General features: G+C 71.5%; 45 protein-coding genes and 1 riboswitch (1 of these 46 cut by a window edge). Of the genes, 30 read left to right on the forward strand and 15 right to left on the reverse strand.

Annotation, left to right across the window (positions count from 1 at the left end):
- Positions 1-288 carry the 5' portion of a hypothetical protein gene (locus tag CC117_RS20080; RefSeq protein WP_131803099.1) on the reverse strand. It extends 51 nt beyond the left edge of the window, so 288 of the gene's 339 nt are visible here — the first part of the coding sequence; the start codon lies at positions 286-288; its stop codon lies off the left edge, out of view.
- A 918-nt stretch (positions 289-1206) separates the two neighbouring features.
- Here CC117_RS20080 and CC117_RS20085 point away from each other — a divergent pair.
- From CC117_RS20085 to CC117_RS20105, 5 genes are all read left to right on the forward strand, one after another.
- Positions 1207-1911, forward strand: coding sequence for a sigma-70 family RNA polymerase sigma factor (locus CC117_RS20085; RefSeq protein WP_241830266.1), 705 nt, complete (start codon positions 1207-1209; stop codon positions 1909-1911).
- Positions 1895-3010, forward strand: a complete 1116-nt coding sequence (locus CC117_RS20090) for a hypothetical protein (RefSeq protein ID WP_071086431.1) — start codon at positions 1895-1897, stop codon at positions 3008-3010. The genes CC117_RS20085 and CC117_RS20090 overlap by 17 nt, the downstream gene beginning before the upstream one ends.
- A 20-nt stretch (positions 3011-3030) precedes the next feature.
- Positions 3031-4092 carry an ABC transporter ATP-binding protein gene (locus CC117_RS20095; RefSeq protein ID WP_071086433.1) on the forward strand — a complete coding sequence of 354 codons (1062 nt, stop codon included), beginning with the start codon at positions 3031-3033 and terminating at the stop codon, positions 4090-4092.
- A 122-nt stretch (positions 4093-4214) separates the two neighbouring features.
- Complete coding sequence (locus CC117_RS20100) at positions 4215-5057, forward strand: ABC transporter permease subunit (RefSeq protein ID WP_071086435.1); 843 nt, start codon at positions 4215-4217, stop codon at positions 5055-5057.
- Between the two features lie 246 nt (positions 5058-5303).
- On the forward strand, positions 5304-5678 hold the full coding sequence (locus CC117_RS20105; protein ID WP_071086437.1) for a hypothetical protein: 375 nt from the start codon (positions 5304-5306) through the stop codon (positions 5676-5678).
- Positions 5679-5685: 7 nt separating this feature from the next.
- On the opposite strand, the gene CC117_RS20110 is transcribed toward CC117_RS20105, so the two are convergent.
- Both CC117_RS20110 and CC117_RS20115 read right to left on the reverse strand, forming a co-directional pair.
- Entirely contained in the window at positions 5686-6516 is an 831-nt protein-coding gene (locus tag CC117_RS20110) for a serine hydrolase (protein ID WP_071086439.1), read from the reverse strand.
- 270 nt (positions 6517-6786) lie between these two features.
- A complete protein-coding gene (locus CC117_RS20115) occupies positions 6787-10182 on the reverse strand; it encodes a DEAD/DEAH box helicase (protein ID WP_071086441.1) in 3396 nt (1131 codons plus the stop codon).
- A gap of 131 nt (positions 10183-10313) precedes the next feature.
- Between CC117_RS20115 and CC117_RS39825 the strand changes: the two genes are divergently transcribed.
- Together CC117_RS39825 and CC117_RS20120 are read left to right on the forward strand one after the other, a co-directional pair.
- Positions 10314-10442 carry a hypothetical protein gene (locus tag CC117_RS39825; protein ID WP_256385399.1) on the forward strand — a complete coding sequence of 43 codons (129 nt, stop codon included), beginning with the start codon at positions 10314-10316 and terminating at the stop codon, positions 10440-10442.
- A 34-nt stretch (positions 10443-10476) separates the two neighbouring features.
- Positions 10477-10839, forward strand: a complete 363-nt coding sequence (locus CC117_RS20120) for a hypothetical protein (protein WP_071086443.1) — start codon at positions 10477-10479, stop codon at positions 10837-10839.
- On the opposite strand, the gene CC117_RS20125 is transcribed toward CC117_RS20120, so the two are convergent.
- A complete protein-coding gene (locus CC117_RS20125) occupies positions 10836-11438 on the reverse strand; it encodes a TetR/AcrR family transcriptional regulator (RefSeq protein ID WP_071086445.1) in 603 nt (200 codons plus the stop codon). The genes CC117_RS20120 and CC117_RS20125 overlap by 4 nt on opposite strands.
- 213 nt (positions 11439-11651) lie before the next feature.
- Here CC117_RS20125 and CC117_RS20130 point away from each other — a divergent pair, with 213 nt between their 5' ends.
- Together CC117_RS20130 and CC117_RS20135 are read left to right on the forward strand one after the other, a co-directional pair.
- A complete protein-coding gene (locus CC117_RS20130; protein WP_071086447.1) occupies positions 11652-13151 on the forward strand; it encodes an NAD(P)/FAD-dependent oxidoreductase in 1500 nt (499 codons plus the stop codon).
- A gap of 45 nt (positions 13152-13196) precedes the next feature.
- Entirely contained in the window at positions 13197-13820 is a 624-nt protein-coding gene (locus CC117_RS20135; RefSeq protein ID WP_241830269.1) for a GNAT family N-acetyltransferase, read from the forward strand.
- A gap of 27 nt (positions 13821-13847) precedes the next feature.
- Here CC117_RS20135 and CC117_RS20140 read toward each other — a convergent pair whose 3' ends face one another.
- Both CC117_RS20140 and CC117_RS20145 read right to left on the reverse strand, forming a co-directional pair.
- Positions 13848-15116, reverse strand: coding sequence for a cytochrome P450 (locus CC117_RS20140; RefSeq protein ID WP_071086449.1), 1269 nt, complete (start codon positions 15114-15116; stop codon positions 13848-13850).
- 34 nt (positions 15117-15150) lie between these two features.
- Positions 15151-16419: a cytochrome P450 gene (locus tag CC117_RS20145; RefSeq protein WP_071086455.1), complete on the reverse strand. Its 1269-nt coding sequence runs from the start codon at positions 16417-16419 to the stop codon at positions 15151-15153.
- Between the two features lie 504 nt (positions 16420-16923).
- Here CC117_RS20145 and CC117_RS20150 point away from each other — a divergent pair.
- From CC117_RS20150 to CC117_RS20180, 7 genes are all read left to right on the forward strand, one after another.
- Entirely contained in the window at positions 16924-18309 is a 1386-nt protein-coding gene (locus CC117_RS20150) for an FAD-dependent oxidoreductase (protein WP_071086524.1), read from the forward strand.
- A gap of 384 nt (positions 18310-18693) precedes the next feature.
- Positions 18694-20055, forward strand: a complete 1362-nt coding sequence (locus CC117_RS20155; RefSeq protein WP_241830271.1) for an ABC transporter substrate-binding protein — start codon at positions 18694-18696, stop codon at positions 20053-20055.
- Between the two features lie 2 nt (positions 20056-20057).
- A complete protein-coding gene (locus tag CC117_RS20160; RefSeq protein ID WP_071086457.1) occupies positions 20058-21005 on the forward strand; it encodes a carbohydrate ABC transporter permease in 948 nt (315 codons plus the stop codon).
- Positions 20992-21885 carry a carbohydrate ABC transporter permease gene (locus CC117_RS20165; protein WP_071086459.1) on the forward strand — a complete coding sequence of 298 codons (894 nt, stop codon included), beginning with the start codon at positions 20992-20994 and terminating at the stop codon, positions 21883-21885. The genes CC117_RS20160 and CC117_RS20165 overlap by 14 nt, the downstream gene beginning before the upstream one ends.
- Positions 21886-21901: 16 nt before the next feature.
- Positions 21902-23200 carry an ABC transporter ATP-binding protein gene (locus CC117_RS20170; protein WP_241830272.1) on the forward strand — a complete coding sequence of 433 codons (1299 nt, stop codon included), beginning with the start codon at positions 21902-21904 and terminating at the stop codon, positions 23198-23200.
- A 300-nt stretch (positions 23201-23500) separates the two neighbouring features.
- The gene (locus tag CC117_RS20175; protein WP_071086463.1) at positions 23501-24136 is read left to right on the forward strand and encodes an HNH endonuclease family protein; all 636 of its coding nucleotides are present in this window, start codon (positions 23501-23503) and stop codon (positions 24134-24136) included.
- A 304-nt stretch (positions 24137-24440) separates the two neighbouring features.
- Positions 24441-25475 (forward strand): NAD(P)H-dependent amine dehydrogenase family protein, encoded by a 1035-nt coding sequence (locus tag CC117_RS20180; RefSeq protein ID WP_071086466.1) that lies wholly within the window; start codon positions 24441-24443, stop codon positions 25473-25475.
- A 65-nt stretch (positions 25476-25540) separates the two neighbouring features.
- Here CC117_RS20180 and CC117_RS20185 read toward each other — a convergent pair whose 3' ends face one another.
- From CC117_RS20185 to CC117_RS20200, 4 genes are all read right to left on the reverse strand, one after another.
- On the reverse strand, positions 25541-25936 hold the full coding sequence (locus CC117_RS20185) for an NUDIX domain-containing protein (RefSeq protein WP_071086528.1): 396 nt from the start codon (positions 25934-25936) through the stop codon (positions 25541-25543).
- A 35-nt stretch (positions 25937-25971) separates the two neighbouring features.
- On the reverse strand, positions 25972-26610 hold the full coding sequence (locus CC117_RS20190; RefSeq protein WP_198541917.1) for a pyridoxamine 5'-phosphate oxidase family protein: 639 nt from the start codon (positions 26608-26610) through the stop codon (positions 25972-25974).
- Between the two features lie 5 nt (positions 26611-26615).
- Complete coding sequence (gene ddaH, locus CC117_RS20195) at positions 26616-27440, reverse strand: dimethylargininase (protein WP_071086470.1); 825 nt, start codon at positions 27438-27440, stop codon at positions 26616-26618.
- A 97-nt stretch (positions 27441-27537) separates the two neighbouring features.
- Positions 27538-28596 (reverse strand): M29 family metallopeptidase, encoded by a 1059-nt coding sequence (locus CC117_RS20200; RefSeq protein WP_071086472.1) that lies wholly within the window; start codon positions 28594-28596, stop codon positions 27538-27540.
- Between the two features lie 428 nt (positions 28597-29024).
- Here CC117_RS20200 and CC117_RS37490 point away from each other — a divergent pair, with 428 nt between their 5' ends.
- From CC117_RS37490 to CC117_RS20210, 3 genes are all read left to right on the forward strand, one after another.
- Complete coding sequence (locus tag CC117_RS37490; protein WP_157905426.1) at positions 29025-29165, forward strand: hypothetical protein; 141 nt, start codon at positions 29025-29027, stop codon at positions 29163-29165.
- Positions 29166-29765: 600 nt separating this feature from the next.
- On the forward strand, positions 29766-30413 hold the full coding sequence (locus tag CC117_RS20205; RefSeq protein ID WP_071086474.1) for a molybdopterin-dependent oxidoreductase: 648 nt from the start codon (positions 29766-29768) through the stop codon (positions 30411-30413).
- Between the two features lie 159 nt (positions 30414-30572).
- The gene (locus CC117_RS20210; protein WP_071086476.1) at positions 30573-30995 is read left to right on the forward strand and encodes a TOBE domain-containing protein; all 423 of its coding nucleotides are present in this window, start codon (positions 30573-30575) and stop codon (positions 30993-30995) included.
- Positions 30996-31114: 119 nt separating this feature from the next.
- On the opposite strand, the gene CC117_RS20215 is transcribed toward CC117_RS20210, so the two are convergent.
- Entirely contained in the window at positions 31115-31567 is a 453-nt protein-coding gene (locus CC117_RS20215; RefSeq protein WP_071086478.1) for a pyridoxamine 5'-phosphate oxidase family protein, read from the reverse strand.
- 279 nt (positions 31568-31846) lie between these two features.
- Positions 31847-32048: riboswitch (cobalamin riboswitch) on the forward strand.
- Positions 32049-32081: 33 nt separating this feature from the next.
- Here CC117_RS20215 and CC117_RS20220 point away from each other — a divergent pair.
- The 5 genes from CC117_RS20220 to CC117_RS20240 all read left to right on the forward strand — a co-directional run bounded on the left by CC117_RS20220 (position 32082) and on the right by CC117_RS20240 (position 36816).
- Positions 32082-33305 carry an ABC transporter substrate-binding protein gene (locus tag CC117_RS20220; RefSeq protein ID WP_071086481.1) on the forward strand — a complete coding sequence of 408 codons (1224 nt, stop codon included), beginning with the start codon at positions 32082-32084 and terminating at the stop codon, positions 33303-33305.
- Positions 33306-33427: 122 nt separating this feature from the next.
- Entirely contained in the window at positions 33428-34450 is a 1023-nt protein-coding gene (locus tag CC117_RS20225) for an iron chelate uptake ABC transporter family permease subunit (RefSeq protein ID WP_084132461.1), read from the forward strand.
- Entirely contained in the window at positions 34450-35313 is an 864-nt protein-coding gene (locus CC117_RS20230) for an ABC transporter ATP-binding protein (protein WP_071086485.1), read from the forward strand. Before CC117_RS20225 ends, CC117_RS20230 begins: the two co-directional genes overlap by 1 nt.
- A 64-nt stretch (positions 35314-35377) precedes the next feature.
- On the forward strand, positions 35378-36259 hold the full coding sequence (locus CC117_RS20235) for a (2Fe-2S)-binding protein (RefSeq protein ID WP_071086487.1): 882 nt from the start codon (positions 35378-35380) through the stop codon (positions 36257-36259).
- Positions 36256-36816 carry a DUF7676 family protein gene (locus CC117_RS20240; protein WP_071086489.1) on the forward strand — a complete coding sequence of 187 codons (561 nt, stop codon included), beginning with the start codon at positions 36256-36258 and terminating at the stop codon, positions 36814-36816. Before CC117_RS20235 ends, CC117_RS20240 begins: the two co-directional genes overlap by 4 nt.
- 52 nt (positions 36817-36868) lie before the next feature.
- Here the strand turns inward: CC117_RS20240 and CC117_RS20245 are convergent, their stop codons facing one another.
- Both CC117_RS20245 and CC117_RS20250 read right to left on the reverse strand, forming a co-directional pair.
- On the reverse strand, positions 36869-38095 hold the full coding sequence (locus CC117_RS20245; protein WP_071086491.1) for a sensor histidine kinase: 1227 nt from the start codon (positions 38093-38095) through the stop codon (positions 36869-36871).
- Complete coding sequence (locus tag CC117_RS20250) at positions 38092-38739, reverse strand: response regulator transcription factor (protein WP_116287845.1); 648 nt, start codon at positions 38737-38739, stop codon at positions 38092-38094. Before CC117_RS20250 ends, CC117_RS20245 begins: the two co-directional genes overlap by 4 nt.
- Before the next feature lie 281 nt (positions 38740-39020).
- Between CC117_RS20250 and CC117_RS20260 the strand changes: the two genes are divergently transcribed.
- From CC117_RS20260 to CC117_RS20275, 4 genes are read left to right on the forward strand one after another with little or no spacing between them, the layout of a single operon-like run.
- Entirely contained in the window at positions 39021-39515 is a 495-nt protein-coding gene (locus tag CC117_RS20260; RefSeq protein WP_071086496.1) for a hypothetical protein, read from the forward strand.
- A complete protein-coding gene (locus CC117_RS20265; protein ID WP_241830274.1) occupies positions 39512-40651 on the forward strand; it encodes a peptidoglycan-binding protein in 1140 nt (379 codons plus the stop codon). Before CC117_RS20260 ends, CC117_RS20265 begins: the two co-directional genes overlap by 4 nt.
- Complete coding sequence (locus tag CC117_RS20270) at positions 40648-41421, forward strand: ABC transporter ATP-binding protein (protein ID WP_084132454.1); 774 nt, start codon at positions 40648-40650, stop codon at positions 41419-41421. The genes CC117_RS20265 and CC117_RS20270 overlap by 4 nt, the downstream gene beginning before the upstream one ends.
- Entirely contained in the window at positions 41418-42644 is a 1227-nt protein-coding gene (locus CC117_RS20275; RefSeq protein ID WP_071086498.1) for an ABC transporter permease, read from the forward strand. The genes CC117_RS20270 and CC117_RS20275 overlap by 4 nt, the downstream gene beginning before the upstream one ends.
- 94 nt (positions 42645-42738) lie before the next feature.
- Here the strand turns inward: CC117_RS20275 and CC117_RS20280 are convergent, their stop codons facing one another.
- Positions 42739-43887, reverse strand: a complete 1149-nt coding sequence (locus tag CC117_RS20280; protein ID WP_071086500.1) for an RNA polymerase sigma factor — start codon at positions 43885-43887, stop codon at positions 42739-42741.
- A 21-nt stretch (positions 43888-43908) separates the two neighbouring features.
- Positions 43909-44322 carry a YciI family protein gene (locus tag CC117_RS20285; RefSeq protein ID WP_071086502.1) on the reverse strand — a complete coding sequence of 138 codons (414 nt, stop codon included), beginning with the start codon at positions 44320-44322 and terminating at the stop codon, positions 43909-43911.
- Between the two features lie 450 nt (positions 44323-44772).
- On the opposite strand from CC117_RS20285, the gene CC117_RS20290 reads away from it, so the two are divergent.
- Positions 44773-45315, forward strand: coding sequence for a hypothetical protein (locus CC117_RS20290; protein ID WP_071086505.1), 543 nt, complete (start codon positions 44773-44775; stop codon positions 45313-45315).
- 290 nt (positions 45316-45605) lie between these two features.
- Positions 45606-47231, forward strand: coding sequence for an AAA family ATPase (locus CC117_RS20295; protein ID WP_131803100.1), 1626 nt, complete (start codon positions 45606-45608; stop codon positions 47229-47231).
- Positions 47232-47280: the final 49 nt, after the last annotated feature.

Genomic DNA, 47280 nt, shown 5'->3' on the forward strand with positions numbered 1-47280 from the left:
CAGCCAGGTGAAGGAGTCGCGGATCGTCCCGTCCGGGTCAGGATCATCGAGCGTCTTCCCGAGCGGCCAGTCGTCGGACCGGTAGACGAGGATCTCGCCGGCTCTGGTGTCCCGCACCCGGACGACGACCTCGCACATCGGGCCCGGCGGCCCCGGCGGGTCGGGCGCCATGGCSCCGGTCAGAGCGATCTCCACAGCGACCGGCTCGTAGGAAAGTTGGAATCCCGGCCGTACGTCCGCGAGGGACGCCTGCAGTCGGGCAAGAATGTCGGGTCCTTCCGGCAGCACCAGCATCATCCCCGATCTCGGTCCGACTTCGGCATGTGTGAGCGACTGGGCAGGGCGACGACAGGACGGACACGGTTGTCACCTTGACCGGGAAACGGCGCGACCGGTCGGCCTCGCAGCGCGGACCGYGGGCTGCCCGCCGGCACCCGCCTGGAGAGGACCACCACCACCTTCTCTCAGCGAGAGYGGCCGAGCGGCCGATTCCCTCTGGCGGGATCGGGCGACCCCTGCTCTATGGGGCGACCTGACCCGGCGGCGGGCAGCCCGCGGTCGGCGCCTGTCCGGTCGCCGTTTCCGGCTGCCGTTCCCGGGTRCTGCTTCCGGTTGAGGTGACGCTGCTGTCTGAACGGTCCTGTCACTGGTCGGACGGGCGGGTGGGGGTCGGGACGGCCGGTCCGGGGCGGCGTCCGGGGTCAGTGGCCGGGCGGGTGGACGTCGGGGGTGTGGGTGGGATGCCGATCGTCGACCAGGGCAGTCTTCGGGCACCGCCGTCGGTGGAGGCTGCGGGTTCGTCAGGCCGTTGACCAGGGCTTCTCGCGCCCCTGCCGGGCGTGGGAAGTAGCCACCCGAGACCTGGGGGGCGGGTGGTGTCTCTTCGGGGCCACTGCCCGCGAAGGCTTGCGGAACGGTCGTCGCCTTGATCCGTCAAGGGCCCGGCGGAGACGGACACAGGTGGCCCTATAGGAGCGGAAACGCAACACACGACCTCACGGCGAGAAACCAGCCACCGTGTCAGATCCACCGGATGCGACCCTCGGGAACCAGACCGCGACCAGCGCTGCCTCCGCTGCCCGGCGAGGTCGCCCAGTCGCTGATCTCGCTGAGGAGGATTGACCACCCCGCTCCCGTCGGCCGCGGCGGCAGGAGACGATCGACAGCCCGATGTCACAAGCGGGCTTGCGGCGGTGCTGTATGGCTATGGACCTGATACGGCACGGGCAGGCGGCGGGCGTCCCCGCTCTGGCGGGCCCCGGGGCGGCTGCCGCCGTGGCCGCCGGCAGTCGGGACGGGACGGAGGGGAGAACCGGGCGGATGGCGCTTCCCCGCCCTGCGCGCGGCACGGCGGTGCGCGGCACGGCGACCCACGGCGTCGAGGTGCGCAGCGCGGCGGGCGGTGTGGCGCACGTACGGCCCGACCTGGACGAGGTGTTCCGCCGTGACTACCGGGTGGTGGTCGGGGTGGCCGCGGGCGTGCTCGGCGACCGGCACCAGGCGGAGGACGTCGCCCAGGAGGTCTTCCTCTCCTTCAACCGGTCGTCGGTGCCGGCCGCGCAGACCCGCGGCTGGCTCTGCGTCGCCGCCGCCCACACCGCGCTGAACCACATCCGTTCGCACCGGCGCCGCGCCGGGCGGGAGGAGACGGCGGCCACGGTCGCGCATGCCGTCGGCGTGCCCGACGTCGCCGAGGCCGTGGTCCTGCGGGACGAACATCGCCAGGTGCGCGCCGCCCTCGCCCGGCTCCCGCGCACCCAGGCCGTGGCGCTCGTCCTGCGACACAGCGGCCTGAGCTACGCCGACGTCGCCACCGCTCTCGACATGTCCCCGACCAGCATCGGTACCACCGTCCGCCGTGCCGAATCCGCCCTACGAAAGGAGCTGCACCGTCATGGGTCACACATCTGACGGCGTGCTGCGTCGGCTGCTCGACGAGCCGGCCGGGGTGGCCGACGCCGACCGCGAGCACACCGCGAGCTGCCCACGCTGCCTGGCCGCACTCGCCACCATGCGCGAGGACGCCGCCGTCGTCCACGCGGCACTGGCCGCCGCCGGCAGCATCGCCGGCACCATCGCCGCCCCCGTCGACGAGGACGCCGCCTGGCACCGCCTGGTGGCCGCGGCACCCGCGGCATCCGCGGCGGCAACCGGCCGCCCGGCCGCCCGCTCCCCGCGCCGCCGGCGGGTGGGGCAGTTCGCGCGCCGCCCGATCGTCGCCGCCCTGGCCGCCTCCGTCGTCATCGCCGGGGCCGGAACCGCCGCGGCCAACGGCTGGCTGCAGATCTTCCAGACCGAGCGGGTCGCGGTGATCGGCCTGCGCGCCTCCGACCTGGTCGCGCTGCCCGACCTGAGCGCGTACGGCGAGCTCGAATGGAGCCAGCAGCCCGCCCTGCGGGAGGTCGACGACGCGGCGGCCGCAGCCGAGCAGACCGGTCTCGACGTCCCCGACGTCGAACATCTTCCCCGTGGCGTCGACGGTCAGTCGCTGATCCAGGTGAGCGACGAGGCCGAGGCCGTGTTCACCTTCTCGACGCAGCGCGCCGCGCAGGCGGCCGCCGCCGAGGGCCGCCCACTGCCGCCCGTCCCGCCCGGCCTGGACGGATCGCGGGTGCGGTTGACCGCCGGCCCGGGCGTGGCGCAGATGTGGCCCTCCACGAGTGGCGCCCCCGCGCTGATCGTGGGCCACGCCGTCGCACCCAGGGCGTTCTCCTCCGGTGTCCCGTTCGGGACGGTCCGCGACTACGTCCTGTCCCTGCCCGGCCTGCCCGACGAGGTCGCGGCGCAGCTGCGCACCTACGCCGCGGACGGCACCACCCTGCCGCTGCCGGTGCCCAGCGACGAATTCACCACGAAGCCGGTGGACGTCGACGGCACTCCCGCGACCGCGCTGGCCAGCCGGGACGGCACCTTCGCCGCGGTCGTCTGGGTGAACGGCGGCGAGCTGTTCGCCGTGGCCGGCTCGCTGTCCACCGACGAGGTCCTCACGACGGCCCGGGAGCTGCGGTGACCTCCCCGACCCCTGCGGCCATGGCCGCCACCGCCACCGCCACCGACGTCGACGAGGCGACGCTGCGTACGACGGCACGCCTGGTCGAAGGCCTGCAGCCGTCGCCCGCCGTCTGGAGCTCCGGACTGCGCAAGCGGTACGGCCGGCGCACCGCCGTCGAGGACGTCTCCCTGGAGGTCGGCCGCGGGCAGGTCGTCGGCCTGCTCGGTCCCAACGGGGCCGGCAAGACCTCGGTGATCAAGATGCTGCTGGGCCTGGTCCGGCCCGACGCGGGGGAGGTGCTCCTGCTCGGGCGGCCAGCCAGCGACCCGGCTGCCCGCGCCCGCGTCGGCTACCTGCCGGAACTCTTCCGCTACCAGCCCTGGCTGAGCGCCACGGAGGTGCTGACCCTGCACATCCGGCTCTCGGGTGCCGACGTGACCGCGCGGGAGCGGCAGGCCTGCCTGGCCCTGGTCGGCCTCGCCGAGCGCGCCGGCGACCGGGTCGGCGGCTTCTCCAAGGGGATGCAGCAGCGGCTCGGGCTCGCCGTCGCCCTGATCGCCCGGCCCGAGCTCGTGATCCTCGACGAGCCGACGAGCGCGCTGGACCCGCTGGGCCGTGCCGACGTCCGCGACATCGTCCTGGACCTGCGCTCCCGCGGCGTCGCGGTGCTCCTCAACTCGCACCTCATCGGCGAGGTCGAACGGGTCTGCGACCGGGTCGTGATCCTCGACCGCGGCCGGGTGGCGGCGGCGGGCACGCTGCGTGAGCTCCTCGGCCAACGCGAGCTCCGGCTGCGGCTGACGGACGTCTCCCCGGCCGCGCACCGCTGCCTGACCGCGGTCGGCAGCGTCGAGCGATCGGGCGACTGGTTCACGCTGGTGCTGCCGCCGGACCCCGCAGACCCGGACCCGGACCTGGGTACGGGCACAGGCAACGGATCGGGTGGCGCGGCAGCGGACGTCGTCCCGGGGCTGGTGGCCGAGCTCGTCGGCCTGGGAACACGGGTGCACGCCGTCGAGCCGGCGCGCATCAGCCTGGAAGAACGGTTGCTCGGCATCCTGCGCGCCGGCTCCGCCGACCGACCGGAGGACACACGATGACAACCCGACTGTCCCCGCCCGGAGCGGGCGCCCCGCCATCCGCGGCAACGCCATCCGCGGCAACGCCACCCGCGACCGCGTCGGGACGGCTGCCGCGGGCCCGGCTGGGAACGGTCCGGACGGTGCTCACCATCGCGGCGCTCACCCTGCGGGAGGCCTCGCGGCGCCGGGTGATGCTGGCGCTGGCGGTACTCACCGTGCTGCTGCTGACGCTGAGCGGCTGGGGCTTCTCCCGGTTGGCCGCCGAGTCCGACTCCGGCGGGCTGACCACCGGTGAGCGGTTGCTGGCGTCCTCCGAGATCCTGAATCTCGTCATGTTCGGGCTCAGCCTGATCGCCGCGCTGGGCACGGCCTTCCTCGCGGGCCCGACGCTCGCCGGCGAGACCGAGTCGGGTATCGCGCTGGCCGTGCTCGCCCGGCCGATCCGGCGGTCGGCGTTCCTGCTGGGCAAATGGCTCGGCCTGGTGGCGTTCGGCAGCATCTACACCGTCCTCGCCGGGCTCGCGCAGTGCGTCGTGGTCAAGGTGACGGCCGACTACTGGCCTCCGCAGCCGGCGTCGGCCCTCGCCCTGCTCGCCGCGCAGGTCGTGGTGCTGCTGACCCTCGCGCTGCTGCTGTCGACGGTCGTCTCCCCGATGGCCTCGGGTGTGGTCTCGGTCGGTCTCTTCGGCGCCACCTGGGTGGCCGGTGTCGTCGGCGGCATGGGTGTGGCGCTCCACAACGAGAGCATGGAACAGGTCGGTGCCGTCTCGCGGATCGTGCTGCCCACCGACGGCCTGTGGCGCGGGGCGATGCACGGATTCCAGGACCCGTCGGTGCTCCTCCAGCTCAGCGGGGGAGATCTGGCGGCGTTCCCGTTCCTGAGCGTGTCGTCTCTGACCGGTGTCTATCTCGCATGGTCGGTCGTGTGGGTGGCCATCATCTGGGCACTGGCGGCGACATCCTTCCAGCGCCGAAACCTGTGAACCCGAGCGCCATCGGTGTTGCGCTGGAACCTACGGTCATACCCGGTTCGTAGGGAAGGCAAGGGCCACTCCCTGATGATCGGAAAATGCCCCGATGTGATTTCTGGTCACATTCTCTCTCGATTCCTGGCGGGAGTTCTGTTTGTTTCTTTCCTCTCCTCCTGTCGCCCAGGTGAGTACGCGACGGGGGAGGATGTCTGTAAGGAGACGAACAGGCGTCTCGCTGAAAGCCTGAATGATCTTCCCGTGCTCGATCTGCATCCCACCGGTACGGTGCTACGCGAGCAGAGTGCCGGGTGTGGGTACGAGACCGCGCAGGCGGCGCGGGCCTACGGGCCCGTGGCCTCGATTGATGAAGTAATGCAGTTCTATCGCGAGGTCCTTCCCCCGGAGGGCTGGCACCTCGAATTTGACGGCGGGGCTCCCGCCCCCCATGGCTCGCCTGCTACTGGACGAGTCCTTTGCTTCTCCCAAGCCAGGTCCGTCGAAGGAGTCCCCGCGATTTTGTCAGTATGGTCCGACGTCGACGTCGACGCGTCCGGCAGCGACCGGCTGCCTTCCAGTGACTTCGGTCTCATCGTGACCGCGACGCGCGAAGATGAAAATTCGACGTTCTGCTAGTGCCGTGTCAGCCTCGCACGGGTCCGGCGGCCCAGGCGATCCGGGACAGGCCCGCGACGGTGGTGATCCCGGTGTTCATGGTGACGCTGTTCCGGGTGTAGACGGCCATCACGTAGTCGCGCCCGCCGCCGTGCACGTGGGCCAGGCTGTCGATCACCCAGCCGCCGTCGTACGGCAGCCAGCCGTTCTTGATCTCCACCGCGACACCGGACGGCACGCCTGCCGTCAGACCCCACCGCTGGGAGGAGACAACGCTGCGAAGCAGCTCTCTGGCGGTGGTCCGGGCGGCGGCTGACAGCGTCCGGTTGGGGTAGGCCACCGCGCGCAGGACGGCGAGCTGGTCGCGTGCCGTGGTCTTCGTCAGGCCCCACTTGCCGCCGGCGCCGGCGGTGGTCGAGGTCATTCCGAGGCGGCGGAAGAAGGCGTTCATGCCCGCTGTACCCCCGGCCTGCCGCCAGAGCGTGCTGGCCGCCGCGTTGTCACTGACCGAGATCATCTTCCTGGCGAGCGTCGTCTGGGCGGCGGTGAGCCGGCCGCTCGTCCCGGTCTTCGACAACAGTGCCGCCAGGATGTCCAGCTTGACGGTGCTGGCGGTCTCCCAGCCCGTCCGGGACGAGTTGCCGCTGACGACGGTCGCCCCGGAGCTGGCGTCGTACAGGGCGACACTGACCGCGCCGGGCCTCCCGGTCAGGTAGGTGCGGAACCGCGCCGCGAGCGCGCTCGCGGTCGTGCCGTTCGCCGCGAGCGACGTGCGTGCGGACGCGGCGCTCGCCGGGCCCGTGGCGGCTGTGGCGGCTGTGGCGGCTGTGGCGCCGGACGTCAGCAACAGGGCGACCACGCTGCCGAGAACGGCGAGYCGCCGGCGAGTGCCTGAAGTAACTGGTCGGTGACTGAAATGCCCGTCTGGGCACCTTCTGTTGGCCATGTCCGATGTCTACGGACACAAAATCAGTCCAGACATGTACCTCACGTTAATCAGTGTAAATTGCTTTACACGGAAAGTGTTGATGGTGATGCCAAGGGTGTCCAGGTCCTCGGGCGGCCTCGGGTTCGCCGCACGGCACCCCGGCACGCCGGCGCCTGACGGAGCTCGGGAGAGAAGGGCTGTTCAGGACAGCAGTTCGCGGATGTCGTCGGCGTCCAGTGCGGTGCCGGTGAAGTCGCCGCTGTCCATGACTCCGGAGAACAGGCCGGCCTTGCGGGCTTTCAGAGCCATGACCTTCTCCTCGATGGTGTCCCTGGCCACGAGCCGGTACACCATGACGTTGCGGGTCTGGCCGATGYGGTGCGTGCGGTCGACCGCCTGGGCCTCGGTGGYCGGGTTCCACCAGGGGTCGAGCAGGAAGCAGTAGTCCGCCTCGGTCAGGTTCAGCCCGGATCCGCCGGCCTTGAGGCTGATGAGGAAGACCGGGGCCTGTCCCTCCTTGAACCGGCGGAGGACCGCGGCCCGGTCGCGGGTCGCGCCGTCCAGATAGCAGTGTTCGATGCCGTCCGCGTCGAGCGCCTCCTGGACCCGGCCGAGGAAGCGGGTGAACTGGCTGAAGACGAGCGCGCGGTGCCCGCCGTCGGCGACGTCCCGCAGCTGTTCGAGCAGCACGTCGATCTTGGCGCTGGGCAGCTCGTCGTGGGCGTCGTCGACGAGTCCGGCGTGCAGACTGAGCTGCCGCAGCGCGGTGAGCGAACGCAGGATGGTGAACCGGTTGCGGTTCATGTCGCCGATCAGGCCCAGCACCTTCTGCCGTTCGCGCTGCAGGTGGGTCTGGTAGATCCGGCGGTGGCGGGGGTGCAGGTCGACGTCGAGGATCTRCTCCTGCTTCTCGGGAAGCTCCGGGGCGACCTGCTCCTTGGTCCGCCGGATCATCAGCGGCCGGATCCGGCGCCGCAGCTGCCCCAGGCGTTCTGCATCGCCCTGTTTCTCGATCGGGCGGGCGAAGTAGTCGTGGAACCGGGTCCGGTTCGGGAACAGGCCCGGCGCGGTGATCGACAGCAGCGACCACAGCTCCATGACGTTGTTCTCCATCGGCGTCCCGGTGACCGCCAGCTTGAACGGCGCCGGCAACAGACGCGCGCACTGGTAGGCCTTCGCCTGATGGTTCTTGACGGTCTGCGCCTCGTCGAGCATCAGGCCGGCCCAGGAGGCGGCGGCATAGGCCTCGATGTCGAGCCGGAAAAGCGTGTAGGACGTCACGACCACATCGGCGGCGCCCACGAGATCGGCGAGGGTCCCACCGCGGCGGCGCAGAGTGTCGGTGACGACGGCGACCCGCAGCGTGGGCGCGAAGCGGGCAGCTTCGGAGGCCCAGTTCGTCACCACGCTCGTCGGCGCGACGATGAGGAAGGGCGGGAGCGCCGGATCGGTCTCGCGGGCGTGGCAGATCAGGGCGAGTGACTGCACCGTCTTGCCCAGGCCCATGTCGTCGGCGAGGATGCCGCCGAGCTGGCACTCCCACAGGAAGCTCAGCCAGCGGAAGCCGTCAGCCTGGTAGGGCCGCAGGTCGGCTCGCAGCGTCTCCGGCGGATCCTGCGCGCCGGCTGTGGGGAGCTCCAGCAGGCCGGTCACCTGGCGGCGCCACTGCTCCGCCTGGCGGACGACGACGCCGACGCTGACGAGCTCCTCCCACAGCCCGGCCTGGAAGCGACTGATGCGCAACGGCCCGCCGGGGGCGTCCTGCAGGGCCTTCGCCTCCTCGACCAGACGGCGCAGGCTCGACAGCTCCGGCCGATCCAGACCGAAGTAACTGCCGTCCTCGAGGAGCAGGTGCGACTCCCGCCGGCTCAGTCCCGCCAGGATCGCCGTGAACGGCAGCTCGCGTCCGTCGAGGGTGACGGCGACACCGAGATCGAACCAGTCCGGGTCGCCCGGCACGGCATCGGTGGAGACCTCGATCCGCAGCTCGTCGCCGACCTCGCGGTAGTCGACGGGACGCCCCCCGATCTCGACGGTGATCCCGTCATGGGCCGACAGCACCGGCAGCAGTTCGGTGGCGAACCGCATCGTCTCGACCCCGCTGAGCCGGACGGACGAAGCCGGAACGACTTCCGCACCCGGCGGCAGCAGCCGCCCGGCGGCGGGCGGCAGGTTCAGACCGGCGAGGATCTCCGTCTCAGCGGCCCTGTCGCGATACTGGTCGACACGTCCGCCGCCACCGACGTCGCCGCGGCCATCATGAGCGTTGCCGTTGCCGTTGCCGTCGTGGTCGCTGTCGTCGCGGTGCAGCGGTGCGCGCAACCGCACGTCCCCGACCGCGTAGTCCCACTCCCAGCCGATGTCGACGGTGTGCCCGGGGCCGAAATCCACCCGGGCGACCAGGGCCGGCGGCGTGATCACCGGCGGCTCGAAGGAGCCGTCGCTGGAGACGACCCGAGCCAGCCGGCGCAGACCGGGGTAGAACTCGGCCACGAACCGCGCCCGCCCGCTCGCCGGGACGCGCAGGCTCCTGTTCTCCACGGCCATCCGCGCCAGTGCCGCCGGCACGGGCGCGGTCAACCGGGCCAGCCGGATACGCCAGTCCTCCGGGCGGTCCGACGCCGCGACCGCCGCCCGGTCGACACCGACGACGCCATGATCGCCGATGAACGCGAACGGTGCGACGGCCACACCCGACTCGGCCATCGTCAGCAGCGGACCGACCGTGAGCGCCGCCGCCGGCGAGGAGCCGGTGATATCCAGGCAGAGCTCGGCGGAGCCGTACGGCTCGATATCACCGAGCCGTTTGCGCCCGTGCACCAGTCGCACCCCGGCCGCCGCGGCATCGTCGAGCAGCGGCCATATCCGGGGGCTCGTGAACGCACTGAAGTCGAGATACTTCTCGTCGCCGTAGGAATAGGCGCCGTAGCCGGTATCGTCCTGACCGGCCAGGTAGACGGCGTAGATCTCCCGCAGGATACGTACGTGCTCCTCGACATAGCTGTCCCGTTGGTAGTGCCTGTCGGGCGCGTGCAGCTTCGACCAGGAAAGCGCGTTGACCCAGGTGGTCTTACCGGGCTTCACCACCCGTGCGAGCACGCTCAGCAAGGGCCAGCCCTGCCCCGACCGGGCCGCCGGCGTCTCGGCGGAAAGCGTCAGCTCGACGGCGAGCGGCGTCGCTTCGTCTGCCCCAACCCCGGCCGAGTGATCGCGCAGCAGGTCTGCGAGCGACGAGGCCCAGCCCTGCGACGCCCCGGCGCCGGGCCGGCGGGGCGGGTTGTGCCTCGCGGCCTGCTCGGCCGCCGTCAGCACGAGCGCGACCGCATGCTTGCAGTCGACGCCCACCGGGCAGCTGCACTGGGAATCGTCAAAGCACCACGGCCCTCGAGACCGCAGGACGGTGAAATACACGGTGGTCACATAGCGCTGCCCGTGGCTCCCCGCCACCAGGCCGTGGAGCGCGTTTCCGGTCGATCGCCAGGAAAGCTCGACCACGGCGCCCTGCTGCGCGTACTGGGTACCCCGCCGGTAGGTGGCATCGCCGACAGTGGCACGCAGGTCACTCCGGTCGACGCTCTGCAGCTCCGCGGGCAACATGCCCTCGACGCTAACAGCGTCCCGGCCGGCCCTTTCCTTGCACTTCGTGAAGACCACGCAGGTGGACACAGTGCTCTCCGTCGGCGTCGCCCAGCGTCCGGTCGGTCCGCGGCCAGGGAAGCCCGCCAGCCATGCTGCCGAGTCAGTCGGCGTGGGGGAGGAGGTTCGACAAGCTCGCCGTCCGCTACGAGGCCACGATCCACCTTGCCGCGATCAACGAAGGGCTCCGGCCGCTGACCGGGATCCGGCTGTCATGCTGAACCCGGAACCGTCAGTGGGACAGGAGGCAGGGTGATGGACGCCGAGCGCTACCGCGCCGACAGCGAGAACGGCGACCACGCGCACGACCCGTCAGCACGTGTGCTGACGAGGCTGATCGCGACCCTCGACCAGACCGGCAACACCTTCGTCGTGATCCAGCCCGACACCGCCGACCCGGCCTGGTTCACCTCCGCCGTCCTGCTTGACTCCCTCACCTACGAAGTCGAACGCTGCGACCACCGCACCGGCGAACACACCACAACCACCATGACGAACCCCGCCACCATCGCCCACGACCTCACCGCCTGGATGACCAGCCGCCAGCCAGACGCCCAGCCATCCAGGTCAAAGCACGTCCAGAACCGGGCCCGCGGCGGCGCAAGGCCCGAAGCCTAGGGTGCTCGGCGAGCGTAGCCGCGGACGAACAGGCCGACAGCGGAGCGCAGAGCCGTGTCGAGAGCTGGGTCGTCGATCGTGGGCGGAGTGTGGACGGCGAAGGTGCCGAGCTCCGTCATCTCCCAGACGGTTCCGTTCACGAGGGCTATGAAGTGGCCTGCGGCGCGGGCGGGATCATCGATGCTCAGCACGCCGCCGTGAGCGAGGCGAGCGAGCTGGCCGATCAGCTCGGACCACACCGGTGTCGCGACGCGCTGCCGCCAGAGCTGCATCAGCTGGGGATGACGGGGGCCCTCGGTCTGGAGTAGCAGGCGCAGGGCCGCCGTGCGTGGGTGCAGAAAGGTTGCCATGATCCGGCGCGCAAGCTCGTTCAGGTAGACCTCGGGGTCCGGCAGGTCGCTGGGAAAGTGTGCCGTCGCCTCGCGCAGGGTGCCCAGTGTCGCGGTGAGGTGCTCGTCGATGGCGCTGAGGAACAGCGTCTCCTTGTCGCCGAAGTGGTTGTAGACGGTCTGGCGGGAGACCGGTGTGGCCGCGGCGACGTCCTCGAGTGTCGTGGCCGCGTAGCCCTGGCGGACGAAGAGGTCGAGCGCCGCCGACATGATCGCCTCCCGCTTGGCGGGCCGGCCGCGTGCAGGTGCCCTCGACGTCCGCCGAGTCCCCGGCGCCCCCGGCGGCTCTGGAACTCCCGTGGACACCCGTCCACCCTAGACTTGGACAGTCGTGTCTAAAATTTGAGGCATGCCCGTCCAGCTATCTGTGCGGAGAGCTGCGCTGAGCGCGTGGTCCGCGTGCCACCTGGCGAAGGAGACGATGTGTCCGAGTCCGAACGTCCCCACACGGTTGTCATCGGTGCCGGCCCAGCCGGGCTGACGGCCGCCTACCAGCTCGCGGCCCGCGGCGCCCCTGTGACGGTCTTCGAGGCCGACGACGTCGTCGGCGGGATAAGTCGAACCGTCGTGCGGGACGGGTGGCGGTTCGACATCGGCGGTCACCGTTTCTTCACCAAGGTGTCGGCGGTCGAGGCGCTCTGGAACGAGATTCTGCCCGAAGAGGATTTCCTGCTCCGTCCCCGCATGAGCCGGATCTACTACCAGGGCAGGCTGTACGACTATCCGCTGCGAGCGTTGAATGCTCTGCGAAACCTGGGACCGTGTGAGGCGGCTCTCGCGATCGGCTCTTATCTGTACGCCCGCGCGCGCCCACCGAAGGACCCGGACGCAAACTACGAGTCGTGGCTGGTCGCCCGGTTCGGATGGCGCCTGTACCGGACGTTCTTCAAGACCTACACGGAGAAGCTGTGGGGGATTCCGGTGAGTGAGATGCCCGCCGACTGGGCCGCTCAGCGGGTCAAGAACCTCTCCCTCTCCTCGGCGATCGTCAACGCGGTCCTCCCGAAGCGGAACCAGAAGGAGATCACCAGTCTTATCGAGGAGTTCCGCTATCCGAAGTACGGGCCCGGCATGATGTGGGAGGAGGCTGCCCGCAAGGCTGAGAAGATGGGCGCGGGCGTCGTCCTGAACTCGGCCGTGACGGCGATCCATCGGGCGGACGGGCGGGCCGTCGCCGTCTCCGTCACCTCCGCGGCCGGGGGGCCGGATCGGGTGCCAGCAGACCAGGTGATCTCCTCCATGCCGATGTCCGCGTTGCTCACCTGCATGGATCCGCCCCCGCCGGTCGAGGTGCTGGAGGCCGCGAACGACCTGCGTTACCGCGACTACCTGACGGTCGCCCTGGTCGTGCCGCAGGAGTTCGGTTTCCCGGACAACTGGATCTACATCCACGACCCCGGTGTGCGCGTCGGCCGTATCCAGAACTACGGATCATGGTCGCCGTACCTGGTGAAACAGGGGCGCACCTGCCTCGGTCTGGAGTTCTTCGTCTTCGAGGGCGACGAGATGTGGACGATGCCGGACCAGGACCTGATCGCCCTGGGCGCCGCGGAACTGGAGACCCTCGGCCTGGTCCGTCCGGGTGCGGTGGAGGCCGGCTATGTGGTGCGGGTACCCAAGGCATATCCGACGTACGACCAGTTCTACCGCCGTAACGTCGACCTGATGCGAAGCTGGCTGGAGGAGAACACGCCCAATGTCCACCCGGTGGGGCGCAACGGCATGCACCGCTACAACAACGCCGACCACTCGATGCTGACCGCGATGCTCACCGTGGAGAACATTCTGGACGGCTCGGGGCACGACGTGTGGACCGTCAATGTGGAACAGGAGTATCACGAGGAGAAGGGTGCGGCCGAAGTAACGGGAGAGTCCCGGGGCGCCACGGGAACCGGCCGCGGCGCGCCTGTCATCCCGCGGTGAGACGGGTAGGGGCTGGTTCGTCGGGTTCTCCGCCGAAGGTCCGGGATGGCAGACTCGGTGGCGATGACTCGTTCGGGGGCCCAGGYCGGGGGCGTGCGGGTGCGGCGGATCCGGGCGGATGACGCCGGGGTGCTGCGGGAGGTCCGGCTCGCGGCGCTGGCCGACGCACCGGAGGCGTTCTGGCGCACCTACGACGACGAGGTTGCCCGGCCGGTGGCCGACTGGGAGGCCCGGGCACGGCTCGGCGCGTCCGGGGAGGCCGATGCGACGTTCCTGGCCGAGCGGGACGGCCTGGTGATCGGTTCGGTGTCGGCACACACCCCCTCCGCGGCGCGGGACCTGCGCGAACTGGCGGCGATGTGGGTGGCGCCCGCGGCCCGTGGCTCGGGCGTTTCGGACGCACTGGTGACTGCGGCGCTGGGCTGGGCCCGCGTTGTCGGCGCAGCCGGTGTCCGGTTGTGGGTCGTGCCGACGAACACCCCGGCCCGCCGGATGTACGGCCGGCACGGGTTCGCGGTGGTCGGCGGTCCGGAGCCGGTGACGGACGATCCGGCGGTGAAGGTCTACGTGCCGATGCTGCTGACCCTGGACGGCACCGCCACCGCGGACGCGGACTACCGGGAACGCTCCTGCTCCCCGTGGTCACCACCGACCTCCGGCGAGGACTGAGCGCCAGTACCCCGGCCGCCTCGCCGGTCAGCTGGCGGTTGACCGGGTGCGTGCGTCCCGTGGGGCCTGCTGCCGCACCGAGACGGGGAGGCGTTCGGGGCCGCGCAGGATGACGTTCGGCTTGTAGTCGGGCTCGTCGGTGTGCGGGTCGAGGGTGATGCCGCGCTCGATCAGCCGCCGGAGCAGGATCTCCATCTCCAGCAGGGCGAGCCCGGCACCGAGGCAGAAGTGGACGCCCAGGCTGAACGCGAGGTGCCGCGGCGCGGGGGCCTGCCGCCGGTGGAAGCGGGTGATGTCGAGGCGGTCCGGGTCGGGGTAGGCGGCCGGGTCGCGGTTCGCCGCGGCGAGCAGGACCGCCACCCCGGTGTCGGCCGGCAGGGCCCGGTCGGCGAGCTCGAGGTCGGTGAGGGCATCGCGGGGGATCAGCTGGATCGGTGCGTCGAAGCGGAGGAGCTCCTGGACGGCGCTGGGGATGAGTTCCGGATCGGCGTGCAGCGCGGCGAGCTGGTCGGGGCGGCGCAGCAGGGCGAGCAGGCCGTTGCCGATCAGGTTCACGCTGGTTTCGTGACCGGCGTTCAGCAGCAGGTTCCCGGTGCCGTGGAGCTCGGTGTCGCTGAGGCCGTCGCCGTTCTCGTCGACCGCGGCCAGCGCGCTGATCAGGTCTGCCGCCGGGTGCTCGCGCCGGGCGCGGGCAAGGTCCCGGAAATACTCGTAGAACGCGGCGGTGGACTCGTCCCGGCCGGTCTTCTCCTCTGGGCTGAGCAGGAACTCCGGGTCCAGCCCGCGGGCGATGGCGATGGACCACGTGTGGAAGACGGGATAGTCGGCGGCGGGAACGCCGAGCAGCTCGCACACGATGGTCATGGGCAGCGGATAGGCGAGCGCCGCGATCAGGTCGGTGTCACCTGCGTCGACCATGGCGTCCAGCAGCTCGTCGACGAGCTGTTCGATGCGCGGGGCCAGCCCGGTGATCATCCGGGGTGTGAACGTCCGGCTGACCAGTGACCGTAGCCGCGTGTGCTGCGGCGGGTTCATGAACAGGAAGGAGTCGCCGCCGCGGAAGGCGCCGTCCGGAGTCTGGTTGTGTCCCCAGGAAGGGTTCTGCAGCACGGCGGTGCATTCGGCGTGCCGGGTCACGACCCACACCCCCAGTGGGGTTTCGTGCAGCGGGCCGGCTTCGCGTAGCTGCGCGAACAGGGGATAGGGATCGGCGCGGTGCTGGGGGCTGAACAGATCCAGCAGAATCCGGGTCACCGCATCGGCGTCCAGTTCGGGGCTGTGCTGAGAGAGGGTCAACTGCGCCTCCTGGGAGATCCGATCGGGTCTGCGATCAGCCGCGGACGGAGATGGGAAGAGCGGCCAGCCCGCGGACGACGATGTTCGGCTTGTACGGAGGGTCGTCCGTGCGGAGTTCGAGCGTCCGCACCCGCTGCAGCAGCCGCTCGAGCAGAAGCTCCATCTCCAGCAGCGCGAGGGGGGCGCCGAGGCAGTAGTGGATGCCGAGGCTGAAGGCGAGCTGGTGCGGCGGGGTCGGCGTGCGCTGGTGGAACCGCGTGACGTCGAGCCGGTCGGGGTCGGGGAACGCCGCCGGGTCGCGGTTCGCCGCGTTGATGAGGACGACGACCCCCTCGCCGTCGGCGAAGGTGTGATCGCCGACCGTGAGCGGCCCCTTCGCCGACCGGGTCGTGAGCTGGACGGGCGGGTCGTAGCGCAGGAGCTCCTCGACGGCGGCCGGGATGAGCTCGGGCCGGTCGCGCAGCACCTGGATCTGGTCGGGGCTGCGCAGCAGGGCGAGGATTCCGCTGCCGACCAGGTTCACGGTGGTCTCGTGGCCCGCCACCAGAGTGGTCACGCAGGACGTCAGCAGTTCCACCTCGGTCAGCACGTCGCCCTGGTCCTCGACCGCGGCGAGTGCGCTGAGCAGGTCGTCCTGCGGTCGGCGCCGACGCTCGTCGATCAGGGCGCGGAAGTACGCCTGGAAGTCCCGGGACGCCGTGCTGCGCTCGGCGCGGGCCTGCTCGGGCAGCAGGACCTCCGGGTCGAAGCCGCGGGCCAGCCACTGCGACCACTGCTGCACCATGGCGTGGTCGCTGGCCGGGACCCCGACGAGCTCGCAGACGATGGTGAGTGGCAGAGGGTATGCGATCGTCTCGATCAGGTCGAACTCGCCGGCGTCCAGTGCGTTGTCGATCAGCTGGTCGACCAGCTGCCCGATGCGGGGGCGCAGGCCGGCGACCAGCCGCGGTGTGAAGGCCTTCGCGACGAGTCGGCGCAGCCGGGTGTGATCGGGCGGGTCCATCCACAGGAACGAGGTGGGCAGCTCCTCGGCCGCCTCGTCGGCCGCGATCTCGCCGTGCAGTTGGGCGGCCTCGTCCGCATGACTCCAGGACGAGTTCTGCAGGACGGTGACGCAGTCGCTGTGCCGGGTGAGCAGATAAAGGCCCAGCGGGGTGCGGTGAAGGGGTCCGGCCTCGCGTAGACGCCGACAGAGGGAATAGGGATCGGGCCGGCTCTCCTGGCCGAAGAGCGCAAGCACGCTCTCCGTCACGTCGATTGTTTCCGGTGCGCCGGGCGACGGTACTGACGTCGTCACTGGCAACCTCCTGCGCTCGGTGTCGCTGATGCGTCGACGGATTTCGTCGCGGAAAAATGCGTCCCGGATATGAAATCGGTCCGGCYGCGGATCGAACTTCTGTCATTGATGTGCATGTCATTAACGGGAGGGTGAACGGCCGGGAAATCTGGTGAGAACCTTTGGTTTCGGGCGTTCCGATGTGTAGCGATAGGCGATACCCATAAACTGATTGGCGTTCGTCAATGCTTCTTGACGCTTTTATTTCGCCGCGGGCAGCATTCCCTCCGGAATACTCGCGGAGCCGCGCCCGGATGGCCGGCGCCGGCCATCCGGCCTCGGGGCCAGGGGCCCGGGTCCATCGGGACCGCAGGGCGAGAGCCGCGTGGTCACGGCGGCCGGGCCCGGCCGCGACAGCTGTGGGAGGACGATGTGGCAGACATCAGCAGCCCGGCCGAGCAGGCTGTTCCACCGCCGAGAGACRCATCGGCGGACGGTGGGCCGAAGAACGAACAGCGGCCGGGACCGGCCGTGGCCCCGGGCCGCAGCGGGCACGCGGTGGTGATCGGCGCCAGCCTCGCCGGCATTCTCGCCGCCCGCGTCCTCGCCGACAGCTACGAGCGGGTGACGGTCCTGGACCGTGACGACCTGCCCGGCGTCGAACAGCGGCGGGGCGCTCCGCAGGGCCGCCACCTGCACGGGCTCATGGAACGCGGGCGCCGCATCATCGAGGATCTCTTCCCCGGGCTGACCGCGGAACTCGCCGACCTCGGCGCCCCGACCACCGAGGTCCTGATCAGATCGCGGTGGTATCTCAGCGGCCTGCGGGTGCATCCGACCCCCACCGGCCTGACCACGGTCCTGGCCAGCCGGCCGCTGCTGGAGAGCACGCTGCGGGCCCGCACGGCGGCCCTGCCCGGCGTCGCGTTCCGCTCCCGCGTCGCCGCGCTGGGGCTGGTGGCGGCGCCGGGCGACCCGCGGCGAGTGGTCGGCGTGCGGGTCCAGAGCGCGGGTGCCGGCGTCGAGGTGATCGAGGCCGACCTGGTCGTGGACGCGACCGGGCGGGGGTCCCGGGCGCCCGACTGGCTCGCGGACCTCGGCTGCCCGCGGCCGGCCGAGGAGCGCATCGACATCGACCTCGGCTACGCGTCGCGCACCTACCGGCGGCGCCCGGAGCACCTGGACGGCGACCTGGGCGTGGTCGTCTCCACGATGCCCGGCTGGCGGGGCGGTGGGGCCATCGTGCTGGAGGGGAACCGCTGGCACGTCACCCTCGGCGGGATGCTCGGCGACCACCCGCCGCTCGACGATGCCGGCTTCCGGATGTTCGCCTCGACACTGCCCGTCCCGGACGTCCACCAGATCGTCTCCGCGGCGGAGCCGCTCGACGACCCCGTTCCGCACCGCTTCCGGGGCTCGCTGCGCCGGCACTACGAGGCGCTGGTCGGCGCCCCGGGGAACTTCCTCGTCGTCGGCGACGCGGCCTGCAGCCTCAACCCGGTCTATGCCCAGGGAATGACCGTGGCGGCCCAGCAGAGCGAAGTACTCGGCCGCTGTCTGCGCGCGGGCCGCGACGACCTGGCGCGGCGTTTCCACCAGGAGGCCGCGCCCCTGATCGACCTCGCCTGGCGGATGTCGACCAACGCGGACCTGAACTATCCGGGTGTGGAGGGCCCCCGCACCGCGCGGGTCAGGCTGACGAACGCCTACCTGCGGCGCGCCCACATCGCCGCGCATGTCGATCCGGTGGTGGCCCGGGCATTCATGCGGCTCGCGAACCTGGTCGAACCGCCGGCCAGCATTCTCCGCCCGGCGATGATGGCGCGCGTCCTGCGCCACGGCTTCGCGACCAGCGCACCGGTACCGCGCCCCCGCCCGGCCGGTGAGACTGCCCGGGTGCCGGTCACCGGCGTGTGAGCGCGGGCGGAAGGCTGGCGACAGCACGACAGCACGACAGCACGACAGCACGACAGGCATGACGGCACGTCTGCACGGCACGACAGCACGACGGCACGTCGGTCCGACGCCGATTCGAATTACCAATGGGCGGATCGAAAACTACRTTTGCGTCCGTGAATCTCTGACGGCACCATTGCTCCCGGCGGCCCGACCGGCCTGGCCGGCGGCCTGAACAGCACGTTCTGGTGCTGCACCCCCTGCGTTTCCCTGGCATTCTCCGCCGCGGTCACGTGGGGTACGAAAATTCGTCCGGTGAGATACCGGACGGATGTGGGGGGTCGGTGGGCAGTGTCCGGCCGGCTTGAAGACGTCAAAGTGCTCGAACGTGGGAGAGGTCACAGAATGACAGGCCGGACAGGACGCGTACGCGGGCGGCGGCTGTTGCTGCCCGCCCTGGTCGCCGCCCTTTCTATGTTCGCCGCCGCGGCCTGCGGCGACGACACCACCAGCTCCGCAGGCGCAGGTTCGGGCGGCGAGGCCACCACGGCCGGACTGGCGCCCCTGGGTCCCGATGCCAAGGTCACCATCAAGTTCCTCTCCTACAACTACGGGACGCCCGGCCTGGGCGGCACCGGTACCCAGGCCCTCATCGATGCCTTCGAGAAGGCGCACCCGAACATCACCGTCGAACCGCAGGGCGTGGCGACGAAGGACGTGCTCACCCGCCTGCGCACGGACACCGCGGCCGGCAGCCCGCCGGACGTCGCGCAGATCGGCTGGAGCAAGATGGCCGAGGYGGTGGACGTGCTGCCGATCGTTCCGGTCGAGCAGATCCCGCCGAAGGCCGAGTGGGACGAGCACGTCGCCGGTATCTCGAGCCAGATCCTCACAGCGACCGAGTTCGACGGCACGGTGACGGCGATGCCGTACACCATGTCGATCCCGATCATGTACTACAATGCGGACCTGTTCCGCGCCGCCGGCCTGGATCCGAAGAACCCCCCGTCCACCATCGAGGACGTCAAGGCGGCCGCGCTCAAGATCAAGGCCACCGGGTCCGAGGGTGTGTACTACGGCGTTGTCGACTCCGGCAAGTCCGACTTCATGACCCAGTCGGTGGTGAACAGCAACGGCGGGAGCCTCGTCGACGCGGGCGGTGAGATCACCCTCGACGACAAGCCGGCCGTCGACGCCCTCGCGGCGCTGCGGGACCTCACGAAGTCCGGTGCGATGCCGGCCGTGAACGCGGAGGTCGCGCGGACGGCGTTCACGAGCGGCAAGCTCGGCATGCTCGTCACCAGCAGCGCCGTGCTGGCGACCGCGATGGGGGCGGCCCAGGGCAAGTTCGAGCTGGGGACGTCCAGCTTCCCGACCTTCGGGTCGAAGCCGGCCAAGCCCACCTACTCGGGTGCGGGTCTCGCGGTGCTGGCCAAGAACGACGAGCACAAGCGCGCCGCCTGGGAGTTCGTCAAGTTCGCCACCAGCGAGGCCGGCTTCGAGATCATCACGAAGGGGATCGGCTACCTGCCGCTGCGGGAGAGCGTCGCCACCAGCCTGGCGGACGAGCCCATCGTCAAGCTCCTCCAGCCGTCGCTCGAGCAGCTCGACACGGTGACGCCCTACACCTCGTTCCCCGGCTCGAAGGCGAACCAGGCCGTCGTGACCCTGCAGGACGAGGCGGTGGAGCCGATCGTGCTGCGCGACGCGGACCCGGCGTCCACCCTCTCCTCGGTCGCAGACAAGATCAGGAAGCTCGGCGCCTGAGCATGACCACCCTCGAGGCCGGCGCCTCGACGCTCGAAGCGCGGGGGCACGCGACGAAGCGTGCCCCCGCCGCCGTCGTCGTCCGCGCCCGACTGACGCCCTGGGCCTACCAGGCCCCGCTCCTGATCGCGCTGGTCGTCTGGGTGTACGGGCCGCTGGTGTTCACCGCCGTCCTCAGCGTCCTGGACTGGGACCTGACGTCCCCGGACAAGACGTTCGTCGGTGTGGACAACTACCGCCAGCTGGTCGAGGAACCCGAGTTCCCGCGCGCTCTGGCCAGGACGGGCCTGTACGTGCTCGCCCTGCTGCCCTTCGCCACGGTCCTCCCGATGGCCCTGGCGATCATGCTGTGGAAACGCCCGGGGAAGGCCAGTGACCGGTACCGCTCGCTGCTGTTCATGCCCGTCGTCCTCGCGCCGGTGGCGACGGCGGTCACCTGGCGGTTCATCCTCGATCCCCTCGGCGGGGTCGTGAACAGCACCTTCGGCGCCGTCGGCCTGCCCGAGCAGGACTGGCTCGGCGACCCCGACACCGCGATCTGGGCGATCTCGCTGATCACCGCGAGCCGGTTCGTCGCGCTGAACATCCTGCTGTACGGGGCGGCGCTCGTGGCGCTGGACCGCCGTGCGTTCGACGCCGCCCGCGTCGACGGCGCCACCGAATGGGAGATCACCCGCCACCTGGTGGTCCCGCAGCTCGTCGGCACCACCGCCCTGCTCGCGTTCCTCTGCGCCGTCTTCGCCGGGCAGTGGACCTTCACGAACATCGCGGTGCTCACCCAGGGCGGCCCGGTGAACAGCACCGACAACGTCTACTACCGCCTCTACACCTACGCCTTCACCTTCTTCGAGGCCGGGACGGGCGCGGCGGCCGCGGTGCTGATCGTGGTGGTCCTCACCGCACTGTTCGGACTGTCGACTCTGGTGAGGAGACGCCGTGTCACGTCGTGACGGCAGCAGTGTCCCGGGTGGCCGTGGCCCCGGCGGCAGTGGTCCAGGTGGCAGTGGTCCAGGTGGCAGTGGCGGCGCCGCGGCGGTGACCCGGCACACCGTACTGGCCCTGGCCGCGTTCGCCATGCTGTTCCCGCTGCTGTGGGCGCTGTCCGGCTCGTTCAAGCCCGGCACCGACGTCTACAGCTCCAGCCCCTTCCCGGTTCCCGGGACACTGGAGAACTACCGGTACGCCCTGCACGAGTTYCCCATCGGACGTCTGCTGCTCAACACCTTCATCACCGCGATCGGGGTGACGGCGCTCCACCTCGCGGCCGGTGTGCTCGCGGCCTGGTCGTTCGTACGCTTCGCGCACCGCGGCCAGGGGGTGCTGCTCGCCGCGGTCACGGTCGCCCTCGTCGTCCCGCCGCAGACACTGATCATCCCGCACTTCCTGATGATCACCGAGGTCGGGCTGCGGGACACCTTCGTCGGCCTCGTCGTCCCACAGCTCTCCCACTGCGCGCTGGCGGTCCTGCTGCTGCGCGAACACACCCGCTCGATCCCGCCGACGCTGATCGCGGCCGCGTCGCTCGACGGCGCCAGCCCGTTCGAGACGCTCCGCCACATCGTCCTGCCGCTGCTGCGCCCGGCCCTCGGAGCAGTCGGGATCGTCGTGTTCATCACGACCTGGAACGAGTACCTGTGGCCGTCGCTGGCCGCGCCGAGCCCGGAGCACACCACCATCCAGATGGGACTTCAGTTGTTCGAGACCTCGGAGGGCCCTGAGCACGGCCCCATGCTCGCCGCGGCGATGCTGGCCACGGTGCCCGTCATCGTGGCGTACCTGCTGGCGTCCCGGCGCATCGCCGACGCCTTCCTCCAGGCCGGGCTGCGGTGACATGGTGACCTCCCCCGTGGCTACTGCCGTTCCCGTCGACGCTTCCGCCGTCGGTTCCGCCGACGGACCAGAGGCACGGGGTGGCACCGTGCCCGGCGTCCTGCTGGAAGGAGTCACCAAGAAGTACGGCAGGCAGACCGTGCTGGACGTCCCGCGGCTGGAGGTGCCGCGCGGATCCTTCACCGTCCTCGTCGGCCCGTCGGGCTGCGGCAAGTCGACCGGCCTGCGGGTGATCGCCGGCCTGGAGACGCCGGACACCGGCCGGGTGATCATCGGCGCTGACGACGCCACCAACACCCCGCCCGGACAGCGTGGCGTCTCGATGGTCTTCCAGGACTTCGCGCTCTACCCGCATCTCACCGTCGAGCAGAACATCTCGTTCAGCCTGCGGCTCGAGGCCAGGCACAACCGGCGCACGGGGCCGAGCCAGGCGGAGATCGGCCGCCGGGTCACCGAGGCGTGCGCCATGCTCGGCCTGGAGAAGCTGCGTGGCCGGCGCCCCGGGCAGCTCTCGGGCGGTGAGCGCCAGCGGGTCGGGCTGGCCCGCGCGATCGTCCGCCGGCCGCAGGTGCTGCTGCTGGACGAGCCGCTCTCCGCCCTGGACGCCCAGCTGCGCCAGCATGCCCGCGCGGAACTGATCCGGCTGCACCGGGAGCTGGGCAACACCGTCGTGCTGGTGACGCACGACCAGCTCGAGGCGCTGTCGATGGGGACGAACCTCGTGGTGATGAACGGCGGGAAGGTCGTCCAGTCCGGCACTCCCGGCGAGGTCTACCGCCGCCCGGCGGACGTCTTCGTCGCCGGTTTCGTCGGCAGCCCGGCGATGAACCTGCACGAGGTGGCGGTGGCGTCCCACCCGGCCGGCATCGAACTGACAGCCGGGACGTCGCCTGACGGTCGCCTCCGCGGGTTGCTTCCCGGCGGTGGCGCGCTCGCCGGCGGCGGCGCGCTGGCCGGCGGCGGCGCGCCGGACCGCGTCCGCCTGGGCTGGCGGCCGGGCGACGCCGTCCTCGAGATGCCCGCGCCCGGCGAGCCGTCGTCCTCCGGCGAGCTGGCGTCCACGGGAGCGCCGGTGCCTGGGGGAGCGGCAGGCGGCCCGGGGCTGGTCGTGACGGGGGTGGTGGACGTCGTGGAGTTCACCGGTGACTCCGCCGTCGTGCACTGCACCGGAGATTTCGGCCGGTGGGCGGTGACCGTGCGCGCGGGGGACCAGCAGCCAGCCATCGGCGACCGGGCACGGGTCCGTGTCCCACTCGCCGACCTGCACCTGTTCGACGTCGACACCGGCCGGCGCCTCCCCACCCCCGCCGCATGACGGCACCCGTCCCCGACCGCCGCTGACCCCGGCCCCCGATCCCGGCCGGGATCTCCGCCCGGCCGGGGTCGGCACCGGCTCGGCGCGGCTTGTTGTCCGGCGTTATGTCGAGGGTTCACCAGGGTTTTGCGTTCCAGCGGAACGCGTTCTCCGAGAATTGTTCTCCGGCATCGATGATTTCCTGTTCATTAGCTTTCAGTATGCCTACTGAAAGCTTTGCTCTGGGATTCTCCTGAAGGTTTCTCCGGACCTTGTGCCGAAACTCCGTCCGGCCACGGTGGAACCGGTCAGGAGCGTGTCGTGACCCCTCGCACCGTCAGGGCGGCCGCGGTCGCCGTGGTTGCCGCACTCGTCGGTGTCCTGTTCGCCGTGGTCCCGGCGAGCGCGACGCCCCCGAACATCCCGTCGGCGAGCACCGCGCTCAGCCGGCTCAACTCGCTGACCGTCGCGGCCGAGTCGCACGCGTCCACCTACGACCGGGACCTGTTCCCGCACTGGATCACGGTCTCCGGGGCGTGCAACACCCGGGAGCAGGTGCTCAAGCGCGACGGCTCCGGCGTCGTCGTGAACAGCAGCTGCGCGGCGACGTCCGGCTCCTGGTACAGCCCGTACGACGGCGCCACCTGGACGGCGGCGTCGGACGTCGACATCGACCACATGGTGCCGCTCGCGGAGGCATGGGCCTCCGGTGCYTGGGCGTGGACCACCTCGACGCGCCAGACCTACGCCAACGACCTCGGCGGTCCCGAGCTGTGGGCGGTCACCGACAACGTCAACCAGTCCAAGGGCGACAAGGACCCGGCCGAGTGGCAGCCGTCGCTCTCCTCGTTCCGGTGCACCTACGCCCGCGCCTGGGTCCAGGTGAAGTACTACTACGCCCTGACCGTGGACAGCGCCGAGAAGTCCGCCCTCACGAGCATGCTCGGAACCTGCTGACCGGCTCCACGCTGACCGGCTCTGCCGCGGTGGGTCCCGCCGTTGCGGGCTCCGCCGTGGCGGCCTCCGGCTGAGGCGGCTCGGTTCTGAGATGCCCGGAACCCCGCGGTTCGTTGTCACGCGGGGCTCCGGGCATTTTGCCGGCCATGTCCGGAACGTGAATGGATCGTGCCGGCGGACTCGTATCCGTTCGCCCGGTGGCCGGTAGCGGGTGCGGCGTCACCTCGGTAAGTTCGCGGGGGTATGGCCGTGTTCGCGGGGCCCCGCGTTCCGGATCCAGCCTTTCGAGAAGGAGGCGATCCCAATGATCACCTCGTCGCGTCCCGTGCGTGTCGTTCAGTGGTGCACCGGCCATATCGGCCAGATCTCCATCCGTCATTTCGCGGCCAATCCCACCTTCGATCTGGCCGGCGTCTACACGACCTCCGCGGCCAAGGACGGTGTGGACGCCGGCCTGCTCGCCGGAATCGACCCGCTCGGTGTCACGGCCACGACGGACAAGGACAAGCTTCTCGCCCTCGACGCCGACTGCGTGCACTACGCGCCGTTACAGCCGGATATCGACGACCTCGAGGCGCTCCTGCGTTCCGGGAAGAACGTCGTGACGCCCCTCGGCTTCACGTTCCCGCGGCCGGACGACGAGCAGACGGTCCGCCTCCAGGCGGCCTGCCAGGCAGGCGGGACCAGTTTTCACTCGGGTGGCATCCACCCGGGATTCGCCGGCGACATCCTCGCTCTCGTCGGCTCCCGGCTGCAGAGCCGCCTCGACCAGGTGGTCGTGACCGAGGTGGTCGACTTCAGCGATGCGCCGTCGAGCGACATGCTCACCGCCTTCGGGTTCGGCCGCGACCCGGAGGAGGCCCACCGGACGCACCGGCTCGCCCTCGACGTCTACAGCCAGTCGATCGGCCTGCTGGCAACGGGTCTCGGGCTCACGGTCGACCGGTACGAGTGCGGCCTCACGGTTGCCGTCAGCGACAGCGATCTCACCGTCGCCTCGGGCGTGATCCCGGCCGGCAAGGTGGCGGGCATGTGCCGCCGCTGGGAGGCGATCGTCGACGGGCGCCCCGCCATCGTCTTCCAGTCGAAGTGGAAGATGGCGGACGACCTCACGCCGGAGATCATCGGCGGTGCGAGTCGGTACATCGTCGAGTTCCTCGGCGAGCCGGCCACCACGCTCACCGTCGAGGCGAAGCCGTCCGGCGGCTCGGTCGATGCAGGCCGGACCTGGACGGCCATGTCGGTCGTCAACATGATCCATGACGTCGTCGCCGCCCCACCAGGTATCCAGACGCACCTCGATCTCCCCCCGGGAAAGCCGCGCGGCCTCTTCCACTGAGGTCGGCGTCTGAGATCGGCCTCCTTTTCCGCTTCCGCCGCGACATCCTCCGGGGTGCGGGGACGTCAAAGCAGGGTCGGGAGAACCTTTTCGAAGAAGGGGATGTCGCCGTCGAAGGTGGGGGTCAGCGTGCGGAACTCCGTGGCCGTCACCCAGCGGGCGGCGCTGGCCTCGCCGGGATCGAGGCGGAGGTCACCGGTCTCGGCCGGGGCCGTCCACCAGTGCAGGCGGAAGCTGCCGTCGTCGGTGTCGCACTCCCAGACCTTGGCACCGGCGACGACGGTCAGCCCGACCTCCTCCCACACCTCGCGGACGAGTGCCTCGGCCTGCGTCTCGCCGGGCTCGATCCGCCCGCTGGGCGGTGCCCAGAACCCGGACCGGGCGGCCAGCGGGCCGCGTTCGATGACGAGCACCCGTCCGGCGCGGAGCAGCACCGCGACGACCGCCTGCCGCTGCGACACGGGCGGATCTTCCGTGTCGCCGGCCGACCGCGGCGTCACCGGCGGGCTTCCAGCGACGGTGCGAGACCGGTGGGGACGGGCAGGTCGCAGTCCGGCTCCGCGGCACCGGCGGTGAGCCGGACGGGGACGACACCGGCCCAGTAGCCCGAGTCCAGGTCGGGCGGGTCGTCGTTGGGCGGGCCGGTGCGGGACTTCAGCGCGACATCCGTGGACGGGTCGCCCAGGCCCAGCGCCAGGACGGCCGTCGCCGCCAGCTCCTTCGGCGTCGGGGGGCGGCACTGTTCCGACCGGCCGACTCCGACCCTGTCCACGAGGGCGGCGAGAACGCGCGCCTTCTCGTCCTTGTCCACGACGGCCCGCGCGTCACCGTGGACGATGACGGAGCGGTAGTTCAGCGAATGGTGGAAGGCCGACCGGGCGAGGACGAGACCGTCGAGCAGGGAGACCGTCACACACACCGGAAGCGCCGCGGACCGCCCCGCCGCGAGGAGCCTTGCTCCGGTCGATCCGTGCACATACAGCGTTTCCCCGACCCGGACGTGCAGCGTGGGGATCACATGCGGCCGGCCGTCGACCACGAAACCCACGTGGCAGGTCAGCGCCTCGTCAAGGACGGCGTCGGCGGCGTCGCGGTCGTAGGTGACGCGCGCGACGGCGCGTGAGGGGTGCAGCACGACGCTTATTCTGACCCGCCGCGCAGCTCCAGGGTGCAGCATTTCGGCCCGCCGCCGGCCTTCTGCAGCTCGGACATGTCGATGCCGATCGGTTCGAAACCACGCTCGCGCAGCTCGGCGATCACCCCGACGGCGGCCCGCGGCAGGATGACGTGACGTCCGTCCGAGACGGCGTTCAGGCCGAACGCCACGGCGTCGGCGTCCGACGCGGTGACGGCGTCCGGGTAGAGCTCCGCCAGCAGCAGCCGGCTCTCGTCGGTGAAGGCCTTCGGGTTGTACATGATGGTCTGTTCGTCGAGAACGGCGAGAGCCGTGTCGAGGTGGTAATACCGCGGGTCGGTAAGCGTCAGGGTGACGATCGGGCGCCCGAAGAACTCGCCGAGCTCCGTGTGCGCCTCGGTGGCGGTCCGGAAGCCGGAACCGGCCAGGATGCGTTCCCCGACGGTCAGGCAGTCACCCTCGCCCTCATTCGTCCACTGCGCCTGCCGGACCTCGCCGAACRCCCGTCCCCGTTCCTCGAACCACTCGAGGAACGCCGCGGATTCGGGGCGTCGTTGTGGGTGCCGGAAACGCGCGACCAGCACCCGTCCGTCCACGACGGTCGCGCCATTGGCGGAGAAGACCATGTCCGGCAGCCCGGGGCGTGCTTCCAGGACGTCCACCCGGTGCCCGAGTTCGAGATAGAGATCGCGCAGGCGCCCCCACTGCTCGAGTGCGATCTTGGCGTAGGTCGGTACTTCGGGATGCATCCAGGGATTGATCGAGTATTCGACATCGAAATACTTCGGTTCGACCATGAGGTAGTGACGCCGGGTGGCGATCCGCTGCACGGTTTCCTCCTGGCTTGCCTCGGGTGTGCTGGCCCCATTCTTACCGGCCGGCCGGCCACGCGAAGTGCCCTGCCGGCCCGGATGGCTGTGAGCCGGACTACGCCTGTCGACCCCGGCGGCGAGGGGGGACGGGGCCGGCCAGGGTGTTGCCCTCCGTGTCGGTCATGACGGTGTCGACGCAGGTGAACGTGAGGGCGTAGCGCGTTGTGGGAGCCAGGCCGAAGCCCAGGTGGACAACTCCGTTGGTCGCGCCGAACATCTGGTTCAGGCCGCAGTTGCCGGGCTGCTGGCGCAGCACCGGGTTGAGCCCGATACCGAACTCCCACAGCACCCGGTAGTACTCGTCCGCCTCGTAGAGATCGTTCAGGGCCGCCACCGCGCCCTTGCCCTCCGGCGCGGTCGCCCGGACGTCGGTCACCACGCCGTCGGTGAAGGTCAGGATCACCGGGCTCTGGCGCAGCGCGTCCAGATCCTGGTAGAGGGCAGCCTGCTCGTCGACGCAGTCCGGGTCGTCGCCGCGGTGCACGATCGGGGCGCCGAGCAGGGTGACGGTCCCGTTCAGGTCGAGCCGCCGGGAGGTGCCGAAGCGGTACGGGGTGGTGGGCGCCGCACTGGCCTCCCCGGCCGGCGCGATCTGCTGCCCACCGGGCGCCACCGGCCCGGCCTGCTGGTTCCACTCGTAGCCGGCCGAGATCCCGAACGTGGCGGATGTCGACTCCTGCGAGGCGGTGAGCCACACGTAAGACGTCGCGCCGAGCGCGCCGAACAGGCGGTCCGCCCGGACCTCGAGGGCCACCGGGTCGGTGCTCTCGACGGCGGTGAGGAAGTAGTCAACCTGGGCATCGGTCACCGGGGTCGACCCGCAGGGCATGACGACCAGCCGCCGGCCGGGGCCGAGCACCGCCGGTTCGGGGGAGACGACGAAACGGTCCGGGCAGACGACGAAGATGTCGGCGCTTTCCGGGCAGCGCTCCGCGCTCAGCGCGGCGTCGAGCGGTTCGCCGGCCTCGATCGTCGCCACGCCGGTATTCCGGTAGCCGGTGCTCGGGGCGAGCACGAAATCGTCGACACGGTCGGTCTGGGTGATGAGAAGAAACGTATCGCTGGGTTTCCCGAACTCGCGGTGCCGGTCGGGATGGACGACGAACTGTGCCACAGAGTCACCCCGGACGGGAGTTCCGGCGCGACGGCGCCGGAGAAAAGTGTGTGAAATGTCGGTGCCGTGTCGACCGGTGTGATGCGGTGTGATGCGGCGCAATGCGTTTCGGTGGTGCAGCTCCTTGTACCGGGGCGGAGCGACACGGCCGTGACTGGCCCCCCTGGACCGGCGGCATCAGCCGAGAGGGGTGCCCAGGTAGCTCTCCACCCGGATCTCCTGGTGCCCCGGGGAAGCTTCTGGCTCAGGGCGCCGAGCAGGACGTCGGCGCGGTCGTTCGTGACGACGGTGTCAGACGCGATGATGTCGAGACCGCCCCGGGTGAACGGGGTCAGGCTGATTTCCCAGCGCAGACAGCCGTGCGCCGAACCGAACACCTCGTTCATGGCGTGGTTTCCGGGAAGCAAATCGAGGGGCGTGTGCACCGCATGGCCGATCTCCCAGACGAGGCGGTAGCGCGAGTCTACCTGGAACAGCGCCGTCAACCTGTCCGCCGCCTGCCGGACGGCGGGGTCGACGGCGTGCAGTTCGGTGATCCGGCGTCGTCCACGACAGCCCGCACCGGATGATCCCGGCGCGGCCGCAGTTCTCCGTGAATACTTTTCTGTTCAATCGGGGGAACGACGGCGTCCCGGAATGCGGAATCAGAAGGCCGCTGATGACGGTCTCACCGTCGAGCGGCAGCCAAGGTATTCGTCGAACTCGACGGTCTCGATCGGCAGCACACCGGTCTCCTGTCGGCGAGATCTGCCGGTCGGCCCCGGTCGCCCCGGTCGGCCTACAAGCCGCTTGCTGCACACCAGCCCGCAGTCCCACGCACAGCCGCCGCCGGGCCGCGGCCCCGCGGCGGGGGCAGGGGCAGGGGCAGGGGCAGGAGCAGTGCGGTGAACCCGATCCGGATCCGGCTCGTCACGGCGCGACCGCCGCCGCCGCCCGGAGGGTCGGCACGGCCGGGACCCGCGAGCCCCCGACTGTCCGTAGCTGCGGATGTTTTGGTGTTCATGTACCTCATATGCGGAGATTCGCTAAGGTGCGGGAAGTAAACGGGAGGAGCCTCCGGGCACTCCGTCGCTCCCGCGCCTGACCCTCCGCGGGCGGCGGAGCCGCAGCTGGCGAGCTCGCTCCGCCCGTTCTCGCCTCCGCTGACAGACAGAAGGAAAGACGGTCAGATGTCGCCGCACCCCATCCGCAGGGTCCCCATCCGCAGGGTTCTCACCCGCAGGGTCTTCTCCCGCCGGTGCACCGCCCTGCTCGCCGTGCCCGCACTCCTCATCGCGGCGTTCGTCGCGTTCCTGCCCGGCGCGGCCGCCGAGGCCTCCGGTGGAGGCCAGCCCGCCGCCACGTCCGCCCACCACCCGAAGCCCCCGAGGCCGACCCCGCCGCCGCGGCCCGCCGCCTTCGTCGTCAAGGGGGCCGTCGCCCACCCCCTCCGGCTCACCGTCGCCGACCTGGCGAAGTACCCGCAGCACACCCAGCAGGTGTCCTTCGTGAGCGGCAGCGGAACGCAGACCCACACCTACACCGGCCCCCGGCTCGTCGACGTCATCCAGGCCGCCGGCCCGAAGTTCCGGCCCGAGGTCAAGAACGACCTGCTCCGCTACGCGGTGCTGATCCGCGCCAGCGACGGGTACGAGTCCGTGCTGTCCTGGCCCGAGATCACCGAAGGCTTCGGCGGGGTCCAGGCCCTGATCGCCGCCACCGAGGACGGCGTCTCGCTCGCCGCGGACGGTCCTCGGCTGACCGTGCCGTCCGACACCAAGGGCGGCCGGTACGTCTCCTGGATCACCTCGATCACCCTGGTGCGCGTCGGTTCGTAGGGCGTCCGGGCCAGGCCCGGGTCCCGCGTCACCACCCGGGGCCCGGGTTCTGCCCGGCACATCGGCAGCCCGGCTGCCACCGGCCCGATCGGGCGTCCGTTGGACGGATGCCGGCTCGGGCGCAATCCGCCCGCAACAGGACCTGGCTACTGTCCAGCCATGACCTTGAGCATCCGCAATCGGCTCACTGGAACCGTCGCCGACATCACCAGCGGCGCTGTGATGGGCACCGTTCGCATTGATCTGCCGAACGGCGAGACGCTCACCTCCGCCGTCACCATGGACGCCATCAAGGACGTCGGTGTCGCGATCGGCAGCGAGGTCGAGGTGCTGATCAAGGCGACGGACGTCTCCCTCGCCATCGGTGAGACCTCCGGGCTGACGATCCGCAACCGGCTCAGCGGCACCGTGGTCGCCCTCGACACCGGCGGCGCGATGGCGCTGGCCCGGGTCGCCCTCGGGTCCGACACCGAGCTGACCGCCGCGATCACCCGCGCCGCCGCCGATGACCTCGGCCTCGTGCCGGGGACGTCGGTCACGGCGCTGATCAAGTCGACAGAGGTCGCCTTCTCCGCCCTGTGACGCACGGCTGCCGGCTGCCGGCTGCCAGCGGCCGGCTGCCAGCGGCCGGCGGTCAGTCCGCGTTCGACGTTCGACGTTCGACGTTCGGTGCTCGACCGCCGGCGGCCAGCCCCGCCGCTCTACATCTTGCGGAAGTCCCAGCTGCTGATCTTCTCGGGGACCACCCGCAGCCAGGCGTGCCGGCCGTCGTAGTGCATCTCGTCGCGGCCGGTGTACTTCCGGGCGTACAGCAGCTCGGTGTTGGCGAGGCCGGGGTCGGGGGTGCTGGTGCGCGGGGCCTCTCCCACGCTCTCCGCCCGGCCGCGGATCTCCACCCCGCGCAGCTCCCCGAAGCCGTGCCCGGTGTCGATGACCACGGCGACCCGCGGATCGCGCTCGAGGTCCGTCCAGCGCTGGCTTTTCACGACCGAGTTGAGCCACAGCGCCTGCCCGTCCCACACGAACCACAGCGGTGTCAGATGAGGACCGCTCGGGCTCGTGGTCGCGACCCGGCAGGTGCGCTCCTCGGCGAGGAAGGCGTCCACCTCGTCCTGGGTCATGGCGATCTTGCGGCCCCGACGCTGCTCTCTCATCGTTGTCCCTTCGTCAGCCCGGTGTCTTTCGACCCTATGGCGCGCTCCAGGCCAGGTGCATCGCCTTGCCGGCCGGCCGCCGGCCCGGCCGCCGGCAACCGGCCGCCGGCAACCGGCCGCCGGCAACCGGCCGCCGGCAACCGGCCGCCGGCAACCGGCCGCCGGCAACCGGCAACCGGCCAGTGGTGGCGAACCGACCAGGCTAGGGCCGGGCTCGGACGACCCGGGGCAGAACGAGAAATCACTTGCATAGCCTTGCAGATGAGGTGGTGCGGACCGTACCGTTCTCGTCGCCGTGGTGTTCGGGAAGACCGGTGTGATGCCGGAGCGGCCCTCGCCACTGTGATCGGGATGTCGACAGCCACTCCCCGCCAGCCGGGGAAGCCACTGGGCAGCGGACCACACGGACCGCACGCCCGGGAAGGCGGCCGCCGGCGCACCACCCGTCAGCCAGGAGACCGGCCACGGCACCCGCGATCCGTCCACGAGGTGTTGGAAGGCGGCCGATTCCGGCATGCGCGCACGTCTGGTGGCCCTGAGCGCCACCCTCCTGCTCACCCCCGCCCTGCTCGCCGCCTGCGGCGATGACGGGACATCCTCGTCGTCACCGCAGGCCGGCGCGGACGTCGACGCCCGGGGGTGCGTGACCGACTTCGACCCGGCGGCCGACTACTTCCCGGACCGCTCGACGCTGGAACACGCGAAGAACTTCACCGTCCGCTACGAGAAGGCCTACCAGGTCCTCACCGTGAAAGAGCCGTACCCGGACGGGAAACCCGAGTCGTACGTGCTCTACCGATGCGGGACGCCGGAACCGGAGGTGACCGGTGAACTCGCCGGCGCACCACGGATCGAGATCCCGGTCCGCAGCCTCTACTCCGGCTCGACCACGCATCTGCCGCTGCTCGTGGACCTGGGGCGCGAGAACGTCCTCACCGGGGTGGCGAGTGCCGCGAGCGTCGTCGACAAGGACATCCGGGCCCGCGCCGACGCCGACGAGATCGTCGAGTACGCCCCCGGCGGCCAGATCGACACCGAGCGGGTCGTCACCGCGGCACCGGACATCGTGATGACCGGCGGCACCGAATCCGCCGAGTACGGAACGCTGCGCGACGCGGGCATTCCCGTCGTCGCCAACGCCGAATGGCTGGAGGCCGACCCGCTCGGCCGTGCCGAATGGGTGAAGTTCATGGCCGCCCTCACCGGCGACGAGGCCGAAGCGGCGAAGGTCTTCGACCGGATCGAGGCCGACTACACCGCCATCGCCGACCGGGTCCCGGGCGGCGGCGGAGACGGCGCCGCCGACCAGGTGCCCGCGCTGATCGGCACCATGTACCAGGGCACCTGGTACATGCCGTCCGGCGGCAGCTACGTCGGCAAGCTCCTCGCCGACGCCGGCGCCACCTACCCGTGGGCCGGCGAGACCGACACCGGCAGCCTCGAACTCGACTTCGAGACTGTGTTCACCGAATCCGGCAGCGCCCCCGTCTGGCTCGCCGACGGGGAGTGGGACAACCTCGCCGACGTCACCGCCGAGGACGAGCGGTACGGCCAGCTCGCGGCCGTCCGCGGCGGGCAGGTGTGGAGCAACACGCTGGTCATCGGGCCGGGCGGCGGCAACGACTACTGGGAACGCGGCGTCACCCGGCCCGACCTGGTGCTCGGCGACCTGGCCGCGATCCTGCACCCGGACGCCTTCCCCGACCACACCTTCGCCTTCTACCGCCGCATCACGTGACGACGTCACCGACGTCCACGTCCCCCACGGCGGCACCTGCCGCACCTGCCGCGGGGGAGTCCATCGAGGCGGAGCGCCGCGGCCGCCTCAGGGTGGGCAGCCGCCGGGCGGGCCGCCGGGCGCTGGTGCTCGGCGGGCTCGTGGCGGCGGTCGCGGCGACGTTCCTGCTCGCGCTCGCCGTCGGCTCGGTCGCCGTCCCGCTCGACGAGACCCTGCGGGTCCTCGCCGGCCGGCAGCCGCACGACCCGCGGTGGACGGTCGTCGTCGGCCAGATCCGGCTGCCCCGCGCGCTCACCGCCGCGCTTGCCGGCGCGGCCCTCGGCGTCGCCGGGCTGCAGATGCAGACCCTGTTCCGCAACCCGCTCGCCGACCCCTACTCGCTGGGTGTCAGCTCCGGCGCCAGCCTCGGTGTCGCGCTCGTCGTCGCCGGGATCGGCGGCTCCGGCGGGACCTTCACCGCCAGGGTCGCCGGCAGCGACCGGTTCGGCGTCGTCATCGCCGGGGCCGCGGGCGCGGCCGTCGTCCTGGCCGCCGTGCTCCTGCTCGCGAACTGGGTCCGCTCCGTCGTCACCCTGCTCGTCATCGGCGTCATCCTCGGCAGCGCCGTCAGCTCCGTCGTCAGTCTCCTGCTCACCTGGACGGCCCCGGAACGCGCCATCCAGTACTGGACGTGGTCCCTCGGTAGCTTCGCCGGGACGTCCAGCAGTGACCTGACGGTCTTCGCGCCCGCGGTCGGCCTCGGACTGCTCGTCGCGCTCGCCTCGGTGAAGCCGCTCAACGCCCTGCTGCTCGGCGAGAACTACGCCCGCACGCTGGGGCTGCGGCTGCGCCGGGTCCGCGCGGTGACGCTGCTCGGCGCGTCCGTGCTCGCCGGGGCGGTCACCGCCTTCTGCGGGCCGGTGGCCTTCCTCGGCATCGCGGTGCCGCACGTCGCCCGCCGCCTGCTCGACACCGCCGACCACCGGGTGCTCGTCCCCGGCACGCTGCTCACCGGCGCGCTGCTCGCGCTGGCCTGCTCGATCGCCGCCCAACTGCCCGGCACCGGCCTCGTCCTGCCGATCAACGTCATCACCGCGCTGGTCGGCGCGCCGATCGTGATCGCCGTGCTGCTGCGGGCCCGCGTCGACGTCGCCGGCGTCGGCTGATGACCCAGACGACCCAGACGACGCAGGCGACGCAGGCAGGACTGTGCCTGGAGGATCTCGCCGTCGGCTACCGGCGGCGCGCGCTCCGCCCGTCCAGCCTCCGCGGGCGGCCCGGGCGCTCCGTGCGCTCCGGGCGGGCGGTGCTGGCCGGCCTGTCCGCCGCCGCGCCGCGCGGGCAGCTCACCGTCCTGCTCGGTCCGAACGGGATCGGCAAGTCCACTCTGCTCCGCACCCTGGCCGGGCTCCAGCCGCCGCTCGCCGGGCGGGTGCGGCTCGACGGGGCCGACCTCGGTCAGCTCAGCGGCGCCGAACGGGCCCGGCTCGTCGGCGTCGTGCTCACCGACCGGGTCCAGATCGGGCTGCTCACCGCCGCCGAGCTCGTCGGCCTGGGCCGCCACCCGCACACCGGCCCCACCGGACGCCTCACCGACGCCGACCACGCGATCGTGCGCTGGGCCCTCGACGCGGTCCACGCCCGCCACCTCGCCGGCCGCCCCGTCGACGAACTCTCCGACGGCGAACGCCAGCGGGTGATGATGGCCCGCGCACTCGCCCAGGAACCGTCCATGATCCTGCTGGACGAGCCGACCGCCTTCCTGGACGCCCCGTCCCGCGTCACCGTTACCGCCCTGCTGCGCAGGCTGGCCCGGGAACGGAACCTTGCCGTGATCGTCTCCACCCACGACCTCGAACTCTCCCTGCGCGTCGCCGACCAGGTCTGGCTCGTCGACCGGACGGGGGCCCTCCACACAGGGCACCCTGACGAGGTGGTCGGCTCCGGCGCGGTCAACACCTCCTTCGACGGCGACGACCTCCGCTTCGACCCGGCGACCAGAACCTTCGAGCTGCGCGGCCCGCTGTGACGGGCCCGCCGGCCCCACCCACCGCGGGCCCCTCCACCGGAGGCCCCTCCACCAGGAGGTACCGATGAGCGGTTCCGCGGAACCGGCCGACAGCGCGCGGGTCCGCTCCGCGCTGGCTGCCCTCACCGCCATCAGCCCCTACTTCGAGGCGGACGTCCCGCCGGCGGCGCCGGCGAGCAGCGCCGGCGGCACGGCTGGTGCCGACGGGACCGCTGCTGCAGACGAGACCGCGCCCGTGTCGGTCAGCGAGCTGTACCTGGGCGGTACCGCGCTCGCGGCGGCCATCGACGGTGTGAACGCCCGGCTCGGCGGGGTCGAGCGGCGGGTCGCCGCGTCCACCCTCGCCCTCGGCCACGCGGCCCGGCTCTGGTCCGTCGCGCTGGGAACGTGGGCGACCTCGGGCATCGTCCCGGACCTCGACCCGTCCGCACTGCGTGTCCAGCCTCGCCTCACCGCCCCGCTGCGGCTGATCGTCGACCGGCCCGCCGGCTGGTGGCCCACCCCGCCCGACTCAGCCGACGGAGCGGTGGCGGCGGCTGGGAGCCTGCTCCGCGAGGTCGTCGTCGAGCGGAACCTGCGGCCCTACTTCGCTGCGCTCCAGACCCAGACCCGCCTCCCTCCCGGACTGCTGTGGGGCAACGCCGCGTCCGCGCTGGTCGGCGCCACCCGGATGCTCAGCGGATTTCTCGCGGCCCCGCCGGCGGGGCCGAACAGCTCCAGCTCCAGCGCGGGCTGGGTCGACAGCGGAGCCGTGGGCAGACTCACCGCACTGCTGCTCGCCACACCGCCACTGGCCCACACGACCGTCCACGCGCTCACCGCGGACGGGCAGGTCGTGCCACCCACCGTGGTGCGGCGCAGCTGCTGCCTCTTCTACCGGGTGCCCGGCGGCGGTACCTGCGGTGACTGCCCCCTGCACGGAGCACAGGAAAGGACACAGCGATGACCACCGACACCGGCTTCCGTACCGTCGACGAGCTCGGCAACGGCACCCTGCAGATCTGGGACCTGCCGATCGACACCGACACCCTGCTCGGCATCATCACGGACGTCTTCACCGACCACTGGCGCCAGATCGGCTTCGGTGTCCTCGTGCAGGGAGCCGCCTGGGAGGTCGCGGCCCCCAACGCCCCCCRGAAGATCGGCATGTACGACGGCTACGTCACCGTCGACTTCGGCGCCTGGCACTTCCACCTGTGCATCGGTGAGCACACGGCGAGCGGGCCGGAGTTGGGACGTATCCGCCGGTGCGCCCGGGCCGAGCTGTACCGCAGGCTCGGCCCCGGGGACGCCCCGACGTCCTGGGGCCTGCGGATGTTCAACGCGATCGACGAGCAGATGATGACCGTCCTGCTGCCCAATCCGTTCCTCAGCGACGCGCAGGAGCTGCTGCCCGCCCCCGACTTCAGTCGACTCGCCGCCTGGGACCAGCTGCGCGCCCGCTACCTCGACCTGCCCCCCGACCCGACAGACCGCACCGGCACCGGCTTCCACCACGGCTGAGTCCACCCGCCGGCGCGGGACGACGCCGGGAGATCGCCGGACGGCACCCGAGTCACGGCGCGTCCACCTCTCCGTGTCGTGATGCTGCTGGGAAGGCGATCCGCAGGTCGAGTCCGCCCCCCTCGCCGGGGCGGGCGGTGATGTGACCGTGATGGCTGTCCGAGATCGTTTTGATGATGGCGAGGCCGAGGCCGAACCCGCGGCGCTCCGGGCCGTGTGCCCGTCTGGGCTGGCCGCGCCGGAACGGTTCGAAAAGTCCGTCGACGTCGTCGGGACGCAGCTGCGGGCCGCTGTTGGCGATGGCCAGGTGCGTGTCGGCGCCGACCGTGYCGGTGCCGATGGCGATCCAGCCGCCGGGCACGTTGTGGTTGATCGCGTTCTCGACGAGGTTGCGGACGAGTTGGTGGAGCAGGATGGGATCGCCGAGCACCGGGGCCGTCGCCAGCTGGGCGTCGACCCGGGGGCTGGCCGGGGTGCCCGAGCGAGCCTGGGCGAGGACGTCCGCCGTGACGTCGGCGAGATCGACGGGGACCGGTTCGACGAGCTCGTTGCCTCCGTCGGCGAGGGTCAGGAGCCGGTCGACGAGATCGGTGTTCCTGGTGTTGATGGCCAGCAGACGGTCGGCGAAGTGCACGGTGTCGGGGTGAGCGGTCGGTTTGGTCGCTTCGAGCTCGATCACGGCCCGCTCCAGTGCGAGTGGGGTGCGGAGCTCGTGGGAGGCGCTCGCGACGAAGCGGCGCTGGCCGTCGAAGGCGCGGTCGAGGGTTTCGAGCATGGCGTCGAAGGCGTCGGCGAGCCGTTGGACGTCGTCGTTGTGCCCGGTCAGCGTGATCCGCCGGCGCAGGTCGCGGTGCGGGCCGGTGGAACGGGCGATCTGCTCGGCGGTGGTGGTGATGGCGTGGAGCGGCCGCAGGCCGCGCCCGGCGATGACCCAGCCGGTGCCCGCGGTGGCGAGGCCGATGACGACGACGATGGCGCTGCCCCGGGCGAGCAGCGTGTCGAGGGCGGCGTTCCGGATGCGCTCCTCGTTGTCCCTGATCTGGCCGGCGAGGTCGTCGAGCCTGATGCGGTCTCCGCTGGGCGTGGTGATGGTCGTCTCCCCTGACTGGTCCGCCCGCTGGCGAAGGGCGGCGATGCGGGAATCGGAGTCCCCGGTGAGCTCGGCATCGAGACGGGTCTGGACGACCAGGTACAGCAGAGCCAGAATGACCGCTCCGGCAAAGATCGACAGGGCGCCGTAGAGGGCGGTGAGACGGGCGCGCAGGCTCAGGCGGTTCATCGGAGGCGGTATCCCACCGCTGGCAGCGTCTCGATCAGTGGGGGTGCGCCGAGCTTGCGACGCAGCTTCATCACCGTCATGCGAACGGTGTTCGTGAAGGGGTCGATGTTCTCGTCCCAGACCTTTTCCAGCAGCTCCTCGGCGGACAGGATGCCGCCGCCGGCACGCAGCAGTTCGACCAGGACCGCGTACTCCTTGTTCGTCAGGATGACGGGGCGGCCGTCCCGGGTGACGGCCCGGCTGGTCTGATCCACGCGCAGGCCGGCGCGTTCGAGAACCGGAGCGGCCGCCGGGGCGGTGCGCCGGGAGAGGGCGTGCACCCGGGCGGACAGCTCGGCCAGTGCGAACGGTTTCACGAGATAGTCGTCAGCGCCGATCGCGAGGCCTTCGACCCGGGCGCGGACCGCCGAGGCGGYGGTGAGCATCAGCACCCGCGTCGATCGCCCGGCGGCCACGATCGCACGGCAGACGTCGTCGCCGTGYACGACCGGCAGGTCCCGGTCCAGGACCACGACATCGTAGTCGTGAGCGGCGCACTTCTCCAGCGCCTCGCCGCCGTCGTAGGCCACGTCGACCGCGAACGACTCCCGCGCCAGCGCCTCACGCAGTGCGTCGGCGAGCYGCGGCTCGTCCTCCACGACCATCACCCGAACCACCGGCTCTCCTCCTTCTCCCCGTCGGCGCCCCGCATGGCCGTGGCCTCTCCTGCCAGGCGTGGCGCGGCTGCCGTCCAGCGCGGCTGCCGTCCAGCGCGGCTGCCGTCCAGCGCGGCTGCCGTCCAGCGTGGCGCCGCCGGCATAACCAGCGGATAACCAGCGCCGAAGCCGCCGGCGCCGGCGCTGGCGGACGTTACGGCCGGGTTATCCGCGATGCCGTGCACTGGGCGGCGTACTCGGCAGCTCCCAACCCATGCTGGAGGAAGCGGATGACACGAAGGACGGGGCCGTGGGCGGCTGCGACCGCGGGGCTGGGCCTGGTGGTCATGGTCCTCGCCGGGTGTGGCTCCGGCGGCGACGCCGAAGCGGCGGCCAGCGGCGGTGCCACGGCGACGCCAACGGCCCAGACGCACGCGCAGTGTATGCGTGGCCACGGCGTCGACGTGGCCGACCCGGACCCGTCCACGGGAGCTCCGCAGTTCGGCGCGGGCGTCGACCCGGACGATCCGGCCGTCAGACAGGCGCTGGATGCCTGCCGGGATCTGCTTCCCGCGGGCAGCCGGGGCGAACCGAGCGACGCGGACCTCGACGTCTACGTCGCCTTCGCGCAGTGCCTGCGCGACAACGGCCTGCCAGGCTTTCCCGACCCCCAGCCCGGCTCGGCCGGCGGCCTGTTCGCCGGTGCGGACGTCGACCGCGACGACCCGGCGTTCCAACAGGCGGCCGAGCAGTGCCAGGACATCCTCGACAAGGCCGGCACGTGACCTGGGCCCGGGCGCTGGTCGCCCCGCTGGCGAGCCCGCTGCGGCGCCTGCCGGGCCTGCCGGGCCTGTCGCGCCGGCACCTGCTCGTCCTCGCGGGGGCGGGCGTCCTGGCACTGATCGTCGCCGCCGCGGTGGGATTCGGCGGCGGCTCGCCGGCACCGCCCGGCCCGGTTCCCGGGGCGACCGCGACGGTCCAACGCGGCACCCTCACCGAGACGCAAGCGGTCGGCGGTCTGATCTCCTACGGCGAGCCGGTCGGACTCGTCGCCCGGCAGCAGTCCGGAGTCGTCACCTGGATCGCCGCGCCGGGCACGACGGTGAAGATCGGCCAGCCCGTGTACGCGGTCGACGCCATGCCGGTCATCCTCCTGCACGGCACCGCGACGCCGTACCGGACGCTCACCGCCGGCACGGTCGGACCCGACGTCCAGGAGCTGGAGGCCAGCCTCCAGGAGCTGGGCCACACCGGTCTCACCGTCGATGACACCTACGACGCCGCCACCGCCTCGGCCGTGCAGGAGTGGCAGGCCGCAAGCGGGCTACCCGTCACAGGCACCGTCCCACCTGACCAGATCTTCGTCCACGACGGCGACATCCGGGTCGCCCTCCAGGCCATCCCGGTCGGCAGCCTCCTGGGCCCGCAGCCCAACCAGCAGGTCATCACCTACAGCGGCACCACGCAGGTGGCGTCGATCCCGCTGGACGTCGCCCTGCAGCATCTCGTGCACACCGGCGACCCGGCGACCGTCACGCTGCCGACCGGGCAACGTCTCGACGRCACGGTCAGCAGCGTCGGCACCGTCGCCCAGACCATCGAGGAGCAGAACAAGACCTTCGTCACCGTGATCGTGTCGTTCGACGATCCGTCCGCGCTCACCGGCGGCTTCGACTCGTCGCCGGTGACGTTGACGATCGTCACCGGGCAGCGTGCGAACGTGCTGACCGTGCCGATCACCGCGCTCCTGGCGAATCCGGACGGCGGATACGCGGTCCAGACGGTTCAGACGGTTCAGACGGTTCAGGACGACGGTCGGTCGACGTTCGTACCGGTGACCACCGGCATGTTCGCGAACGGCAGGGTCGAGATCAGCGGCGCGGGCGTCATCGAGGGCCTCACCGTGCGGGTCGCCCGGTGAGCGCCGCAGCCCCCATCGTCGTCCTCGACCGGGTGTCCAGGCGCTTCGGCACGGTCAGCGCGCTGGCCGACGTCAGCCTGCGGATCGACCGGGGTGAACTCGTCGGGATCGTCGGGCCGTCCGGGTCGGGCAAGTCGACGCTGCTCCACCTGCTCGGCACCCTCGACGGGCCCACTACGGGAACTGTCACCGTCGACGGCCAGCCCGTCCACGTACTGCGTGACGACCAGCGCTCGGCGCTGCGCGCGCAACGCATCGGCTTCGTCTTCCAGCAGTTCCATCTCGCGGCCGGCGCGCCCGCCCTGGACAACGTGGCCGACGGGCTGCTCTACGGCGGCGTGCGGCATCCGGACCGGCTCGAACGTGCGCGCGCCGCCCTGGAGCAGGTCGGTCTCGGCCACCGGGTCCACCACCGGCCGCACCAGCTGTCCGGCGGCGAGCGCCAACGAGTGGCGATCGCCCGCGCCGTGGTCGGCGAGCCCGCGCTGCTGCTCGCCGACGAACCCACCGGCAACCTCGACTCCTCGTCCGGAGCCGACGTGATGACCCTGCTCCGCCAGCTCCACTCCGCCGGAACCACCGTCGTGATCATCACCCATGACCAGAACATCGCCGCCGCCCTGCCGCGGCGCATCGAGATGCGGGACGGCCGCAAGGTCGGCGACAGCGGCGAGAACAACGACAGCGGGGCCAGCGGCGACAGCGGCGACAGCGGGGCCAGCAGCGACGGCGCCGACGACGGCCGGACACCTCGGGGAGCCCACCTATGACCGCCACCCCGGCCCCTGCCCCCGCACCGGTGCCTCGCCCGGCCCGGCTCGCGGCGCGGGACCTGGCCCGCGTCGCCACCGCCGGTCTGCGCACGCGACCGACACGCGTCGCGCTGTCCGCCCTGGGCATCGCGATCGGCATCGCGGCCATGATCGCGATCGTCGGCATCTCCTCCTCCAGCCGGGAGGACTTCCACCGCCAGATCGCCTCGCTCGGCACCAACCTGCTCACCGTCAGCCCCGGCCAGAACCTCTTCGGCGACCAGGCACACCTGCCCACCGAGGCGGTCGCCATGATCGGCGCGGTCGGCGGCGTCGAGTCTGTCAGCGCCACCGGCCTGGTGCCGGACGCCAGGGCCTACCGCAACGACCACATCCCGGCAGCGGAATCCGGCAGCATCGCCGTGCTGGCGACCAGGCTGGACCTGCCCGACGCCGTCGGAGCCGACGTCGTCGCCGGTGCCTACCTCAACGAGGCGACCCAGCACTATCCCGCCGTCGTCCTCGGATCGACGGCCGCGGCCCACCTGGGCATCGACGCGACCGGACTGGAGCAGCAGATCCACCTCGGCGGCGGGTGGTTCACCGTCGTCGGCCTCCTCGCCCCGGTCGGCCTCGCGCCCGAGCTCGACCGCGCCGCCCTCGTCGGCTGGCCCGCCGCCGTTGACCTGCTCGGCTTCGACACCTACCCGACCACCCTCTACACCCGGGCAGACCCCGACCAGGTCGAAGCCGTCCAGACGCTGCTCGCCCGCACAGCCAACCCGGCGGCCCCCAACGAGGTCGACGTCTCGCGCCCCTCCGACGCCCTCGCCGCACGGCATGCCGCCGACTCCACGCTGGGCGCGCTCCTGCTCGGCCTTGGTTCCGTCGCGCTGCTCGTCGGCGGCATCGGCGTCGCGAACACGATGGTCATCTCCGTCCTCGAACGACGGGGCGAGGTCGGGCTGCGCCGCGCCCTCGGGGCCACCCGCGGCGACATCCGCAACCAGTTCCTCGCCGAGGCGCTTCTCCTGTCCACACTCGGCGGGATCACCGGACTTCTCCTCGGCATCGGCATCACCACGGGCTACGCCACCACCCAGAGCTGGCCCACCGTCGTCCCACCCTGGGCGATGCTTCTCGCCCTCGGCGCCACCCTCGTCATCGGAGCCGCCGCCGGTCTGCACCCCGCCACCCGCGCCTCCCGTCTCGAACCCACCGAAGCCCTCGTCGCGCCCTGACCTGACCCGACAGGACGTCGAAGGCGCCTACCGGCGGCGACCAACGACGGCGGCGACCAACGACGGCGGCGCCCGTCAGCGTCACCGGCGACCGTCAGCGTCCTCGGCGGGTGTTGTTGAGGCGGGCGGCCTGGCGTGTCAGATGGTCGCGTTCGGCGAGGTTGGGTGCCTTCCGGGCCGCCTCGGCGTACAGCCGTGCCGCCGTCGCCAGGTCGCCGTCACGCTCGTGGAGGTACGCCGCCACCGCGGTGTGGCGGGGCAGTGAGGCGTCCAGCCCCGCGAGTGCGGCCAGGCCGGCGCGCGGCCCGTCGGCCTCGCCGACGGCCACCGCGCGGTTGAGCCGGACGACCGGGCTGTCGGTCAGGCGGGCGAGCTCGTCGTACCACTCGACGATCTGCACCCAGTCCGTCTCCTCTACGGTGGGCGCGTCGGCGTGCAGTGCCGCGATGGCGGCCTGGGCCTGGAACTCGCCCAGCCGGTCGCGGGCGAGGGCGGCCTGCAGTACGTCGACGCCCTCGGCGATCAGTGTGGTGTCCCACCGGCCGCGGTCCTGCGCGGCGAGCGGCACCAGCGCCCCGTCGGGCGCGGTCCGGGCGGCGCGCCGGGCGTGGTGGAGCAGCATGAGGGCGAGCAGCCCCGCGACCTCCGGGTGGTCGATCGCCGCCGCGAGCTGCCGGGTGAGCCGGATGGCCTCGGCGGCGAGGTCGACGTCGCCGGCGTAGCCCTCGTTGAACACCAGGTAGAGGACGCGCAGCACGGTGGCGACGTCCCCGGGCTGGTCGAACCGCACGCCGGAGACGGTCCGCTTCGCCCGGCTGATGCGTTGCGCCATGGTCGCCTCGGGCACCAGGTAGGCCTGCGCGATCTGACGGGTGGTCAGGCCGCCCACAGCCCGCAGCGTGAGCGCGACCGCAGACGCCGGGGTCAGTGACGGGTGCGCGCACAGGAAGTACAGCTGCAGTGTGTCGTCCACCGCGGGCGCGGGCCCGGGCGCCGGCTCCTCGTCGACGACGTCCTCACGGCGGCGGCGGGCCACGTCCGCCCGGGCCGCGTCGAGGAACCGACGCCACGCCACGGTGACCAGCCAGCCCTTCGGGTCCCGCGGCGGGTCGGCCGGCCAGACGCGGACCGCCTCGACCAGTGCCTCCTGCACGGCGTCCTCGGCCGCCGCGAAGTCAGCCCCGCGGCGGACGAGGATCCCGAGCACCTGGGGGCTGAGGCCGCGCAGCAGAACCTCGTCCACCTCGGAGGCCAGTCTCGGAGGTCAGTGGCACTCGGAGATGTTGGGCGCCGCGGTCAGGAACGGGCGCAGCTCAAGCCACTCGTGGATCGGCTTCCCACCCGCCCCGGGGGCGGCCGACAGCTCCCCGGCCAGCTCGACGGCGCGCTCGTAGCTGTCGACGTCGATCACCATCCAGCCGGCGATGAGATCCTTCGTCTCGGCGAACGGGCCGTCGGTGACCGGCGGACGTCCCTCGCCGTCGTACCGGACGAACGTTCCCTCCGGCGCGAGCGCCTGGCCGTCGACGAACTCGCCGGTCCCCTCGAGCCGGGCCGCGAAGTCGTTCATGTACTGGATGTGGGCCGAGATCTCCTCCGGCGTCCACTTGTCCATCGGCACGTCGTTCACCGCAGCCGGCGCGCCGCGGTAGTGCTTGAGCAGCAGGTACTTGGCCATGACGGTTCTCCTCCGTGCTGGTGCGGCCCATTGTGGCCGCGTCCACCCCAGGGACGGAGCCAGCCACGGCATCTCGACATCCCCGCCCGAACTTTTTCCGGCGATCGTGGACGAGCCCGGGGCGAGCCCAGGTACACGTCGCGTGGCGTGTCCGGTCCGTGGCGTGGTGTGGCGTGCGGGCGACGGAGCCAGGCCCCGTCCTGACCGGTGGCGGCCGTGGACCCGTCGCGAATCCCGACGACGTGTGCCGCAACCGGCAGGCAGAAGAACCTGCCCGTGTCACCCGGACCCGGGCAAAAGGCGAGAACGGGGCCTGTCTATCCGTGTGTTTTCGTGTGTTTCACGGGAATGCGGGCCACCGTCATGACCCGCCCAGCGCACGCCCTGTCATGAAAGGCCCTGACCGCGGGTAGGGGACGTGGTATCTGTCGTAGACCGAAGGGCGGCCATATGGCGAACCGGGTGTACGTCTGGAACCAGACCCCTCCGACGCTGTCGCTGCAGTTCAGCCAGCTCGGCGCCCCCCTGGAGCAGGGAACGTACTGGGATGTCCTGTCGAAATCCGTCCCCTACGAGGACTCGGGCAACCCCGCGGACGTGATGTGGGTCGACAACAGCGAGGGAATCAAGGACAATCTTGAATACTGGTGGGACATCGACGTCAACCTCCCTGACGGCACCTACCTCTTCACCGCCCAGCCCCGCGAGATCGGAGACGCGGTCGGCTCGGACAAGAGCATCARCACCAAGCGGACCCAGCAGCCCGACGAGTGGAACGACCCGTGGATCACCGCGGAGGAATCCTGGGGGCCGAACCACATCGTCTCCGTCGACGGTCAGAGCTACGAGATCCAGTACCTGTGGGACTCGATGGGTACCATCCAGGACTGGTGTTTCTCCTTCTGGGTGAGCCCGCCCTCCACGGATCAGGAGCGCCAGCGCCGCCGTGAGGAGATGCTGGCGAGGACCCGCGCCCTGCGATCCCTGTCGTAGCGCCCGCACACCACGCACCTGCCCGGCATCGCCGCGGTCTGCTCCRCAGCCGGGCGGCCGCGATTGTTCGACCGGTCGGCGGGGTTGAAACACGTCGATTGGTTATCGCGGTCAGACCATTCCGGTATAAGGGCTGCGTTTTTGTCCGGCCGCCTTGCAGCGTGTTAGCGTGACGCGCAGCTGGTGGGGGTGCGATGCAGGGCTCGGATAGTTTTGCGGACCAGGATTTCGGCCCGGGGYCGCTGGCCTCGTTATGGCGCTATCGGTTCGCCTCCGCTGCGATCATCACTGTGGGCCTGCTCGGTGGGGCCGCCCACGGCCTGGTGGAAGTGCCGCCCACGAAGGCGGTGGCGCGGATCGGCCTGGCGAACCCCCGTGGCCTCACGGCGGTCTTCGGCGGGAGCGGCTCAGGTGCGGACCTGGGCCGGTACGCGAGCGCCCGGGCGCAGTTCGCGGAGAGCACCGATGTGCTGGTCGCCGCGGCCGAGGCCCTGCGTGACGGGACGTCCGCGGTCACGCTCCGGACGGCCGTCGAGGTCACCGCCACCCCGGACGCGGACGTCCTGACCGTGACCGCGACCGCCCCCGACGCGCGGCAGGCGGAGCGCCGGGCGGACGCGGTCGTCGCCGCCTACCAGAAGCTGACCCTGCAGGCGACGAACGGCACGGTGATCAGCCAGCTTGCCGCGGTGGCCCGCGCGCAGACCGAGCTCGGCCAGCAGCTGCGGATGGGCGTCCTCGACGCGGGCGGTGCCGGTGCCGCGACGACCGCGCTCGCGGAGCTGCAGCAGACCGCCGCCCGGGCGCAGACGGAGGCGGCCCTGTTCGGCTCGGGCACGGTGTTCGTCGAGAAGGCGGCCGTGCGTGACCTGACGAGCCGGGTGAGTCGCGCGGAGCGGGGTGCCCTGCTCGGCCTGCTGGTCGGGGTGCTGGTGGCCGGGGCGGCGGCCTGGGTGCGGGCCGGCCGGCGGCGCGAGGTGGAGGACAGCGAGACGATCGCCCAGGTGCTCGGCACCAGGCTGCTGGGCGAGATCCCGGCCGTCAGCCGGCGCGATGTCGGCGGGCGGGGTGTCGGCCGACGCGGTGTCGGCCGACGCGGTGTCGGCGGGCGGGGTGTCGGCGGGTGGGAGCGCGGCCCGGACGGTCCGCGCCGTCCGCCGCTGCCCGGCCACCATGCCGCCGCCGGTGTCCTGGCCGCCGTGGGTGGGCACGGGCTGTTCGTCGTGGCCGGTGCCGCCCGCCACGACGGGCGGACGACGACCGCCCTCGGTCTCGCGACCGCCCTCGCCGCCGGCGGCTCCAGGGTCGCCCTGATCGACGGTGACCTGCGGACCGGCCGGCTCACGACCCGGTTCGGCCTGCCGGCCACCGCGAACGGACTCGCGCAGCTCGCGGCGGGGACGTCCCCGCTCGCCGACGTCGTGCGGACGTTCGAGGTGGCGGACGGCGGTGACATCACGTTCATCCCGCGCGGTCAGGTCACGGCCGCTGGTGATCTTGTCGGCCTGCTGCGGCGGCCGGAGCTCACCGAGACGTTCACCCGCCTCAAGAAGGTCTTCGACATCGTGCTGGTCGACACCCCGGCGGCCGGCTCGACCTCGGACGCGTTCCTGCTCGCCGCGACAGCCACCGGCATCATCGCGGTGGCGCGGTGGCGCTCACCGGTCCGTCCGCTGTACCGCCTGCACGCGCAGGCCGAGGCCATGGCTGTTCCGCTGGTCGGCGTGGTGGTCACCCGCGGGCCGCGCGTCCGCGGCGGCTACGACGAGCTGCCCGCGGGCGCCGCCGGTGCGTCCGGCGGGTCCGGCGGGTCCGGCGGTGGCGAGGACGATGTCCACCACCGGAACGGCGGCCCTGAGCAGCCGTCGAGCGGGGATCCCGTCACGGGCCCGCCGGCCTTCACCGCCCGGCGGTGACGCCCACCGGCGAGTTACCGCCCGGCTCCGCATCACCGCCCGGCTCCGC

Source organism: Parafrankia colletiae, assembly GCF_001854655.1.
Classification (GTDB): domain Bacteria; phylum Actinomycetota; class Actinomycetes; order Frankiales; family Frankiaceae; genus Parafrankia; species Parafrankia colletiae.

Coding starts and splice junctions, on each gene's coding strand:
- CC117_RS20085 (WP_241830266.1), top strand. CDS start 1,207: ATGGACCTGATACGGCACGGGCAGGCGGCGGGCGTCCCCGCTCTGGCG.
- CC117_RS20090 (WP_071086431.1), top strand. CDS start 1,895: ATGGGTCACACATCTGACGGCGTGCTGCGTCGGCTGCTCGACGAGCCG.
- CC117_RS20095 (WP_071086433.1), top strand. CDS start 3,031: ATGGCCGCCACCGCCACCGCCACCGACGTCGACGAGGCGACGCTGCGT.
- CC117_RS39825 (WP_256385399.1), top strand. CDS start 10,314: ATGCTGCCGAGTCAGTCGGCGTGGGGGAGGAGGTTCGACAAGCTCGCC.
- CC117_RS20120 (WP_071086443.1), top strand. CDS start 10,477: ATGGACGCCGAGCGCTACCGCGCCGACAGCGAGAACGGCGACCACGCG.
- CC117_RS20125 (WP_071086445.1), bottom strand. CDS start 11,438: ATGTCGGCGGCGCTCGACCTCTTCGTCCGCCAGGGCTACGCGGCCACG.
- CC117_RS20160 (WP_071086457.1), top strand. CDS start 20,058: ATGACCACCCTCGAGGCCGGCGCCTCGACGCTCGAAGCGCGGGGGCAC.
- CC117_RS20180 (WP_071086466.1), top strand. CDS start 24,441: ATGATCACCTCGTCGCGTCCCGTGCGTGTCGTTCAGTGGTGCACCGGC.
- CC117_RS37490 (WP_157905426.1), top strand. CDS start 29,025: ATGGCCGATCTCCCAGACGAGGCGGTAGCGCGAGTCTACCTGGAACAG.
- CC117_RS20205 (WP_071086474.1), top strand. CDS start 29,766: ATGTCGCCGCACCCCATCCGCAGGGTCCCCATCCGCAGGGTTCTCACC.
- CC117_RS20210 (WP_071086476.1), top strand. CDS start 30,573: ATGACCTTGAGCATCCGCAATCGGCTCACTGGAACCGTCGCCGACATC.
- CC117_RS20215 (WP_071086478.1), bottom strand. CDS start 31,567: ATGAGAGAGCAGCGTCGGGGCCGCAAGATCGCCATGACCCAGGACGAG.
- CC117_RS20220 (WP_071086481.1), top strand. CDS start 32,082: ATGCGCGCACGTCTGGTGGCCCTGAGCGCCACCCTCCTGCTCACCCCC.
- CC117_RS20230 (WP_071086485.1), top strand. CDS start 34,450: ATGACCCAGACGACCCAGACGACGCAGGCGACGCAGGCAGGACTGTGC.
- CC117_RS20235 (WP_071086487.1), top strand. CDS start 35,378: ATGAGCGGTTCCGCGGAACCGGCCGACAGCGCGCGGGTCCGCTCCGCG.
- CC117_RS20260 (WP_071086496.1), top strand. CDS start 39,021: ATGACACGAAGGACGGGGCCGTGGGCGGCTGCGACCGCGGGGCTGGGC.
- CC117_RS20275 (WP_071086498.1), top strand. CDS start 41,418: ATGACCGCCACCCCGGCCCCTGCCCCCGCACCGGTGCCTCGCCCGGCC.
- CC117_RS20285 (WP_071086502.1), bottom strand. CDS start 44,322: ATGGCCAAGTACCTGCTGCTCAAGCACTACCGCGGCGCGCCGGCTGCG.